The 46,788-nt window shown below is 70.3% G+C and carries 39 protein-coding genes (1 of these 39 running past the window's edge); 20 read left to right on the top strand and 19 right to left on the bottom strand.

Annotation, left to right across the window (positions count from 1 at the left end; genetic code table 11):
• The first annotated feature begins 274 nt into the window (after positions 1–274).
• From AB0C26_RS30250 to AB0C26_RS30240, 3 genes are all read left to right on the top strand, one after another.
• Positions 275–1,708: a flippase-like domain-containing protein gene (locus AB0C26_RS30250; protein WP_360254394.1), complete on the top strand. Its 1,434-nt coding sequence runs from the start codon at positions 275–277 to the stop codon at positions 1,706–1,708.
• Between the two features lie 51 nt (positions 1,709–1,759).
• Positions 1,760–2,944: a low temperature requirement protein A gene (locus AB0C26_RS30245; protein ID WP_360254392.1), complete on the top strand. Its 1,185-nt coding sequence runs from the start codon at positions 1,760–1,762 to the stop codon at positions 2,942–2,944.
• Positions 2,945–3,007: 63 nt separating this feature from the next.
• Positions 3,008–3,364 (top strand): hypothetical protein, encoded by a 357-nt coding sequence (locus AB0C26_RS30240; protein ID WP_360254390.1) that lies wholly within the window; start codon positions 3,008–3,010, stop codon positions 3,362–3,364.
• A 22-nt stretch (positions 3,365–3,386) separates the two neighbouring features.
• On the opposite strand, the gene AB0C26_RS30235 is transcribed toward AB0C26_RS30240, so the two are convergent.
• Together AB0C26_RS30235 and gabT are read right to left on the bottom strand one after the other, a co-directional pair.
• Positions 3,387–4,769, bottom strand: coding sequence for an aspartate aminotransferase family protein (locus AB0C26_RS30235; RefSeq protein ID WP_360254388.1), 1,383 nt, complete (start codon positions 4,767–4,769; stop codon positions 3,387–3,389).
• A gap of 10 nt (positions 4,770–4,779) precedes the next feature.
• Positions 4,780–6,042 carry a 4-aminobutyrate--2-oxoglutarate transaminase gene (gene gabT / locus AB0C26_RS30230; protein WP_360254386.1) on the bottom strand — a complete coding sequence of 421 codons (1,263 nt, stop codon included), beginning with the start codon at positions 6,040–6,042 and terminating at the stop codon, positions 4,780–4,782.
• A 106-nt stretch (positions 6,043–6,148) separates the two neighbouring features.
• Between gabT and AB0C26_RS30225 the strand changes: the two genes are divergently transcribed.
• Positions 6,149–7,546 (top strand): aldehyde dehydrogenase family protein, encoded by a 1,398-nt coding sequence (locus AB0C26_RS30225; RefSeq protein WP_360254384.1) that lies wholly within the window; start codon positions 6,149–6,151, stop codon positions 7,544–7,546.
• Positions 7,547–8,953: 1,407 nt separating this feature from the next.
• Here AB0C26_RS30225 and AB0C26_RS30220 read toward each other — a convergent pair.
• From AB0C26_RS30220 to AB0C26_RS30185, 8 genes are all read right to left on the bottom strand, one after another.
• Complete coding sequence (locus tag AB0C26_RS30220; RefSeq protein ID WP_360254382.1) at positions 8,954–9,514, bottom strand: helix-turn-helix domain-containing protein; 561 nt, start codon at positions 9,512–9,514, stop codon at positions 8,954–8,956.
• Positions 9,515–10,424: 910 nt separating this feature from the next.
• Positions 10,425–11,273, bottom strand: coding sequence for an ABC transporter permease (locus AB0C26_RS30215; RefSeq protein WP_360254380.1), 849 nt, complete (start codon positions 11,271–11,273; stop codon positions 10,425–10,427).
• Complete coding sequence (locus AB0C26_RS30210) at positions 11,270–12,136, bottom strand: ABC transporter permease (RefSeq protein WP_360254378.1); 867 nt, start codon at positions 12,134–12,136, stop codon at positions 11,270–11,272. Before AB0C26_RS30210 ends, AB0C26_RS30215 begins: the two co-directional genes overlap by 4 nt.
• Before the next feature lies 1 nt (position 12,137).
• Entirely contained in the window at positions 12,138–13,385 is a 1,248-nt protein-coding gene (locus AB0C26_RS30205) for a spermidine/putrescine ABC transporter substrate-binding protein (protein ID WP_360254376.1), read from the bottom strand.
• 1 nt (position 13,386) lies between these two features.
• On the bottom strand, positions 13,387–14,544 hold the full coding sequence (locus tag AB0C26_RS30200) for an ABC transporter ATP-binding protein (RefSeq protein ID WP_360254374.1): 1,158 nt from the start codon (positions 14,542–14,544) through the stop codon (positions 13,387–13,389).
• 46 nt (positions 14,545–14,590) lie between these two features.
• On the bottom strand, positions 14,591–16,015 hold the full coding sequence (locus AB0C26_RS30195) for a gamma-aminobutyraldehyde dehydrogenase (protein ID WP_360254780.1): 1,425 nt from the start codon (positions 16,013–16,015) through the stop codon (positions 14,591–14,593).
• 173 nt (positions 16,016–16,188) lie between these two features.
• Entirely contained in the window at positions 16,189–17,526 is a 1,338-nt protein-coding gene (locus AB0C26_RS30190; protein ID WP_360254372.1) for an aspartate aminotransferase family protein, read from the bottom strand.
• Positions 17,523–19,010 (bottom strand): CoA-acylating methylmalonate-semialdehyde dehydrogenase, encoded by a 1,488-nt coding sequence (locus AB0C26_RS30185; protein ID WP_360254370.1) that lies wholly within the window; start codon positions 19,008–19,010, stop codon positions 17,523–17,525. The genes AB0C26_RS30190 and AB0C26_RS30185 overlap by 4 nt, the downstream gene beginning before the upstream one ends.
• 115 nt (positions 19,011–19,125) lie before the next feature.
• On the opposite strand from AB0C26_RS30185, the gene AB0C26_RS30180 reads away from it, so the two are divergent.
• A complete protein-coding gene (locus AB0C26_RS30180) occupies positions 19,126–20,427 on the top strand; it encodes an aminotransferase class I/II-fold pyridoxal phosphate-dependent enzyme (RefSeq protein WP_360254368.1) in 1,302 nt (433 codons plus the stop codon).
• On the opposite strand, the gene AB0C26_RS30175 is transcribed toward AB0C26_RS30180, so the two are convergent.
• On the bottom strand, positions 20,424–21,320 hold the full coding sequence (locus AB0C26_RS30175; RefSeq protein WP_360254366.1) for an SDR family NAD(P)-dependent oxidoreductase: 897 nt from the start codon (positions 21,318–21,320) through the stop codon (positions 20,424–20,426). The two genes, AB0C26_RS30180 and AB0C26_RS30175, sit on opposite strands and share 4 nt — an antisense overlap.
• 142 nt (positions 21,321–21,462) lie before the next feature.
• Here AB0C26_RS30175 and AB0C26_RS30170 point away from each other — a divergent pair, with 142 nt between their 5' ends.
• Together AB0C26_RS30170 and AB0C26_RS30165 are read left to right on the top strand one after the other, a co-directional pair.
• A complete protein-coding gene (locus tag AB0C26_RS30170) occupies positions 21,463–21,939 on the top strand; it encodes a Uma2 family endonuclease (RefSeq protein WP_360254364.1) in 477 nt (158 codons plus the stop codon).
• Between the two features lie 6 nt (positions 21,940–21,945).
• Entirely contained in the window at positions 21,946–22,482 is a 537-nt protein-coding gene (locus AB0C26_RS30165; RefSeq protein WP_360254362.1) for a Uma2 family endonuclease, read from the top strand.
• A gap of 4 nt (positions 22,483–22,486) precedes the next feature.
• Here AB0C26_RS30165 and AB0C26_RS30160 read toward each other — a convergent pair whose 3' ends face one another.
• The gene (locus AB0C26_RS30160; RefSeq protein WP_360254360.1) at positions 22,487–24,304 is read right to left on the bottom strand and encodes a protein kinase; all 1,818 of its coding nucleotides are present in this window, start codon (positions 24,302–24,304) and stop codon (positions 22,487–22,489) included.
• Between the two features lie 133 nt (positions 24,305–24,437).
• On the opposite strand from AB0C26_RS30160, the gene AB0C26_RS30155 reads away from it, so the two are divergent.
• Positions 24,438–25,466, top strand: coding sequence for a LacI family DNA-binding transcriptional regulator (locus AB0C26_RS30155; protein ID WP_360254358.1), 1,029 nt, complete (start codon positions 24,438–24,440; stop codon positions 25,464–25,466).
• Here the strand turns inward: AB0C26_RS30155 and AB0C26_RS30150 are convergent.
• From AB0C26_RS30150 to AB0C26_RS30140, 3 genes are read right to left on the bottom strand one after another with little or no spacing between them, the layout of a single operon-like run.
• A complete protein-coding gene (locus AB0C26_RS30150) occupies positions 25,443–26,336 on the bottom strand; it encodes a carbohydrate ABC transporter permease (RefSeq protein ID WP_360254356.1) in 894 nt (297 codons plus the stop codon). The genes AB0C26_RS30155 and AB0C26_RS30150 overlap by 24 nt on opposite strands.
• Before the next feature lies 1 nt (position 26,337).
• Positions 26,338–27,267, bottom strand: a complete 930-nt coding sequence (locus tag AB0C26_RS30145; protein WP_360254354.1) for a sugar ABC transporter permease — start codon at positions 27,265–27,267, stop codon at positions 26,338–26,340.
• On the bottom strand, positions 27,264–28,595 hold the full coding sequence (locus tag AB0C26_RS30140) for an extracellular solute-binding protein (protein ID WP_360254352.1): 1,332 nt from the start codon (positions 28,593–28,595) through the stop codon (positions 27,264–27,266). Before AB0C26_RS30140 ends, AB0C26_RS30145 begins: the two co-directional genes overlap by 4 nt.
• Positions 28,596–28,869: 274 nt before the next feature.
• Here AB0C26_RS30140 and AB0C26_RS30135 point away from each other — a divergent pair, with 274 nt between their 5' ends.
• Entirely contained in the window at positions 28,870–31,200 is a 2,331-nt protein-coding gene (locus AB0C26_RS30135) for a glycoside hydrolase family 3 N-terminal domain-containing protein (protein WP_360254350.1), read from the top strand.
• Between the two features lie 195 nt (positions 31,201–31,395).
• Here AB0C26_RS30135 and AB0C26_RS30130 read toward each other — a convergent pair whose 3' ends face one another.
• A complete protein-coding gene (locus AB0C26_RS30130) occupies positions 31,396–34,335 on the bottom strand; it encodes a LuxR C-terminal-related transcriptional regulator (protein WP_360254348.1) in 2,940 nt (979 codons plus the stop codon).
• Positions 34,336–34,522: 187 nt separating this feature from the next.
• Between AB0C26_RS30130 and AB0C26_RS30125 the strand changes: the two genes are divergently transcribed.
• Both AB0C26_RS30125 and AB0C26_RS30120 read left to right on the top strand, forming a co-directional pair.
• On the top strand, positions 34,523–35,386 hold the full coding sequence (locus AB0C26_RS30125; protein WP_360254346.1) for an alpha/beta hydrolase: 864 nt from the start codon (positions 34,523–34,525) through the stop codon (positions 35,384–35,386).
• Between the two features lie 119 nt (positions 35,387–35,505).
• On the top strand, positions 35,506–36,081 hold the full coding sequence (locus AB0C26_RS30120; protein ID WP_360254344.1) for a hypothetical protein: 576 nt from the start codon (positions 35,506–35,508) through the stop codon (positions 36,079–36,081).
• 18 nt (positions 36,082–36,099) lie between these two features.
• Here the strand turns inward: AB0C26_RS30120 and AB0C26_RS30115 are convergent, their stop codons facing one another.
• Entirely contained in the window at positions 36,100–36,555 is a 456-nt protein-coding gene (locus tag AB0C26_RS30115) for a hypothetical protein (protein ID WP_360254342.1), read from the bottom strand.
• Positions 36,556–36,814: 259 nt separating this feature from the next.
• On the opposite strand from AB0C26_RS30115, the gene AB0C26_RS30110 reads away from it, so the two are divergent.
• From AB0C26_RS30110 to AB0C26_RS30070, 9 genes are all read left to right on the top strand, one after another.
• Positions 36,815–37,834, top strand: a complete 1,020-nt coding sequence (locus tag AB0C26_RS30110) for a LacI family DNA-binding transcriptional regulator (protein WP_360254340.1) — start codon at positions 36,815–36,817, stop codon at positions 37,832–37,834.
• Entirely contained in the window at positions 37,831–38,277 is a 447-nt protein-coding gene (locus tag AB0C26_RS30105) for a hypothetical protein (RefSeq protein WP_360254338.1), read from the top strand. The genes AB0C26_RS30110 and AB0C26_RS30105 overlap by 4 nt, the downstream gene beginning before the upstream one ends.
• Positions 38,278–38,328: 51 nt before the next feature.
• Entirely contained in the window at positions 38,329–39,318 is a 990-nt protein-coding gene (locus AB0C26_RS30100) for a LacI family DNA-binding transcriptional regulator (protein WP_360254778.1), read from the top strand.
• Between the two features lie 68 nt (positions 39,319–39,386).
• Positions 39,387–40,391 (top strand): 5'-3' exonuclease H3TH domain-containing protein, encoded by a 1,005-nt coding sequence (locus AB0C26_RS30095; protein ID WP_360254336.1) that lies wholly within the window; start codon positions 39,387–39,389, stop codon positions 40,389–40,391.
• 121 nt (positions 40,392–40,512) lie between these two features.
• Positions 40,513–41,211: an energy-coupling factor ABC transporter permease gene (locus AB0C26_RS30090; RefSeq protein WP_360254334.1), complete on the top strand. Its 699-nt coding sequence runs from the start codon at positions 40,513–40,515 to the stop codon at positions 41,209–41,211.
• The gene (locus AB0C26_RS30085; RefSeq protein WP_360254332.1) at positions 41,208–41,576 is read left to right on the top strand and encodes a PDGLE domain-containing protein; all 369 of its coding nucleotides are present in this window, start codon (positions 41,208–41,210) and stop codon (positions 41,574–41,576) included. Before AB0C26_RS30090 ends, AB0C26_RS30085 begins: the two co-directional genes overlap by 4 nt.
• Positions 41,576–42,337, top strand: coding sequence for a cobalt ECF transporter T component CbiQ (cbiQ, locus tag AB0C26_RS30080; protein WP_360254330.1), 762 nt, complete (start codon positions 41,576–41,578; stop codon positions 42,335–42,337). Before AB0C26_RS30085 ends, cbiQ begins: the two co-directional genes overlap by 1 nt.
• A gap of 8 nt (positions 42,338–42,345) precedes the next feature.
• The gene (locus tag AB0C26_RS30075) at positions 42,346–43,119 is read left to right on the top strand and encodes an ABC transporter ATP-binding protein (protein WP_360254328.1); all 774 of its coding nucleotides are present in this window, start codon (positions 42,346–42,348) and stop codon (positions 43,117–43,119) included.
• A 28-nt stretch (positions 43,120–43,147) separates the two neighbouring features.
• Positions 43,148–43,801: a TetR/AcrR family transcriptional regulator C-terminal domain-containing protein gene (locus AB0C26_RS30070; protein WP_360254326.1), complete on the top strand. Its 654-nt coding sequence runs from the start codon at positions 43,148–43,150 to the stop codon at positions 43,799–43,801.
• A gap of 222 nt (positions 43,802–44,023) precedes the next feature.
• Here the strand turns inward: AB0C26_RS30070 and AB0C26_RS30065 are convergent, their stop codons facing one another.
• Together AB0C26_RS30065 and AB0C26_RS30060 are read right to left on the bottom strand one after the other, a co-directional pair.
• A complete protein-coding gene (locus tag AB0C26_RS30065; RefSeq protein ID WP_360254324.1) occupies positions 44,024–45,406 on the bottom strand; it encodes a WD40 repeat domain-containing protein in 1,383 nt (460 codons plus the stop codon).
• A gap of 48 nt (positions 45,407–45,454) precedes the next feature.
• Positions 45,455–46,788, bottom strand: partial view of a DUF4011 domain-containing protein gene (locus AB0C26_RS30060; protein WP_360254322.1) — the 3' portion only. 3,343 nt of this gene lie beyond the right edge of the window; only the last 1,334 of its 4,677 coding nucleotides appear in the window; its start codon lies off the right edge, out of view — the gene reads right to left on this strand; its stop codon occupies positions 45,455–45,457.

The raw sequence follows: 46,788 nt of genomic DNA, 5'->3' as shown, positions 1-46,788 counted from the left end.
AGTGTGCGCACAACACATGTCTTTACCCCTCACCATATCTATTATTTCTACACTGCCCAGATCAAACCACATTTTTGCTCCACATGCCCCCCCCCCCCCCCCCCCCCGCCCGCCGCGACGCTGCTCACCCCCGGGCATGCAAAGTCGATCATCCGCGTTGACTCCCACCGCAGGGCCCGTGATTGGCTTCTCAATGAGAAAACTTGCGCGACAAGCAATCTTTGAGGATCCTTGTCGAGGGCAAGCAATGGAACAGGCACGCCAGGAGCCAGCGGTGACACAAGCAGTGGAGCGGTCCGCCGAGACCGCGGCGGAGGACGATCCGCCGGTCGCGCGCAGCCGCTGGGGCCGGCGACTGCGCCTGGCCGGGATCGTCGCGGTGCTGGTCCTGTTCGCCGTCGAGCTGGTGGTGGGCTGGTCGTCGCTGGCCGGCGCGCTGCGGCAGCTGCGGGCGCCCCACGTCGGCTGGCTCGCCCTGGCCACGCTGGCCGAGGTGGCGGCGATGGGCGCCTACGCCCGGATGCAGGGCCGGCTTCTCCGATCGGCCGGCGTACGGGCGTCGCACCTCGACAACGTCAAGCTGACGTACGCGGCCCACTCGCTCAACGAGACGCTGCCCGGCGGCGCCGCCTTCTCGACGCGGCTGAACTATCAGCAGATGCGCCGCTTCGGCGCCAGCCCGGCCATCGCCTCGTGGACCATCGCCCTCAGCGGCATCCTCTCGGCCTGTGCTCTGGCCGCGGTGACCGTCGGCAGCGCCCTCGCGGCCGGCGGCGGCGCCGACTGGTCCCACCTGGCCGCCCTGCTGGTCGCGACGATCCTGCTGATCCTGGGCGCCCGCCGCGTGGCGAAGCACCCCGAGTCGGCCGAGACCCTCATCCGCACGCCGCTGGCCGCCGTCAACCGGCTGCGCCGCCGCCCCGCCACCCACGGCCAGGACGGCATCCGCGACTTCCTGCAGCAGTTGCGGGCCGCCCGCCTGCGCCCCACCCACGGCGCCGCCGCCGCGATCCTGGCCGTGGCCAACTGGTTCCTGGACGCCGTCTGCCTCTGGCTCTGCTTCCGCGCGGTCGGCGAACAACCGGCCGGCCTGACAGCGGTGCTTTTGGCCTTCTGCGCCGCCATGGCCGCCGGCACCATCACCATCGTCCCGGGCGGTCTGGGCATCATCGACAGCGCCCTGATCCTGGGCCTGATGGCGGGCGGGGTCACCACCCCCGCCGCGGTGGCCACCGTCGTGCTGTACCGCATCATCAGCTTCGGCTTCATCATCGGCCTCGGCTGGCTCTCCTGGCTCCACATCCGCCGTACCACCCATCAGGCCCCGCTGCCCCTCACCGCGCCGCCGACCGTCCCGGCTCTCACCGCACCCGCCATCCCCGCCATCCCCGCCTTCGCCCTCGGCGCCGCGACGGAGGCCAGCGCCGTCGCGCTCTTCCCGACCGCGGCCAGCACGGCTCTCGTCCCGAACGCGCGAAGCCCCAGGAAAGCCGAGAACCCGGCCGCCCACCGGCTGCGCGCTTCCGGCCGGCGCCTCGCCCGCTCGCCGAAGACGAACTCCGCCAAAGCCACCACCTCCTTCGCGCCGGAGGGGAACGCCGCCAAAGCCACCGCGTCGCTCCGGCCGGAGCAGAACGCCGCCCGAGCCGACGCTCCCCGTCAGCGCCGGGCCACCGGCGCGGAGGTCGCGGGCGCTCCCTGTCCTTAAGGTTCGCCGAGCACGCGTAGAACGCCGGCGCACAGGGAAATGCAGCGGTCGATGAGTAACGACCGCCAAGCCCCCCTGATCGAGCCGCCCCGGCTGCGCACCGAGGAAGAGCGGCACGCCACCCGGCTCGAGCTGTTCTTCGACCTCGCCTATGTGCTCGTCGTGGCCCAGCTCGCGCATTCGTTCGCCGGCAACCTGAGTGTGGCCGGCGCCGCCACCTTCGCCGGGTTGCTCGTGGTGACCTGGTGGTCCTGGGTGACCACCACGCTCTACGCCAACCGGTTCGACACCAACGACGTCATCTACCGGCTCGCCAAGCTCGCCATGACCGGCGCCGTCGTCGGCATGGCCGCCTCCGCGCAGGGCGCCACCGGCGGCGACGGCGCCCGGTTCGCGGCCTGCTACCTCGCGACCCGGATCATCCTTCTTCTGCTGTACGTACGGGCGTACCGCCACGTGCCCGACGCCCGGCGGACGATCGCCATCTATCTGAGCGCCGCCGGCATCGCCGCCGTCCTGTGGGCGGTGTCCATCCCGGTCGAGGGCACGGCCCGGTACGTCCTGTGGGGCGCCGGCATCCTCGTCGAGGCCGTCGCGCCCCTGATCGCCACCCGGCTCGGCGACGACGTGCCCCTTCATCTCGACCACATGCCGGAGCGTTTCGGCCTCTTCGTGATCCTGGTGCTCGGCGAGTCGATCGCCTCCCTCGCCACCGGCGTGCACGACGCGCACTGGTCCGGCTCGTCGGTGCTGGCCGCCGCCGTCGCCTTCACCGCCGTGGCCGCCCTCTGGTGGGTCTACTTCGACCTCGGCGGCGCCGCCGGCAAGCGGCAGTTGATCGAGGATTCGGACGAGGACGAGGAGAGCGGGGTCGTCGACGCGTACATCTATGGTCATCTGCCGTTGATCGTCGGGCTGGCGATCGCGGCGGTGGGCATCGAGCAGTTCGTGGTGCACCCGGCCGGCGAGCTCGACATGGCCGGCCGGTGGGCGCTGCACGGCGGCGTGGCCCTCTACCTGATCGGCGTCACCGTGGTGATGATGGGAACATCGGGCCGCCTGCGCTCGGCCTGGCCGTGGCCGGCCGCCGTCATCCCGGTGATCGTGGGGCTCGGCTTCCTCGAGTCGCTCCAGCCCGTGCTGGCGGTCGGGGCGGTGACGCTCGTCCTGGTCGCGACCGTTCTCGCCGGCATTTACGAGCAGCGCCGGGGCGCCCTGCGCACGACCGAGACGTAACCGGGAACCGCCGCCGCGCGTTATCAGCGCACACGGGTCTCCCCACAACTCGAGGCGGGCGGATTGCGCGGTTTCGGTTCGTTCATCGCTGTCGTCACACTGTTCGTCGCGGTGCTGGCCCTGGGACGCGACTACTACGAGGTCACGTACGAGGACGGCCGTGGCGTGCACGCCGATTTCGGCAAGCAACCGGACCGGGACGAGCACCGTCAGGTCGAGCCCGATCCGCAGCCGACGCTGGGCGTCGTGAGACATCGGCCCGCGCGGACCGCCGTACCCAGGGAAACCGCAAGCGAACAACCCCAGATCGTCCCGGCGCCGTCGGAGACGACGGCGCAGCCGGCGGAATCGGCGGTGCCGACGCCGACCCCGGAGATCTCGGAGGACACCGGCGGAGAGACGGCCACCCCTGCCCCATAGAGGGGTGGCCGTCCGCCGGAGCTCAGAGCTGGTTCGACGCCTCGGTCAGCACCGAGCGCAGAATCTGCTCGATCTCCTGGAACTGCGCCTCGCCGGCGATCAGCGGCGGGGCGAGCTGGATCACCGGGTCGCCCCGGTCGTCGGCGCGGCAGTACAGGCCCGCGTCGAACAGCGCGTGCGAGAGGAAGCCGCGCAGCAGTCGCTCCGACTCCTGTTCGTTGAAGGTCTCTTTGGTGGCCTTGTCCTTGACCAGCTCGAGGCCGAAGAAGTAGCCGTCGCCGCGGACGTCACCGACGATCGGGAGATCGGTCAGGCGCTCGAGGTACGACCGGAACAGATCACTGTTGCGCCGGACGTGACCGTTGAGGTCCTCCCGCTCCATGATGTCGAGGTTGGCCAGCGCCACCGCCGAGCCGACCGGGTGGCCGCCGTAGGTGATGCCGTGCGCGAACCAGTTGGTGCCCTCGAGGAACGGCTCGGCCAGGCGCTCCGACGCGATCATCGCCCCGAGCGGCACGTACCCGCTGGTCAGCCCCTTGGCGACGGTGATGATGTCGGGCGTGTAGCCGTACTTGTGGCCGCCGAAGTACTCGCCGAGCCGGCCGAAGCCGCAGATCACGTCGTCGGAGACGAGCAGGACGTCGTACCGGTCGCAGATCTCGCGGACCCGCTGGAAGTATCCGGGCGGCGGCGGGAAGCAGCCGCCGGCGTTCTGCACCGGCTCGAGGAAGACCGCGGCGACCGTTTCGGGGCCTTCGAACTCGATCGCCTCGGCGATCCGGTCGGCGGCCCAGACACCGAACTGCTCCGGCGTCATGTTCTCGTCGGGGCGGCGGTAGTAGTTGGTGTTCGGCACGCGCATCGTCGACGGCACGAGCGGCTCGAAGTCCGCCTTGAGGGCCGGGATGCCGGTGATCGACAGGGCGCCCATCGAAGTGCCGTGATAGGCGATCGACCGCGAGATCACCTTGGTCTTGGTGGGCTTGCCGGTCCGCTTGAAGTACGAGCGGGCGAGCTTCCACGCCGACTCGACGGCCTCGGAGCCGCCGGTGGTGAAGAAGACCCGGTCGAGGTCGCCCGGGGTGAGGTCGGCGATGCGGTCGGCCAGCTCGACGGCCTTGGGGTGCGCGTACGACCAGATCGGGAAATAGGCGAGCTCGCCGGCCTGCTTGGCGGCGGCCTCGGCCAGCTCCTGCCGTCCGTGGCCGGTCTGCACGACGAACAGGGCGGACAGTCCGTCTAGGTACTTGCGACCGGTGGAGTCCCAGACGTAGCAGCCGTCGCCGCGCACGATCATCGGGATGTCGGCCTTCTGGTAGCTCGACAGCCGGGTGAAGTGCATCCACAGGTGGTCTTTGGCGTCGCCGGCCAGCTTCTCGTAGTCGGGTGACTGGAGGTCGGTCAAGGGGTGCTCCTTAAAAGCTCTGCTCGAGCAGGGTGAGGCCGCGGTCGAGCTCGTCGTCGGAAATGATCAGGGGCGGCAGAAGCCGGATGACGTTGCCGTACGTGCCGCAGGTGAGCAGCAGAAGCCCGAGCTCGTGGGCCTTGCGCTGCACCGCCGCGGTGGTGACCGGGTCGGGGTTCCCGCTCTCGCCGACCAGCTCGAGCGCGAGCATCGCGCCCCGGCCGCGGATCTCGCCGATCACCGGGTGCTTGGCGGCCAGCGCCTCGAGGCGGGGCCGGGCCACGGCCTCGACGTGCCGGGCGGCGGCGGCCAGGTCGAGCTCCCGCATGGTCTCGATCGAGGCGAGGGCGGCGGCACAGGCGATCGGATTTCCGCCGTACGTGCCGCCGAGGCCCCCGGGGTGCACGGCGTCCATGATCTCGGCCCGGCCGGTGACCGCGGCCAGCGGAAGCCCGCCCGCGATGCCCTTGGCCGTGGTGATCAGATCGGGGACGACGCCCTCGTGCTCGCTGGCGAACCACGAGCCCGTACGGCAGAAACCGGTCTGGATCTCATCGGCGATGAACACGGCGCCGGCCTGCTTGCTCCAGTCGGCCAGCGCCGGCAGAAACCCCTCGGCCGGTACGACGAAGCCGCCCTCACCCTGAATGGGCTCGATCAGCACGGCGGCGACGTTCACCGCGCCCACGGTCTTCTCGATCTGCCCGATGGCGTACGCGGCGGCCTCGGCGCCGTCACGGCCGTCGCGGAACGGATACGACATCTGGACCCGGTAGATCTCACCGGCGAAAGGACCAAACCCTTGCTTGTACGGCATGACCTTCGCCGTGAGGGCCATCGTGAGGTTCGTCCGCCCGTGGTAGGCGTGGTCGAACACGACGACCGCCTGCCGCCCGGTGGCGTGGCGGGCGATCTTCACCGCGTTCTCCACCGCCTCGGCGCCGGAGTTGAACAGCGCCGACCGCTTCTCGAAGTCGCCCGGGGTGAGCGCGGCCAGCTCCTCGCAGACCGCCACGTACTGCTCGTACGGCGCGATCATGAAGCACGTGTGGGTGAAGCGCTCGACCTGGCGCTTGACCGCCTCGACCACCTTGGGCGCGGAGTTGCCCACATTGGTGACGGCGATGCCGGCGGCGAAGTCGATCCACTCGCGGCCCTCGACGTCGGTCAGGGTGCCGCCCGCGGCGGTGTCGACGTACGACGGGATCATGCTGCTGACCCCGCGCGCGACGACCGCGGAACGGCGCCGGTGCAGATCGGCCGAGCTTGGCATGCTTTCAACTCCTTCAGGCTTAGAGCCTGGATCATTTCACTGATTCCGTGGTGAACGGAAGCCCCGACAACTATTTCCGTGTTACATCTCTGGGTACGCTGCGCCGGTGCTCCCCTTCTACGTCGCCGGTCGCCCGGCCACCAGCAATGAAGTCCTGACGGTCCGCAATCCCTTGTCCGGCAGCGTCGTCGGCTCCACCTCCTACGCCTCTGAGTCACAGGTCGAGGAGGCGGTCGCGGCCGCCTCCCGGGTGCCGCTCGATCTGACCGCGGCCGACCGCGCCGCCGCCCTCGACGAGATCAGCCGCCAGCTTTCCGCCCGCGCGGCGGAAATCGCCGCCCTGATCACCGCCGAGAACGGCAAACCGGCCAAGTGGGCCGCGGCCGAGGTGAACCGGGCGGTGTCGACGTTCCGCTGGGCGGCCGAGGAGGCCCGGCGCTTCTCCGGCGACCTGCAGCGCCTGGACACCGATCCGGCCGCGGCCGGGCGGATCGCGCTCGTACGCCGTGTGCCGCGCGGCCCGGTCCTGGGCATCGCGCCGTTCAACTTCCCGCTGAACCTGGTCGCCCACAAGGTCGCCCCCGCGCTGGCGGTCGGCACCCCGATCATCGTGAAGCCGGCCCCCGCCACTCCCCTGACGGCCCTGCTGCTGGGCGAGATCATGGCGGGCCTGGACCTACCGCCGGGCATGTTCTCGGTCCTGCCGGTGCCGAACGACCGCATGCCGTCACTGGTCGCCGACCCGCGCCTGCCGGTGGTGTCCTTCACCGGCAGCGGCCCGGTAGGCGCCCAGATCCGGGCCGCGGTGCCGGCGAAGCACGTCACCTTGGAACTGGGCGGCAACGCGGCGGCCCTGGTGGCGGCCGACTGGGACGATCTGGACCACGCGGCCCAGCGCATCGCGACGTTCGGCAACTACCAGGCCGGCCAGAGCTGCATAGCGGTCCAGCGGGTCTTCGTCCACGCCCGGCACCGGGAGGCGTTCACGGCGAAACTGGTGGCGGCGGTGGAAGCCCTGGACGTGGCGGCCGAGGTAGGCCCGGTGATCGACAACCGGGCAGCGGACCGCATCGAGCAGTGGATCGAGGAAGCGGTCACGAAGGGCGCCCGAATCCTGACCGGCGGCACCCGCGAGGGAACAACAGTCACCCCGACGGTCCTGACCGACGTGCCGGCGGACGCCAAGGTGAACGCCGAGGAGGTCTTCGGCCCGGTCCTGGTGGTAACAGCGGTCGACTCGGACGAGGAGGGCCTGGCGGCCATCAACGCCTCGGCGTACGGCTTGCAGGCCGGCGTCTTCACCCGCCGTCTGGACCTGGCCTTCACCGCCCACCGCCGCCTCCAGGTGGGCGGCGTCATCATCGGCGACGTCCCCAGCTTCCGGGCCGACCAGATGCCCTACGGCGGCGTGAAGGGCAGCGGCTCGGGCCGCGAGGGGGTGGCCAGCGCGATGGAGGACTACACGGAACCGCGAGTCATGGTGCTCACTGGGGTGGATCTCTGACCGCTCCCCATGGCCGGGTGGCTGAACTTCGCCGCCCGGCCCGCTCCGCCGGCCGGTTTAGCCGCGCTTATTTCCGGCTCACGCCGGCTGGTTAGCCGCGCCTATTTCCGGCACACGCCGGCCGGTTTAGCCGCGCACTATTTCCGGCACACGCCGGCCGGTTTAGCCGCGCACTATTTCCGGCACACGCCGGCCGGTTTAGCCGCGCACTATTTCCGGCTCACGCGGCCGGGTGGTTCCACCTCGTCCAGCCCACCATGCGCCGCTTCGCTTCGCCTCGACTCCCAACTCACGGCGGCCGGGTGGTTCCGCTTCGAATGCCACGGCCCACTCGCGCGGCCTTGCGCTTGGTTGCCCGGCTCCCGCTCGGGCATTTCACACCGCCCCCATTGAAACCGTATCGCTCGAAGACCGGCGACAGCAGTCGCTGCGGCATGGGCATCTGAATTTGGCATGATCGACAAATAGTCGCGGATAGATTTACCGCGCCCTCGGCGGGATAATTGGTCATGCGGTACCAGCAGATCGGCTTATTCTCCCGCAAGCAGATGTCCGCCATGACCGACCGCACCCTTTCGCGCAAGTGGTCACCCGAAAAGGATGCGGACCGCCGCGAACTCGACCGCCGGCGCCAGTGGGGCCTGGCACAGCGCCACGGCTTCAAGCTGCTCCGCCTACGCCTCGAGGAGCGCGACCGCTTGGCCCGCGCGGAAGCCGACACCCACCGGCAGCCGCCAGCACCACCCTCGCCCCCGCAGCTCGAAACGCCACCCCCGGCGCTCCAGCCCGACGCCCCACCGTCGGCGCCTAAGCCCAGAGCCCAACCGCCGACGCCTAAGCCCGAAGCACCAGAGTTGGCGCCGCAACCTCGAACGCCACCGCCGGCGCAGTCCCAAGCACACCATCGGCGGCCCGCCCAACCTCAGCTTTCCACCACGCGGCCGCAGCCACGAACAACAGCTCAGATACTTCGACCAACTCCAGCTCAGACACTTCCACCGACTCCACCTGAAACACAGCCACCAACTCCAGCCCAGGCACTTACACCGACTTCAGCCCAGACAGTTCCACCGAATTCAGTCCAGGCACGGCCGCGAGTAGCGATTCAGGCCAAGCCGTACCGCGCAGCGAAGGCAGGACCGCGCCGTGCCATTAAAGTAGAGTCCCACTCCGCGATAGAAACGGAGCCGCGCACGACAGTAAAGAAAGGGCTACGCCCGGGAGCGCAAAGGCCGCCACGACCGCAACGCCCGACAGGGCGACCACCCATCCAGGCTTTTCACAGGTCGACGCATCAAAACCCTGGCGGTGATCCCTGCATTTCTGCCGAGCATACCCGATCTGTTCTTATGTACCGAATCCGAAGGGGAACTCGGGCCGCCCGAAATATGCTCCCATCGCGGCTTCTCAATTGGCGCGGACTCTTAAACCTTCGACGATCAATTGGAGGAGGCGCTCGCGCTCCTCGAGCTCGGGGGCCGCCTCGGAAGTCCAGGCCACGGCGTTGACCAAGGCGAAGAGCTCGCGCGCCGTCAAGTCTGGGCGGATTTTCCCGGACTTCTGAGCGCTGGCCAGCAGTGCTCCCGCGGCGTTGCGCATCGCGTCGCATGAGGAGTGGAGGGGGGAATCCGCGTCGGCCAGGGTGGCCATGATCGAGGCGGGGAGGCCCTGGTAGGCGCCGGCTCCGTAGGCGAACTCGATCAGCCAGGTTTCGAGAGCCTTGCCGGGCTCGTGCTGTTCGGCCAGGGCGGCGGCGCGCAGAGTCAGGTGGTCGAAGCGGCGGCGCATCAGCTGATCGAGCAGCGCGTCGCGGGTGGGGAAATGGCGGTAGAGGGTTCCGAGGCCCACCTCGGCGCGCCGTGCGACGTCGCGCAGCGACGCCTGGGTGCCCTGCTCACGCACCACCACGCGGGCCACGTCGATGATCCGCTCTCGATTGCGCCGCGCGTCCGCCCGAAGCTCCCCCACAACGGGAGCTTAACGGCGACGCCTGCCCGGCTATAGGCGAAAAATCGGAAATGCGAGCGTGAGTACGGCTGGAGGAGGCCACCACACGGGTACACCCACACCGAAGACCCTGCTGGACTGGCCAGCACGCAGCAAGCCCGGCGGCGACAACGAGCAGGGGTTCGGCGACGCGGCCATCCCCGCACGGCAGCAGCGCGCAGCGGGTACGCGCGCGGAGAAACCCGACGGCCGCAGCGCATCGAGGTCCGCGCACGGAGAAAACCCGACGGCCACAGCGCGCAACAAGGTCCGCGCACGGAGAAAACCCGACGGCCACAGCGCGCAACAAGGTCCGCGCGCAAACAGAACCCGACGGCAGCAACGCGCAACGGGGCTCGCGCGGACAGACTTCTACGGCGGCAACGCGCAGCAAAAGAACGGCGCAGGGAGGGCGATGCCGTGAAGGGCGGTTCAGCAAGGCTGTAGCGGAAAGAGCCACGGCGGCGCCAAGGCCAGGCGGGCCAAGCGGAACGCAACGTTGGTAAGGCGGAACGTCGCTCCGGCGGGCCAAGGATGGAGGCCCGCGCAGCTGGCCGGCGCGGCGCCCTCCCAGATCCGGCAGGTAAGGACGGATGCCTCGCAGCTGGCCAGCGCGGCGCCCAGGTCCGGCAGGTAAGGACGGATGCCTCGCAGCTGGCCGGCGCGGCGCCCAGGTCCGGCAGGCCGAAAGGTGCCCAGGACCGGTAGGGGCCAAAAGGCAGCCAGGACCGCGAGGACAGAAAGGCAGCCAGGACCAGGGGCCGAAAGGCAGCAAGGCCAGGCAGCCGAAAGGCAGCCAGGACACCGCGCGGCCGAAACGGTCCGGGGCGGTGATCCGGAAGGGGCGGCGGGGCTGGTCGTGGGCGAGGGCTGGGCCCCCGCCCACGGTGGGTCAGTTCTTGTTGGTGTTTCGGCGGGCTCGGATGTTCGTGACGACCGCGAAGAGGACGCCCACGGCGAAGATCAGGGTGCCCATGACGTTGACCTGGGGTGGGATTCCGACGCGGGTGGCGCCCCAGATGAACAGCGGGAACGTTTGGGTGGTGCCGGCCGTGAAGTTGGTGACGATGAAGTCGTCGATGGACAGGGCGAACGCCAGCAGCACGCCCGAGAAGACGGCGGGGAGGATGATCGGGAAGGTGACCTTCCAGAACGTCACCCAGGGGGTTGCTCCCAGGTCGGCCGCGGCCTCCTCGACCGAGCGGTCCAGGGTCATCACGCGGGCTCGGACCACCGTGGCCACGAACGAGATGGAGAACATCACGTGGGCGATGGTGATGGTGACCGCGCCCAGGCCCACCTGGAGGGAGGCGAACAGGGTCAGCAGGGAGGCGCCCATGATCAGTTCGGGGGACGAGATGGTGGCGAACATGATCAGGTTGAGGGAGCCGGAGCCTCGGAAGCGGTAGCGGCCCAGGGCGTAGCCGATGCCGGTGCCCAGGGCGGCGGCCAGCAGGCTGCTCACGATCGCGATGAGGATCGAGTTGATCAGGGCCTGGGTGAGGTTCGAGAGTTCGAACAGGCGGCCGTACCACTTGAACGTGAAGCCGACCCACTCCTGGTTGTAGCGGCCGGGGGTGTCGTTGAAGCCGAACGCGATCATGACCGCGATGGGGAGCACGAGCCAGGCGATGATCACCCAGACGTACGCGTGCATGAAGCCGGTGCCGGTGATGCGCCGCCGCGGTTTCACGGCGGGCGCGGCCGAAGCGGGCGCCTCGCGGGAAAGGAGCGTTGTCATCGCGCGGCCACCTTCATGACGTCCTCGGTGCCGAGCATCCGGGCGTACAGGAAGACGCCGATCAGCAGCACCGCCATCAGCACGAACGAGAGCGCCGAGGCCGTCGGATAGTCGGAGTTGACCAGGTACTGGGCCTGGATGACCTGGCCGATCATGGTGGTGCCGGCGCTGCCCAGCACGGCCGAGTTGACGTAGTCGGAGCTGGCCGGGACGAATGTCATGAGCACGCCGGCGAAGACGCCGGGCAGGGCCAGTGGGAAGATCACCTTGCGGAACGTGGTGGCCGGGTCGGCGTACAGGTCGCGGGCCGCCTCGACCACGCGCGGGTCGATGCGCTCGAGCGCCACGTAGATCGGCAGCACCATGAACGGCAGGAAGTTGTAGACCAGGCCGCCGATCACCGCGTACGACGTACCCAGGATGTGGAACGAGTCGCCGACCAGGCCCACCGAACGAAGCGGGCTGACCACCGGGCCCTCGTCGGCCAGGATCTGCCCCCACGAGATCGTCCGCAGCACGAACGACACGAAGAACGGCAGGAGCAGCAGGAAGAGGTACGTCGACTTGCGCTTGCCGCCGTGGAAGGCGATCCAGTACGCCACCGGGAAGGCCAGCGCGATCAGGATGATGGTCGCGACGGCGCCGTAGATCAGCGAACGGAAGATCTGCGTCTGGTACGACGTGATCGCGTCCACATAGGTCTGCCAGTGGCCGGTGAAGCGGTAACCGTTCACGATGTCGCCCTCCTGGAGGGAGAGCGACAACATCGTGACCATCGGCACCGCGAAGAAAATCAACAGCCAGATTCCGCCGGGAAGAACCAGCAGATAGGGCGCGAGCTGCCGTTTTACGCGGTTTTTCATGTCATCCCAGCACGATAGGTTCGAAGGTCTTCTGGAACTTCTGCTGCTCGGCGACCGACTCGAACGCCACGTAGTAGTGCAGCTTGGCGTACTCGGCGGCGGTCGGGAACACGAGCTTGCTGTTGGCGACGGCCAGCGCCGCGTCCTTGTCCTCGCCGGTCAGCTTGCCGGCGTCGGCACGCATCTGGGCCTGGGCGCCCGGTACCGGGCACACGTAGTTGATGTAGTTGGCCAGCGACGCCGCGGTCGGAACCTCGTAGAAGTAGTCCATCAGCATGAGGGCGTCGACCGGGTTCTCGGCCGTGACCGGGATGGTCATGTTGTCGGTCCAGATCGTGCCGCCCTCCTCGGGGATCACGAACCGGAAGTCGCTGCCGTCGGAGAGATTCTTCTGGAAGATGTCGCCGGACCAGGCCTGGGTGATCCAGACATCGCCGTTGCCGAGGGCCTCGACGTAGCTCTGGTCGTAGTACTTGCGGACGAGGGGCTTCTGCTCCTTCAGCTTGGCCGCCGCCTTCTGCCAGTCCTCGGCCGTGGACTTGGCCGGGTCGGCCCCGATCGCCAGCAGGCCGAAGTTGCCGAGCTCCTGAATGTCGGAGAACATCCCGATCTTGCCTTTGAAGGCCGGGTCCCACAGGTCGGAGAGCTTGGTGATGTCCCGCTTGGTCTTCGACCGGTCGTAGGCGATGCCGGTCATGCCGGAGGCCCACGGGATGCTGTACTGGTTGCCCGGGTCGAACGCCTCCTTCTTGTACGCCTCGCCGGCGTTCTTGGTGAAGTTCGGCAGCTTCGCCAAGTCGAGGGGGGCCAGGAAGCCCGAGTCGCGGAACTGCGTGAACTGGAAGCTGTTGGTGATGACCATCAGGTCGTAGTCGATGGACTGACCGGCCGAGAGCTGCGGCTGCACCTTGGCGAACCAGGGGCCCATCTCCTGGATGACCTCGTCGTACTTGACCGTGATGCCGGTCTTGGCGGTGAACGCCTTGAGCTCGGGCTGCTTCGGGTCCATGTAGAGCGGCCAGCCCGCGAAGCGGAGCTTGTTGTTCTTGACCTTGCCGTTCCAGAACTGCGCCACGGCGTCGGGGGCGGCGCTCGCCGAGTTCGACGTGCCCTTGCCCTGCACCCCGCAGGCGGCCAGGGCGGCGCCGGAGGCGGCCAGACCGGAGAGCTTCAGCGCGTCACGACGCCCGAGCCGCCGGCTGGTGAGACCGCGGAGCAGGGAGGGGTCGGAAAAGTTCGGCGCGGACATATCAGACTCCGATCATGTATGAATGCTGGGGGGCCCAGGTCAGATAGACGCGGTCGCCGCGATCGGCAAGATCGTCGGCGTTGGAGGCATTTTGATCGAAGACAGTAAAGTCCGCACCGGCCGCTGTGGCTACGGTGTAATTCGTTGAGGTTCCGTGATAAACGACTTCGGTGACTGTGCCGGAGAGCACACTGCCGCCGGTCGCCGTCACCGGCGGGACGCCACGGTGTAGGTCGATCTTCTCGGGCCGGACCGAGACCTCGACCTGGTCCCCCGGGCCCACCTGACCCTCCACCGGCACGACGACCCGGTCCTGAGCCGTGTACGAGAGCAGCCCCAGTCCATTCTCGACACGATCCACGCGGCCGTCGACGATGTTCGAGGTGCCGATGAAGCCGGCCACGAACCGGGTGGCGGGCTTCTCGTAGATCTCCCGCGGCGAGCCCAGCTGCTCGATGACGCCCGCGTGCATGACCGCGATGCGGTCCGACATGGTCAGTGCCTCGCCCTGGTCGTGGGTGACGTAGACGAAGGTGATGCCGACCTCGCGCTGGATGCGCTTGAGCTCGATCTGCATCTGCTGGCGCAGCTTGAGGTCGAGCGCGCCCAGCGGCTCGTCCAGCAGCAGCGCCCGCGGGCGGTTGACCAGGGCCCGGGCCAGCGCCACGCGCTGCTGCTGGCCGCCGGACATCTCCCGCGGCGAGCGCTTCTCCATGCCGGTCAGCGACACGATCTCGAGGATCTCGCCGACCCGGCGCTTGATCTCGTCCTTGCCGGTCTTCTTCCGTTCCAGGCCGAAAGCCACGTTCTGGTACGTGTTCAGGTGCGGGAAGAGCGCGTACGACTGGAACACCATGTTGACGTCGCGCTTGTTGGCCGAGACCCGGGTGACGTCCTTGCCGTCGAGGAACACCGTGCCGGCGGTCGGCTCCTCGAAGCCGGCGATCATGCGCATCGTCGTGGTCTTGCCGCACCCGGACGGGCCCAGCAGCGAGAAGAACTCACCCTGGGCGATCGCCAGGTCGGTCCGCTTGACCGCGGGAACGGTCTCGCCGTGCGACAGATAGTTCTTGAGCACGCCGGCGAACTCGATCGCCGGCGTGCCGGCCGCGGGCGCTGTCGCCCGGGGACGGGCCACGCTGTGCTGGGGGGTGGTCATGGCGTTCCTCTTCGCGGTGGGGTGGCGTTTGGTGCGGTGGAGAAAGTCAGCCCAGATAGCTCATGACGTGCTTGATTCGGGTGTACTCCTCGAACCCGTACATGGATAGGTCCTTGCCGTAGCCCGAGTGCCCGAAGCCGCCGTGCGGCATCTCCGAGACGAAGGGCAGGTGGGTGTTGATCCAGACGGCGCCGAAGTCGAGACGCCGCGAGACGCGCATGGCACGGCCGTGGTTCTGCGTCCAGACGCTGGCGCTCAGGCCGAATCGCACGTCGTTCGCCCAGCGGACGGCGTTGTCCTCGTCGTCGAACTCTTGAACGGTGATGACCGGGCCGAAAACCTCGTCCTGGATCATCTCATCACGCTGCTTCAGTCCAGACACGACAGTCGGCTCGAGGAAGTACCCGCGGTCGCCGACGCGCTTGCCGCCGGCCACGATCGAGGCGTGCTCGGGCGTACGGTCGAGGAAGCCCTGGACCCGGGCCAGCTGGCCGGCGTTGTTGACCGGGCCGAAGAACGCGCCGGGGTCGGACGGGGCGCCGACCTTGGTGTCGCGCGCGGCCTGGGCCAGCGCGGCGGTGAAGTCGCTCGCGATCCGTCCCTGCACCAGCACGCGGGTGGCCGCCGTGCAGTCCTGTCCGGCGTTGAAGTAGCCGGCGCCGGCGATGGCGGCCGCGGTGGCCTCGATGTCGGCGTCGTCGAAGACGATGACCGGGGCCTTGCCGCCCAGCTCGAGGTGGGCCCGCTTGAGGTCGGCCGCGGCCGAGACCGCGACCTCCATGCCGGCCCGGGTCGAGCCGGTGATCGAGACCAGCTGCGGGGTGGGGTGGGCGACCACGGCCCGGCCGGTGTCCCGGTCGCCGCAGACCACGTTGAGCACGCCCGGCGGCAGGAACTCGGCGGCGATCTCGGCCAGCAGCAGGGTGCTGACCGGGGTGGTGTCGGAGGGCTTGAGGACGACCGCGTTGCCGGCCGCGACGGCCGGCGCGAACTTCCACACGGCCATGACCATCGGATAGTTCCACGGGGTGATCTGCGCGCACACGCCGATCGGCTCGCGCCGCACGTACGACGTGTGGTCGCGCAGATACTCCCCCGCGGACTTGCCTTCCAGGTTGCGCGCCGCGCCCGCGAAGAAGCGCAGCTCGTCGACCATCGGGCCGATCTCCTCCTGCCGGGTGGCCTCGACCGGCTTGCCGGTGTTGCGGCACTCGGCGGCGATCAGTTCATCGGCCCGCGCCTCCACGGCGTCGGCGATCTTCAGCAGGGCCCGCTGCCGTTCGGCCGGGGTGGCGTCCCGCCAGATCTCGAATCCCTTGCCGGCGGCGGCCATGGCCGCGTCGACGTCCTGGGCCGAGGAGACCGGCGCGAGCGCGTATGCCTCCCCGGTGCTGGGGTCGATCACCTGGGAGGTGACCCCGTCAACGTTGCCGGTGTGGGTCCCACCGACGAAGTTGCGCAGAACGGGCAGAGCGGCGCTCACTGAATAAGACCTCCGGGAAAGGCGCTGTGACAGCTCCCACACGAATCGACGTGAGGGACCTTGACACATGCGGCGGACTGAAGACAAGGGAATCCGAAGTAATTTCCAAGCCTGAAACGGAAATCGTGGTTCCGCGGCCGATAAAGCTACGTAATCCGGGGTTAGCCTCGGCAATACCTGTCGGCCACCGAGAGCGCCTCGTCGAGGATCGAAAGACCCTCTTCAACCTCCGCCACGCTCACCGTGCACGGCGGCGCGACGTGCACCCGGTTGAAGTGGGTGAACGGCCAGAGACCTCGCTCCTTGCAGGCCGCGGCAAGCTCGTTCATCGGGGCGGCCGCCGCGCCGGTCGCGTTGAACGGCACCAGCGGCTCCCGGGTCTCCCGATCCCGGACGAGCTCGATCGCCCAGAAGACGCCCAGGCCACGGACCTCGCCGATGCTCGGGTGCTTGGCGGCCAGCGCGGCCAGCCCGGGCGCGATCACGTCGTCGCCGATGGCGCGGGCGTGCTCGACGATCCCCTCCTCCTTGAAGATCTCGATCGAGGCGACCGCGGAGGCGCAGGCGAGCGGGTGCCCCGAGTAGGTCAGGCCGCCCGGGAACGGGCGCTCGCGGAACGTCTCGGCGATCTCGTCCGAGATGACCACGCCACCGAGCGGCAGATAGCCCGAGTTGACCCCCTTGGCGAAGGTGATCAGGTCGGGTGTGACGCCCCAGCGGTCGACCGCGAACCACTCGCCGCACCGGCCGAAACCGGCCATCACCTCGTCGGCGATGAAGACGATCCCGAACTCGTCGCAGAGCGCCCGTACGCCGGCCAGGTAGCCGGGCGGCGGCACGAGGATGCCGTTGGTGCCGACCACGGTTTCGACGAGGACGGCGGCGACGGTCGACGCGCCCTCGAAGACGATCGTGTCCCGCAGGTGCGCGAGGGCCCGGGACGTCTCCTCCTCGGGTGTCGAGGAGTAGAAGGGCGAGCGGTACGGGTACGGGCCCCAGAAGTGCACGACGCCGATCGCGGTGGGCTCGTTGGCCCAGCGCCGCGGGTCGCCGGTCGCGGTGATCGCGGTGGAGGTCGAGCCGTGGTAGCTGCGGTACATCGACAGCACCTTGTGCCGGCCGGTGTGGCCGCGGGCCAGGCGCACGGCGTTCTCGTTGGCCTCGGCGCCGCCGTTGGTGAAGAACACCTTGTTGAGCGGGCCGGGGGCGAGCTCGCTGATCAGCCGGGCCGCCTCGCCGCGCTTGTCGTTGGCGAAGGCGGGCTGGATCGTGCAGAGTGTGGCCGCCTGCTCCTGGATCGCCGCCACCAGCCGGGGGTGCTGGTGTCCGATGTTGACATTGACCAGCTGCGACGAGAAGTCCAGATATCTCGTGTTCTCGTAGTCCCAGAAGTAGGAGCCGGAAGCGCCCGCGACAGGCATGGGGTTGATGAGCCCCTGCGCGGACCAGGAGTGGAAGACGTGGGCGCGGTCGTCCGCGCGGACAAGCTCGGCGGTCATCGGTTCGTGGGGAAGCCGAGGTCGATGGAGGACGTTCCCGGGTCGGGCCACCGGGACGTCACCACCTTGGAACGGGTGAAGAAGTGGATGCCGTCCGGCCCGTACATGTGGGTGTCGCCGAAGAGCGACGCCTTCCACCCGCCGAACGAGTAGTAGGCGACCGGCACCGGGATCGGCACGTTGACGCCGACCATGCCCGCGTTCACGTCGAACTGGAACTGCCGGGCCGCGCCGCCGTCCCGCGTGAAGATGGCGGTGCCGTTGCCGTACTCATTATTGTTGATCAATTCAACAGCTTCGGTGTACGTCTTCGCGCGGACCACACAGAGCACCGGCCCGAAGATCTCGTCGGTGTAGACCTCCATGTCCGGCGTGACGTTGTCGAGCAGCGTGACACCGAGGAAGTAGCCGTCGCCCGGCACGTCCGCCTCGCGGCCGTCGGCGATCACCGTCGCGCCCGCCTCGACGCCCCGGGTCACGTAGCCCGCCACCTTGTCCCGGTGCTGGGCGCTGATCAGCGGGCCCATCTGCGACTCGGGGTCGGTACCGGCGCCGATCTTGAGCTTGGGCAGCCGGGCCGCGATCGCGTCGACCAGCGGGTCGGCCGCGTCGCCGACCGCCACCACCACCGAGACGGCCATGCAGCGCTCGCCGGCCGAGCCGTAGGCGGCGTTCACCGCGGCGTCGGCGGCCGCGTCGATCTCGGCATCCGGCAGCACGATCATGTGGTTCTTGGCGCCGCCCAGGGCCTGCACGCGCTTGCCCTGGCTGGTGCCGGTCTCGTAGATGTACTTGGCGATGGGCGTCGAGCCGACGAAGCTCACCGCGGCGATGTCCGGGTGCGTGAGCAGGGCGTTGACCGCCTCCGCGTCACCGTTGACGACGGTGAAGACGCCGTCCGGCAGCCCTGCCTGTTTCCACAGCTTGGCCAGGAACAGCGCGGCCGACGGGTCCTTCTCGCTCGGCTTGAGCACGAAGGCGTTGCCGGCGGCGATGGCCGTGGTGCACATCCACAGCGGCACCATGGCCGGGAAGTTGAACGGGGTGATGCCGGCGACGACACCGAGCGGCTGGCGGATCGAGTAGACGTCGACGCCGGTGGCCGCCTGCTCCGAGAAGGAGCCCTTCATCAGGTGCGGGATGCCGGTGGCGAACTCGGCGTTCTCCAGGCCGCGGGCCACCTCACCGGCGGCGTCGGACAGGACCTTGCCGTGCTCGCTGGTGATGATCGCGGCGAGGTCGCCCGAGTGCGCGGCGAGCAGTTCGCGGAACGTGAACAGGACGGCCGAGCGCTTCGAGAGCGAGGCCGTACGCCAGTCCTTGGCGGCGTCCTTCGCGGCGGCGACGGCCTCGGCGACCTCGGCGGCCGAGGCGAGGTCGACCTCGGCCGTCTGCTCGCCGGTGGCGGGGTTGAAGACCGGGCCGACCCGGCCGGACGTGCCGGCGCGCTCGGCGCCTCCGATCCAGTGCGCGATACGAATCATGAGCGGAGATTACGTAACACCTCTGGACCGAACAATGGCCAAATCGTACTGTCACAAAGTCCATCCAACCGCCCCGCCCACCACCCTTGAACGGACTAGAGCATTGTTCGATGAGGTGAAACATCGCTTGGTCGCTGTCTCCGCGCGAGGGCTGGCCGAGGCGATCGGCCGCGCCGTGGGTGACGGGGCCTTAACTCCAGGAGCCCGGCTTCCCCCGGTACGCAAGGTGGCCGCGGCCCTGCAGATGTCGCCGACCACGGTCAGCGCAGCCTGGCAGCTCCTGCGCCGGTCGGGAACCATCCGGACCGACGGACGTCGCGGCACCATCGTCGCCGAGGATCGGCTCAGTGGACCGGGTCGCTACCGGGCCGCGCTGCGCGGGAGCTCCGGATTTCCGCTGGACCTCTCCACCGGCGTACCCGATCCGTCGCTTCTGCCGGTGTTGCCGCCTTTGGCGGGCCTGTCCCCCGCGCCGACCAGCTATCTCGACGAGCCGGTCCTGCCCGCGCTGGCCGCGCTGTTGCGCGCGAGCTGGCCCTATCCGCCCGAACGGCTGGCCATCTTCGACGGCGCCATGGACGCGATCGACCACATCGCCTCGTCCCTGCTGCGCCTCGGCGACCGCGCCGTCGTCGAGAACCCGTGCTTCCCGCCCCTGCTCGACCTGCTCGACGCCCTCGGGGTGCAGGTCATCGGCGCCGGCACCGACGCCGCCGGCATGCGCCCGGAGGAGCTGGCCGCGGCCCTCGCTCAGCGGCCCGCCGCCGTCTTCCTGCAACCTCGCGCCCACAACCCCACGGGTGCGTCGTGGTCCGGCTCGCGGGCCGCGTCCCTCGCCGCGGTGCTTGCGGAGACCCCCGGGGTGTACGCCGTGGAGGACGACTCCGCCGGAGACGTGTCCTCGGCGGAGCTGTTCTCGCTCGGCTCACACCTGCCCCGGCAGACGGTCCACGTCCGTAGCTTCTCGAAGTCGCACGGCCCCGACCTGCGCCTGGCCGCGGTCGGCGCCCCCGCCGCCGTCCTCGACCCGATCCTGGAACGCCGCCTGCTCGGACAGGGCTGGACGAGCCGCCTGCTGCAGCACCTGCTGCTGACCCTGCTCACCGACCCGGCCTCGATCGCCGCGGTCGCCCAGGCCCGCTCGGAGTACGCGGCCCGGCGCCGCCCGGTCGAGGACCACCTGGGCCTGCCACCGGGCGACGGCCTGAACCTCTGGCTGCCGGTCGCCGACGAACAGGCCGCCCTGATCTCCCTGGCCAGCGCCGGTATCGCCGCGGCGGCCGGCGCCGCCTTCACGGCCGGCCCCGCCACACCCCACCTGCGCGTGACCGTCGGCCTGATCACCGGCGACCACGCCGCGGTCGCGGCCCGCTTGGCCGAGGCCGCCCGCGCCCCGGCCCAGGCCGTCCCGCGTTAGAGGGCGTTCTCCGCGAGTTCCCACAGGCGGTCGGCCGCGGCCGGGTCGAGCGACCACGGGGCCACGCCGCCGCTGGCCTCCGGCCCGCCCGGGACCCGCTCGGCCTCCTGACAGTAGATGAAGTACCGCCCGCTGACCTCCTTCGGCAGCGGGTAGGCGGCCAGCAGGACGTTGGTCGCCGCCGCCTGATCCGGGGTGGAGAAGTAGTCCGGCAGCCGGGGGTTGTCACCGGCCATCCCGAACGCGCGCAACGTGTCCTCGTCGAGGTGGCGTTGCAGGTTCGTGGCCACGTACCCCGGGTCGGCCGTGTTGGCGAGCACCCCGTCGGCCGCCCAGCGCCGGGCGAGCGCCACCGCGAACAGACTCCCGGCCACCTTCGAGTTCCGGTAGGCCTTCCACGGGTCGTACGGCTGCCGCTCGAATTGCGGGTCGTCGAAGTCGAACCCGCCCTTGGCCTGGATGCCCGAGCTCACCACGACGACGCGGGACTCCCCCGCCGCGCGCAGGTTCTCGTGCAGGCCGGTCACCAAGGCGAAGTGCCCGAGGAAGTTGGTGGCGAGCTGCATCTCCCACCCGTTCTTCGCGGTCTCGCGGGTGGGCAGCGCCATCACCCCGCCGCCGGCGACGATCCCGTTCAGCGGTCCGTCCCAGCCGTGGACGAAAGCTCGCACCGAGTCGAGATCGCTCAGGTCGAGCTCCCGCTCACGCCCGGCGGGCCGCCGCGTCGCCACGATGACCTCGGCCCCGGCTCGGGTCAGCGCCTGGGCGGTCGCCATCCCGATGCCGGAGGCCCCACCGGTCACGATGTACCGGCGCCCCGCGAGGTAGACACCCTTCAGCACCTCGTCCGCGGTGGTGCTGCCGTCGAACGGCGTAACAAACGGCTCAGTCATGCCCCCCACTACGCGGGCAATCGCCCGGAATTCACCGCTGTGACCGGCGACGCATCACTCGAACGGGCGTCATGGGACCAGTTGCTTCATCACTACTGGTCGTGTGACTATTTCGACCATGAGCACATGCGACACTTTGCCCATGACCGAGGCCACTTTCGATCACCCTGAGCCCTGGACGGAGGCGGAGTACCTCGCGCTCGGCGAGACATCTAGTCGCATCGAGCTAGTCGACGGGGGGCTCTGGGTGAGCCCGGCCGGGAACATCGCACACCAACGCATATCGGACATCATCGTCCGCCTTTTGCATCCGGCGGCACTGGCCGCGAACTTGAACGTCGTCTCGGCGATCAATGTTCGGCTGGCCACGGGCAGGATTTTGATCCCTGACGTCGTGGTCGGAGCCATAGATCGGCAGGGCATCACCGTGGAGGCGTCGAAGATCGAGATGGTCGTGGAGATCGTTTCGCCTAGCTGCGTCACCGGCGTCGTACTACGACTGCTCCATCGCCGGGGCGGCGAGTACGACGAGACCTCCGTCGCCGAGCACGGCGATACCCTCCGCTCCGAACGGCCGTTCCCCATCGAGGTGGACACGACCGCTCTGCTCGACTTCTGAGCGGCCATGATGCCCCTGACCGAGGCCGAGTACCTGGCCATCTACGAGCCCGCGCGCCGGATCGAGTTGATGGATGGGCGATTGCGGCCCAGCCCGGCGCCGAGCTGGCCCCACCAGGAGATGTCATGGCTTCTCGTGGGAGCGCTGCGGACGGCGGTGGCGGCGGCCGGATTCCGGGTCGCCGCGTCCGTCAACGTACGGCTCGACATCGACCGCATCGTCGTCCCGGACATCGTGGTGACGCGGGATCCGCAGCCGGGGCTGGTCATCGACAGCACCGACGTCGTGCTCATCGCGGAGATCGCGCCCGAGAACGCGCTGACCGACCGTGGGCTGCAGATCCGGTACGCGGCCGCCTACATCCCCTGGTACCTGCTGGTGGAACCGCACCGGCCCACACCCGACGTGATTCGGATCCAGCTGTTCCGGCTCAGTCACGGGCACTACTCGCGGCAGGCCACGGCGATCTCCGGCGACGTGCTGTCGGCGGCGAAACCGTTCGCCATGTCCCTGCGGCCGGAGGACTTCCTGGCCGGCCGGTGAAGCCTCAGCGGCGGGCGGGGCGGAAACTGTCGAAGACCAGTTGGAGGTCGCCGCGGTAGCGCTGCCAGTCGGCGTCCCGGGTCTGCCAGTAGAACCCGTAGGCCTGGGTGGTGGCGGTGATGACGCCGCGGTTGTTGACGTGCTGGCGGACACCCTTGCGGGTGAAGGTGAACTCCCAGTCGGCTGCCTTGCGGAAGTAGTCGACCTCCCTGATGTGGATCTCACGGTAGGAGGGGAAGTCGCCGGCTGAGACCCGGTAGTCGGCCTTGCCCCGCCAGTCGGCCACCGGGTCGGGTTCGGGCTTGCGGGTCTGGTCGATGCCGAGGACGCGGCCGGTGGAGCTGTCCCGGAAGTAGACCATCGTCTTCTCCTGGGAACGGGTCCAGCCCTCGGGCACGTAGACGGCGAAACCGGTCGGGTCCCGGTAATCCCGCCAGCCGTCCGGGAGCGCCGGCAGGCCGGACCCCGATCCGGGCGCGGCGGGCGCGCTGGTGGGCGGCGCGGCGGAGGTACGGGAGACGACCGCGCTCGGCGAGGCCGCGGTAGGCGACGCCGGGGCCGAGGCGGACCCGGTCGGGCCGGCCGACGCGGGGCCGCCCGTCGCGGGAGTGGTGGCGGCGACCGGCGGCGCCTCCGCGGTCGTCCCGTCCCCGGTGGAATCGGCTCCGGCCCGGACGACCATCCAGACGACACCCGCCAGCAGCAGAACAGCGACGGCGGCGGCCAGCCCGATCCGCGTCCGCCGCGACCCACGAGCCGCCCCCGGCCCACGCTCCAATACCTCCGCACCCAGCGGCGAGTCACCCGGCCGCACGTCACCCGGCGGCTCGTCGTCCGGCGGCTCGTCGTCCGGGGCGGGAGACGTGGGGGTGGAGGGTGCGGGCTCAGCGTTCGAAAGACGCTCAGCTGGGGTGGAGGGGGCGGGAAGCGGGAGCTTCGGCGGTGAGGCCGGGGCGTCGCTCTCCGCCGGCGAGCCGGTCGCGGGGATGGTGCCGTCGGGTGAGTCGTCCCTGCGTACAACCGAAGCATGACCGTAGGAACCGGAAGCCGCCGCACGCAGCAGGTGTTCCGCCTCGGTCGCGCCGATTCTCTCCGCCGGATCCTTGCGCAGCAGGCCGGTCAGCAGCGGCTCGAGTGGACCCGCGCGGCGCGGCGGATCGGGCTCGTCGGCGGCGAGCGCGGTCAGGGTGGCGATGGCCGACGTGCGGTGGAACGGCGACTGGCCCTCGACCGCCGCGTAGAGGGTCGCGCCGAGCGACCACAGGTCCGAGGCGAGACCAGCCACGCCCGTCCTGGCCCGTTCGGGTGACATGTACTCGGGCGAGCCGATCAGCACGTCGGACGTGCTCACCGCGGCGTCGCCCTCGATGGTGGCGATGCCGAAATCGGTCAGCAGGACGCGGCCGTCGTCGGCCAGCAGGACGTTCGCCGGCTTGACGTCGCGGTGGGCGACGCCCGCCTTGTGCGCGGCCCGCAGCGCGGACAGCAGTTCCAGGCCGATCCGGGCGACCCGCCGCGGATCCAGCGGGCCCTCGTCGCGCATCGCCTCCTGCAGGGAGCGCGACGGCACGTACTCCATGACGATCCAGGCGTGGCCGTCGACCTCGAGGACGTCGAAGACCTGGACCACGTTCGGGTGTCCCAGCCGGGCCGCGGCCCGCGCCTCGCGCAGCAGCCGGCGATGCTCCGCGTCGCCTTCCTGGAGGAGTTCCTTGATGGCGACGTCGCGCTGGAGGACCTCGTCGCGGGCACGCCAGACACGGCCCATGCCGCCCTGCCCGAGGGACTCGTCCAGCCGGTAGCGACCGGTAATGAGGGGCATGCGGGTCGATATACCCCACTGTGTGCGCGCTCAGACCTGCGCGGATGCTTCCAACGGCTTCGGAATGTGCAATACTTCCGGCACTCGGAGTCGAAAGTTTCGAAGCCGGGTTCGAGCATAAGAGGAGAGACGGATGGCCGTGGGCGGGCGACGGGTGACGATCGCGACCATCGCGGAGGCCGCGGGGGTCTCCGTTCCTACGGTGTCGCGCGTGCTCAACGGGCGCACCGACGTGTCGCCGGAGACGCGCGACCGGATCGAACACCTTCTCCGGGAGCACGACTACCGGCCTCGTAACTCTCGGCAGCCGCTGCGGGCCGGGCTGATCGACCTGGTGTTCCACGATCTGGACAGTCCGTGGGCGGTCGAGCTGATCCGCGGCGTCGAGGAGGTCACGCACGCCGCCGGCGTCGGCACTGTCATCTCGGCCGTGCACCGGCGGACCGCGTCGACCCGGCAGTGGTTGCAGAACCTGCGGTCCCGGCAGTCCGACGGCGTGATCCTGGTGATCTCCGACGGGGCCGGCCCGGTGAGCACGGAGCTGCACCGGCTGAACGTGCCGATGGTCATCATCGATCCGGCCGGCGGCGCGGCCGCCGACGTGCCGACGATCGGCGCCACGAACTGGGCCGGCGGCCGCAGCGCCACCGAGCATCTGATCTCTTTGGGACACAAGCGGATCGGCCTGATCGAGGGTCCGCGCAACCTGCTGTGCAGCCGCGCGCGGATGGACGGCTACCGGGCCGCGCTGGAGTCGGCCGGGCTGCGGGTCGACCGCAAGATCATCGAGCCGGGCGACTTCAACCACGAGTCGGGCTTCGCGGCGGCCGAGCGGCTGCTGAGCAAAGAGGACCGGCCGACCGCGATCTTCGCGTCGAGCGATCAGATGGCGCTGGGCGTCTATGAGGCGGCGCGCCTGCGCGGGCTGCGGGTGCCGGACGATCTGAGCATCGTCGGTTTCGACGACCTGCCGGAGGCGCGCTGGTCGTCGCCGCCGCTGACGACCGTGCGGCAGCCCCTGGCGGACATGGGCGGGCTCGCCGCGCGTACCGTCCTGCGGTTGTCGCGCGGCGAGCCCATCGAGACTCCCCGGGTGGAGCTGGCCACCGAGATGGTGGTCCGGGAGAGTACCGCTCCCCTACTTGCCGAAGCCGGCCGTTAGACCGCTGAGCAGCTGGCGCCGGCCGATCGCGTACAGAATCACGATCGGGACGGTGGTCAGCGTGACCGAGGCGGCGATGGCGGGCACGTTGATGCCGAACTGGCCCTGGAAGTTGGCCAGCGCCAGCGGGATCGCGCGCTGATCGGGGCTCTGGGTGAGCACCAGCGGAAGCAGGAAGCCGTTCCAGATGTTCAGCGCGCTGTAGATCGTCACCGTGACCAGGGCGGGCCGGGTCAGCGGGAGCGCGAGCCGCCACATGGTGCCCCACTCGGAGGCGCCGTCCATCCGCATCGACTCGAAGAGCTCCTTCGGGACGTCCCGGATGAAGTTCGACAGCACGATCACGGACAGCGGGATGGCGAACGCGATCGACGGCAGGATGATCGCGAGCAGGGTGTCGTACAGCTTGAGCCTGATGATGATCAGGTAGACCGGGATGATCACCGCCTGGAGCGGGATGGCCAGACCGGTCAGGAAGACCCAGTTCATCGCCTTGAGCGTGCGGTTGCCGGCGCCCCGCACGATCGCATAGCCGGCCATGAAGCTGACCGCGACGGCCGGGACGACCGCGCCGACCGTGATGACCACGCTGTTGAAGAAGTACCGGACGAAGTCAGCCTCGATGACCGCTTTGTAGTTCTCGAACGTCAGGTCGGTCGGCGGAGCCAGCGGGTTGGTGATGAAGTACGTGTCCTGGGTCTTGAAGCTGGTGATGACGATCCAGTAGATCGGCAGCATCACGACGAAGAGCCAGAGCCAGCTCAGCGAGCCGCCGAACCAGTTGTAGCCGCGGAACCGGCTCTTCCTGGCGCGAGGGCCGGGCGTGCCGGTGACGGTCGTGGCCGGAGTCCGCTCGGTGATGGTCGACAACTCAGACTCCTTCCAGCTGGCTCTCGTCGGCACGGCCGCCGAGTCGCCGGAACAGCAACGACAGGACGAGTCCGACGAAGACCAGGATGACGGCGATGGCGCTGGCCGGGCCCATCAGGTTGGCCTGGAAGCCCGTCTGGTACATCTCCAGCGCGAGGGTCCGGGTCGAGTCGCCGGGGCCGCCGCCGGTGAGCAGGTAGATCAGGTCGAAGAAGAGCAGCGAGCCGACCACCATCAGCGTCGACGAGGTGATGAGCGTGTACTTCAGCTGGGGCAGCGTGATCGAGAAGAACTGCCGCATCCGGCCGGCGCCGTCGATCTGGGACGCCTCGTACATGCTGGTCGGGATCTGCCGTACCGCGCCTTGGTAGATCAGCGTGTGGAACGGGATGAACTGCCACGACACGATGAAGATCAGGGTGGCCACGGCGAGTGTCGAGTTGCCCAGCCAGTCCTGGTTGAGCGCGTCGATGCCGAGGCCGGCGCCGAGACCGAAGTTCGGGTCGAGCAGCGCCTTGAAGGTGATGGCGATGGCGGCCGAGCTCAGCAGCAGCGGGATGAAGAACAGCACCGCGAGCAGCTCGCGATACCGCTTGCTGGTGGCCAGGAACGTGCCGAGCAGAATCGACATCGGAGTCTGCACGAGCCACGACAACGCCATGATCACGAAGGTGACCCAGAGGGCGTGCGGCAGACCCGGGTCCTGGAGCGCGGCCTTCCAGCTGGTCAGGCCGGTGACCTCGATGTCGCCGATGCCGTTCCAGGTGGTGAAGCTCAGGAACAGCACGCCGAACAGCGGGATGATGCCGAAAAGTACGAACCAGACGAACGCCGGCAGTGCCATCCAGGTGACGGAGCCGGAGCCGCTCCGCCCGCCGCTGGAGGAGGAACTGCCTTTCGTCCGTACGACGGGCGGAGCGATGGTGGTCACTTGCCGATGACTCCGTTCATGGCGTCGACCCACTGCTGCGGGGTGACCTGGAGCTGGAACAGCTTCGCGATGTTGTCCAGCAGGGTCTCGGCAGCGGTCGGGCTCAGGGCCTGGTCCCAGGACTGGGCGAAGACCTTCGCACCTCCGGCGATCGCCGACATGTCCTTGAGGAACGCCGCGTCGTCGCCCGTGAACAGGCTGTCGCTGTTCTTCAGAACCGGCACGCCGCCGGACTTGACCCAGCCGGCCTTCTCGTCGTCGTCGACCAGCGTGGTCGAGAAGAACTTCTTGGCGATCTCCTTGGCCTCGGGCGTGGCCTTGGAGGAGATCGAGAGGTACTGACCCGGGTTGCCGACCGTGTTGCTCGGGTCGCCCTTGCCGCCCTCGACCGTCGGGAAGTTCATCCAGCCCAGGCCGCCGTCCTTGACGAAGTTGCCGCCGTCGGCCTTCTGGATGCCGTAGGACCAGGAGCCGTGCAGCATCATCGCGGCCTTGCCGGTGTAGAGCAGGGCCTGGTCGGCGTTCGAGTCGGCCGTGGTCGACGAGAAGCCCTTCTGGAAGCCGTTGGCCTTCACCAGATCCTGGATCTTGGTGAGCATGTCCAGCACGGCCGGGTCGGACCAGGCGCCCTTCTCGCCGGCGAAGACCCGGTCGAAGACCTCGGAGCCGGCCGTACGGTCGAGCAGGAACTCGAGCCACATCATGTTCGTCCAGCGGGACTGGCCGCCGAGCGAGAACGGGGCGATCTTCTTCTCGTTGAACTTCGGGACCAGCGCCATGATCTCGCCCCACGTCTTCGGAGGCTGGACGCCGACGCGCTCGAAGACCTTCTTGTTGTAGAACAGGACGATCGGCTGCACGGTCTCGACCGGCAGCGCGTAGATCTTGCCGTTGACCGTGGCCGCGCCGAACGAGGACGGGAGGATCTTGTCCTTGACGGCGGCGTTCTGGCCGAGCCAGTCGGTCAGGTCCTCGACCTGGTTGGAGGACACGTATTCCTTGAGGCCACCGCCACCCCAGCCCCAGATCATCGTCGGGCCCTGGTTGGCGCCGAGCGCCGTCTTGATCTTCTGCTTGTAGGCGTCGTTCTGGAAGAACGTGGGGGTGATCTTGGTGTCCGGGTTGGCCTTGTTGAACCGCTCGATCGCCGCCGTGCGGATCGGCTCACCGGGCTCGCCGCTCAGCGACCAGTAGGAGGCCGCGCCGCCACCACCGCCGCTGCTCGAACCGCCGCTCTTGTCCTGCGGGCCGTCGCTGCCACAAGCCGCCAGAGCCGCGGCACCAGCTGCACCCGCGGCCAGGCCGAGGAAGTTACGCCTATTGATCACGCTGATCTCCGTATTTGTTTATTGCCGCTCGGATGGGGTGGTCGTGCGCGTCACAGAGACTGCAACTTTCGTACGACGACCGCAAGTTAACGTGAGGTTTCGTTAACGTAGGGTTTCAGGGTGATCATGTCAAGGGTCTTGCCGTGGTCGCGCTCCCACGGCAAAAGTGGACGCCGTCTCACCCTGCCATCAGGGGGCAACCTAAGATCACCCAGCACCGAAAGTTCGCGCTGTAAAAATACTGAAAGTTTCGGAACCTCTGAGGAGTCGCGCCGTGACCGTAGAACATCGATGGCAGGATCCGGCGCTCCCCGTCGCTGACCGTGTCGAGGCCCTGCTGGCCGCCATGACCATCGAAGAGAAGGTCGGCCAGCTGGGCAGCCGCTGGCTCGGCAACGACATGCAGGACGAGCAGGAGACCGACCCGGAGGAGACCCTCAACGTCGCTCCCATGCAGGACGTCTTCGCCGCATCCGGCACCATCTCCCTCGAGGAGGCCAGCCGGCAGGGCCTGGGACATCTCACCCGCGTGTACGGCAGCAAGCCGCTCACGCCGGCCGAGGGCGCCGCCGAGCTGGTCCGTCAACAGCAGATCGTCCTCGCCAACTCCCGCCTCGGCATCCCCGCCCTGGTCCACGAGGAATGCCTGACCGGCTTCACCGCCTTCGGCGCAACGGTCTATCCCGCCGCCATCGCCTGGGGCGCCACCTTCGACCCCTCGCTGGTCGAGCGGATGGCCGCCGCGATCGGCCGCGACATGGCCGCCCTCGGCGTGCACCAGGGCCTGTCCCCGGTGCTCGACGTCGTGCGCGACTACCGCTGGGGCCGGGTCGAGGAGACCATCGGCGAGGACCCGTACCTGGTCGCGCTGCTCGGCGCGGGCTACGTGCGGGGCCTCGAGAGCGCCGGGGTGATCGCCACCCTCAAGCACTTCGCGGGCTACTCGGCCTCGCGCGGCGCCCGCAACCACGGCCCGGTGTCGATGGGCCGGCGCGAGCTGCTCGACGTCATCCTGCCGACCTTCGAGACGGCGATCCGCGAGGGCGGCGCCCGGTCGGTGATGAACAGTTACTCCGACGTCGACGGCGTTCCCGCCGGCGCCGACCCGTGGCTGCTCACCACGGTGCTGCGGGAGAAGTGGGGCTTCACCGGCACGGTGGTCTCGGACTACTGGGCCGTGCCGTTCCTGGCCTCGACCCACCACATCGCGGCCGATGAGGCCGAGGCCGGCGCGCTGGCGCTGACCGCCGGCATCGACGTCGAACTGCCGGACACGCTGGGCTTCTCGGCCGACCTGATCTCCCGGGTGCCCGAGTCGGTGATCGACCAGGCGGCCCGGCGGCTGCTCACCCAGAAGATCGCCCTCGGCCTGCTGGATCCGGACTGGACGCCCGCGTCGTCCGTCGCCACCGCCGGAGATGTCCAGCTTGACTCGTCTTCAAATAGGGCACTCGCGCGGGAGATGGCCGAGAAATCGGTCATCCTGCTCGACCCGGGTACGGCGTTGCCGCTGCCCGCCTCGAGCCGGATCGCCGTGGTCGGGCCGGCGGCGGACGACGCCCGCACGTTCATGGGCTGCTACGCGTTCCCCAACCACGTGCTGCCCCGCTACCCTGGCATCGGGCTCGGCGTCGACGTTCCCACGGCCGTCGAAGCGCTTCGGTCCGAGTTCGCCGAGGTGTCGTACGCCCGGGGCTGCGACGTCAACAGCGAGGACCGCTCCGGCTTCGACGAGGCGGTGGCCGCGGCCGGCTCGGCGGACGTGGTGGTGGCGATGGTCGGTGACCTGGCCGGTCTGTTCGGGCACGGCACCTCGGGCGAGGGCTGCGACGCCGAGGACCTGCGCCTGCCCGGCGTCCAGGGCGACCTGATCGAGGCGCTGCTGGCCACCGGCACGCCGGTGGTGGTCGTGGTGGTCAGCGGGCGGCCGTACGCGCTGGGCGGCATCGCCGGCCGCACGGCCGGCCTGGTGCAGGCGTTCATGCCGGGCGAGGAGGGCGCCTCGGCGGTCGCCGGCGTGCTCTCGGGCCGGGTCCAGCCGGGCGCCAAGCTGCCGGTGCAGATCCCGCGCCACCCGGGCGGGCAGCCCGGCACGTACCTGCAGCCGGCGCTGGGGGCGGAGAACACGGGGGTCAGCAACCTCGACCCGACGCCGCTGTTCCCGTTCGGGCACGGCCGCTCGTACACCACGTTCGAGGTCGACGACCTGCGGATCAGCGCGGAGTCGGTGGCGACCGACGGCGAGTTCACGGTGACGGCCCGGGTACGCAACACCGGCGAACGGGCCGGCGACGAGGTCGTCCAGCTCTACCTGCACGACCCGATCGGGCAGGTCACGCGGCCGGTGAAGCAGCTGACCGGCTTCGCCCGGGTGCCGCTGGAGGCCGGCGAGGCCAAGGACGTCGAGTTCACGGTGCACACCGACCGGACGGCGTACACCAGCCGCGACCTGACGACCATCGTCGAGCCCGGCGACATCGAGGTCATGGTCGGCACGTCGGCGGCGAACCTGCCCTGCCGCGGCAGGGTGACACTGACCGGCCCGGTGCGTGAGGTCGGCCGCGACCGCCGCCTCGTGACGCCGGTCGAGGTCCGCAAGGCCTGACCCTGTTGAGACGACGTCGATCCTCCCGTTCCGAAAATTCGGGCGGGTCGGCGTCGAAAACTATCGTCGCTGTCCCGTTACCTTCCGGCCGATCGGGCCCGCCAGGTCTGCCCTTCGGCCCATTTGCGATCTTCCCGTTTTGACGTCTCGTCATCCGCCCGCTTCAGCCGGCGCACGTTTCGGCCGGCGGCCTTTTCAGCCGGCGGCCAGCAGGCGGGCGAGTTCGGTTCGGGACCGTACGCCGAGGCGGGCGAACACGTTGCGCAGGTGATGGTCGATGGTGCGCGGGCTCAGATGCAGTTGCCGGGCGACCTCACGGTTGGTCGCGCCCTCGGCGACCAGGCCGGCGATCCGCTCCTGCTGGGCCGTCAACGGCGTACGGCCGATGGGGTCGACCTTGGCCCCCGCCGCCCGCAGCTCCCGCATCGCCTGCTCGGACCAGGGCCGCGCGTCCAGCCGGTGGAAGGTGTCGACGGCCCGGCGCAGGTGGTCGCGGGCCTCGGCCGGCCGGCGCCGGCGGCGCAGGTGACGCCCGTACAGCAACTCGGTGTGGGCCCGGGCGAAGCCTGGACTGTCGTCGCGCTCGTGCCACCCGAGCGCCTCCCGGAAGTGGTCCTCGGCGGCGTCGTAGTCGCCGGTGGTCAGCGCCCGGCACCGCGACCGCAGGGCGAGCCAGCCGCTCTGCCGGGTCCGAGCCGCCCACTCGTCGAAGACGGCGGATCCCGTGACCCCCTCGACACCGAGGTACGCCGACGCCTCCAACAGATGCGGCGTGACGGCCACCCGCAGAATCTGGGAGCCACTGGAGAAGATGCCGGCCAGCCTCTCCGCCGCCGACGCCGGCTGCCCCGCGACAAGATCGAGCAGGGCTTCCGCCCAGTCACTCAGACCACGAACCTCCGCGTCCGCGCGCCGGGCGGCCGCCAGGCGTTCGACAGCGGACTCCCGGTCCCCGACAAAGGCGGCCAACAGCCCGAGCAAGGCCAGGTGGGTGTCGGCCAGATCGGGCCGCCCCGCCCCGCGCGCGATCGCCGCCCCGTCCAGCGCCGAGGCGGTCGCCAGGTCGTACCGCCCGGCGGCCAGATCGGCGAAGGCGGCAACCTCCAGCGCCGCCGGCACCAGAGCGTGGGCGCCGGACTCCCGGGCGAGACCGGCGGCCCGCCCGGCGAGCCGCGCCGCACGCTTGTCCTGCCCCAGCAGAAGTCCCGTGTTGGCGGCTCGAATCAACCCGGCCGGATCGGCGGTCCCCTCGGCCAGCCGGAGCACTTCCCGCAGATGCCCGAAGGCGGCGTCCTCCGCACCCGTCATCAGGTCGGCCACCCCCACGACCTGATGCAGCGCCATCGCCTCGTCGGGCGTCATCGCCTGAGGCTCGACCGTTCCCCGGCCCGCCCGGGCGACACCGCCTCCCGATTCGGCCACCGCAGTCCGCCCGTCGCCGAGACACTCGGCGACCTGCCGAACCAATTCCGGATAACGCCCAGGTTCGCCCGTACGGCTGCACGCCTCCCCCGCCAGGAGAAGAGCCTCCAGTGCCCCGCCCGGATCCGGCTTCATCAGCTCATCCGCGACCTCGAGCAGCACCTCCTGAGCGGCGGCCGGCGCCTGACGCAGATTGATTTCGGCGAGTACGCCGCGCGCCCGCGCCCGGACGATCGCACTCCCCCGCAAATTCCCGGCCCGCCGCACGAGAAGACCAGCTTCATGGGTACGCCCAGCGGCCATCAACGACCGCGCGGCGGCGAGCAGAGCCGTAGCCGCCTCACCGGCCGACCCGCTGAGCTCAGCCGCCCGCCGCTGCGCCCCGGCGGCGGCGACGGGCGGCGCTTCCTCCGCCGCCACCATCAGTTCCCGCGCGAGCTCGTCATCGGGCCCGGTGGCCACCGCCGCCAGATGCAGAAGTGCGGAAAGCCGGCGCCCGCCCGCCCCGAGAACCCCGGCCAGAGCCAGATGCGCCGCACGCCGCCGCCCCAGCGGCTCCTCCTCACAGACCACCGACCGCGCAACCCCCGGCGTGAACCTGACCCCGTCCTCCCCGACCACGACGAGCCCGGCCCGCTCGGCGAGATCCAAATCGGACAACAGAGCCTCCACCCCGCCCTGCTGCCCGCCCTGCTGATTGCCACCCCTGCGAGCCGCTCGCGGGCGCTCTCGCGCCGCATCTGTCTGAGCGGCGACTTCCCCGTTCCGCTCGGCTTCCCGGCCCGCCGCACTCCCGCGTGCCGTATCCATTCGGGCCGCTGCGGCCAGTAGGTCGACCGGGCGGGCCTCCGGGTCGGTCGCGGCCAGCAGGAGCAGGATGCGCGTGGGCCGCGGCAAAGCCGACAAGCCGGAGTGGAGGCGCCGGCGAAGCCCGCTGCCCGGAGGAAGCCCGGCGGGCAGGGCGGCATAACCGCGGCGCTGCTCCGGAGTCAGCCCGGCCGCCAGGTCGGTCAACGCCGCCGGGTTAGCACAGGCGAGGTCGAGCAACCCGGCGACCACGTCGTCGGAGATGTCCGGGGCCAGTCGCCGCAGCAGTTCCCGGCACGCGTCCTCGTCGAGCGGCCGCAGCCGCCGCATCGGCAGCCCCGCCGCGGCCGCGTGCCCGGCGGCACTCGCCGTGACCGAGGCGAGCAGCGCCACGGCCGTATCGCCGACGCGCCGCGCGGCCAGCCGGATCACCTGCCAGCTCGGCCGATCCAGCAGGTCGGCGTCGTCGAACAGGCACAGCACGGGCCGCTCCACGGCCGCCCGGCGCAGCAGAGCCACGACCGCCAGGCACAGCGGCAACGGCCCGGCTTCCGGATCACGCCCGCCCGCCACCGACAGCAGCGGCTCCCGCCACTGCGCCGGCAACTCCGGCAAGAACCCGGCGAGCGGCCCCAGCAGCCGTTCGAGCCCGCCGTAGGCGACCTCGGACTCGTCCGCGTGCCCCGGAACCGAAATCACGAGCCACCCCGAAGCCCTGCCAGCGCCGGCCGCACTGCCGGCACCGTCGGCCCAGCCGGCGGCGGCTGCGCTGAGCAGCGCAGTGCGGCCCTCGCCCGGGCCCGCGGCGAGCACCAATGCCGCGCCCCGGCCCTCGGCCGCTCCTTGGAGCAGGCCGCCGATCGCGGCCAGGTCGGCGTCACGGCCGACCAGGGCAACTTCATGCACTACCGGTGCATTAAGCATGCGGCGAGTCTGTCGATCCGGGCGGCGCCGGGGAAGCCCTTTTCGGTTGATGAAATTTCGCGCTCGTTAACGGGCGGTTGCCAACGCCGGTGATTTCGCCGATGCGCGACCGGCCCGGAGCGGCAAAAACTGACCGCCATCAATCTCCTACCCCCGAGGAGCGCGTCCGATGCATCACCTTCGCAAGGTTCTCGCCGCCGCGGCCACCGCCGTGGCACTGTCGGTCACGGTCGGCGTCGCGCCGGCTCAGGCGGCCGACAACCCGTACGAGCGTGGCCCGAACCCGACGCTCGCGGCGCTCGACGCCAGCCGTGGCCCGTACTCGGTCGCCACCGAAAATGTCTCGTCGCTCGTCTCCGGCTTCGGCGGCGGCGTCATCTACTACCCGACCACCACCAGCGAGGGCACCTTCGGCGCCGTCGCGATCTCGCCCGGCTTCACCGCCACCTGGTCCAGCCTGGCGTGGCTCGGCCCGCGCATCGCCTCGCACGGCTTCGTGGTGATCGGCATCGAGACCAACACCCTGCTCGACCAGCCCGCCCAGCGCGGCGACCAACTGCTGGCGGCCCTGGACTACCTCACCCGGTCGAGCTCGGTGCGCAACCGCATCGACTCGTCCCGGCTCGCCGTCGCCGGCCACTCCATGGGCGGCGGCGGAAGCCTCGAGGCCGCCCGTGACCGGCCGTCGTTGCAGGCGGCCGTCCCGCTCGCTCCGTGGAACCTGACGAAGTCGTGGTCGAGCAACCGCGTACCGACCCTGATCGTCGGCGGCGAGTCCGACACGGTCGCCCCGGTCGCCACGCACTCGGAGCTGTTCTACAGCAGCCTCAACTCCGGCTCCGAGAAGGCGTACCTGGAACTCAACAACGCCAGTCACTTCTTCCCGCAGTCGGTGAACACCCCGACCGCCCGGCTCGCGGTGGCCTGGCTGAAGCGCTTCGTCGACAACGACACCCGCTACGACCAGTTCATCTGCCCCGGCCCGACCGGCCTGTCGATCCAGGAATACCGCAGCACCTGCCCGCTCTCCTGATCCCAACTCCCACAACGCGGACGGCCGGCGGCAACCCCGCCGGCCGTCCGTGCCCCTAGGGGGCAAGGCCGGGATGCCACCGATTCCGGCCGGCGCCGGCTGATTCCTACGCTCCGTGCATGAGATTGATGGCGGTCGTCGCTCCCCTGCTGATGCTCTGCTACGGCCTGCTGCGGTGGGTGGACGGTTGGGACGGCGACCGCGGCAACGGCCCGGCGTGGGACATCGGCCACGCCGCCTTCTTCGCCGCCATGGTCCTTTTCGCCATCCTGGCCGTTCAGATGCGTCAGCTCATCGCGGCGCGGAATCCCCGAAGCCGGACCAGTACGGTCGTCGCGTCCGTGGCCGCCGCCGCGGCGGTCTTCGGGGTGGGCTGCTTCCTGTGGGTGATCACCGGCGACTTGTTCGACACCTTCAGCGAGCGGGCCCCACTGCCGGACGCGCTGGAGACGACCGGCCCGGCCCTGTTCGGCCTCGGCGTCGTCGTCCTGATGGCCCAGCTGGCCGCGGCGCGCCGCCTCCCTTGGTGGAGCCCCGCCCTGTTCCTGGCCGGCTTCCTGGCGATCCCCGTCGACCTGGACCTGCTGCCGTTCGCGGCCACGGCGATCCTGATCGCCTTCGTCCCGCTGGCCCGGCCCGCCCCCACATCCGAGCTGCCGGCACAGCCGTCTCGCGCCTCGTCACCGCGCCGCTGATGCGACCGCGGGCGTCGGTCAGGCCGGTTCGGCGACCGTGGGGACGTCAGCCGGCCCGAGGTCGCGCCGGCTGAGGGCGTAGGTCGCCATTCCCTGATACGACTCCGCGAGCCTGAGCACCACCATCGGGCCCTCGGCCAGCGGCGGAACGTCCTCGCCGAGCTCGTACCCGAGCTCGACGACGTCACCACCGGCGCCTGCAGGCTCCTCGGGGTCGTCGTCCGGATCGTCGAGAATCAGGCGACTGCCGACGGGCGCCGAGGGATCCCACGTACCGAAGAAGGTCTCGCGCTCGACGATCTTCACGGTCGAAGGGCCGACGCGGGTCCACCGGAGCACGGTCAGCGCGGCACCACCGGCGTTCTCCCAGACCGACCAGCCCGACCCGTCCGCGTGCAGGGCGATACTGCTGGCCTCCATGGAACCGTACTCATAGGGCGCACTGTCCCAGAGGCCCACCAACTCGTCGCTCACCGTGCCGTCTTCGCGCCCTGAGAGCGTTCACATGGACCGCGAACCGCAGCGGACTCGGCGAAACGCGGTCGATACACGACGGACACGATCCGGTACCGCCCCGAGGGATGTCAAGATCCCAGTTCGGCCTCGTTGCCGCGCACGACCGCCAATGTCACGAACCGGTAACGGCGGTGTAATGGGCCCTTGACAGCGCGTACACCCACCCCGCATGTTTGCGTTCACATTTCCGCTACCCGCCGGTAAAGGACGACCTCATATGAGCCGCCGCCCCGTCATGTCCGACGTGGCCGCCCGGGCGGGCGTGTCCCATCAGACGGTGTCGCGTGTGCTCAACGGACACCCGCACGTCTCACCCACGACCCGCACCCGGGTGCTGGCCGCCATCGCCGAACTCGGCTACCGCCGGAACCTGTCGGCCCGGGTGCTGGCCACCGGCCGGTCCAACGTGGTCGGTGTGGTCGCCCAGAACACGACGCTGTACGGCCCGTCCAGCATGGTGCAGGCGATAGGGGAGGCCGCGCTCGGCGCCGACCTGTCCCTCACCGTGGGCCACGTGGCCGGCTACGACGCCACCGCGGCGTCCCGGCGGATCGTCGAGCGGCTCGTGCAGCAGGGCGCGGCCGGCCTCGTCTTCATCGCTCCGGTCGACGCGGCCGCCGAGGCGATGCGCCTCGTCCCGCCCGGCATCCCCATCGTGACGGTGGACGGCCTGCCCGAGTGGGACGTCGCGAACGTCTCGGTCGACCAGTACGCCGGCGGCCGGCTCGCCACGCAACACCTTCTCAAACACGGCCACCGCACGGTCTGGCACGTCGCCGGCCCGGAGCAATGGCATGGCAGCCGGGCCCGGGAGTCCGGCTGGCGCGCCGCCCTGGCCGAGGCCGGCGCCCAGGCACCGCCGATGTTGCGAGCCGGCTGGTCGGCGGCGTCGGGCTATCAGTGCGGCCGCATGCTGGCCCGCATCCCCGACTGCACTGCCGTCTTCGCGGCGAACGACCACGTGGCCCTCGGCGTGATGCGGGCGCTGGCCGAGCAGGGCCGCCGGGTACCGGAGGACGTGAGCCTGATCGGCTTCGACGACGTGCCCGAGGCCGCGTACTTCCATCCCGCCCTGACCACGATCCGGCAGGAGTTCGCCGACGTGGGTCGCCAGGCCCTCCGGCTGTTGCTCGACCAGCTGGTCACCGGCGCCCGGACGGCGACCTCCACACTCGTCGAGCCCGCGATGGTCGACCGGGACACGGTGGCCGGCCCGCCGGTGCGGGGTGGCTCATGACGGTCGAGCCGCAACCCGCTCGCGAGATCTGGTTTCTCACCGGCAGCCAGGACCGGCACGGCGAGGACACTCTGGCCCGGGTGGCCGCCCAGTCGCAGCAGGTGGTCGCCGAGCTCGACGGCTCCGGCGACGTCCCACTGCCGATCGTCTGGCGCCCGGTGCTCACCGACGCCGCCGCGATCACGGCCACCATGGTCGCCGCGAACACCGACGACCGCTGCGCGGGCGTGATCGCCTGGATCCACGCCTTCTCCCCCGCCAAGATGTGGATCAGCGGCCTGCAGACGCTGCGCAAGCCGCTTCTGCGCCTGCGGGCGCCGGCCGGCCTGCCTCGGCCGTGGACCACCGCGACCTCGCTGCCGGCCCACCGGAAGCGATCGGCCATATCGCCGATTGTCGATGCGACGCGCACGCCGTATCAGCTGCTCGCGGGAGGGCTGTGATGAGGCGATATCCTGCCCCGGGTGAGCGTGAAGCGCGGACGACCGCCGGGCATGATGGACGTGGCCCGGCTGGCGGGGGTCTCCCATCAGACAGTCTCACGGGTGCTGAACGAGCACCCGAACGTGAGCGAGCAGACCCGTCTCAAGGTACAGGCCGCGATCGCCGAGCTCGGCTATCGGCCCGACCGGGCGGCTCGCGCCCTGGTCACCGGCACCTCCAAGGTGATCGGCGTGGTCACCCAGAACACGGCGCTGTACGGGCCGGCCATGATGCTCACCGCGTTCGAGGAGGCCGCCCTGGCGACCGGATTCGCGGTCAACGTGGGTAGCGTCCGCAACCTCGACGAGCGCTCCATCGCCGACGCCGTCGAGCGCCATCTCGACCAGCGGGTCGCCGGGCTCGTGGTGATCGCCCCCGTGGCGAGCGCCGGCCCGGCCCTGGCCCAGCTGCCCGAGCACGTGCCGCTGGTGACCATCGACGGTGACCCGGAGCGCACCAGCACGCTGGTCACGGTCGATCAGGTGGCCGGCGCCCGGGCCGCCACCGAGCACCTGCTCGCGGCCGGCCACGAGACCGTCTGGCACATCTCCGGCCCGTCCGACTGGTTCGACGCGGCCGGCCGCGTACGCGGCTGGGAGTCGGCGCTGCGCGACGCCGGCCGGGAGATCCCACCGCTGCTGACCGGCGACTGGAACGCGGCCTCCGGATACCGCAACGGCCAGCTGCTCGCCCGCCTGCCCGAGGCGACCGCCATCTTCACGGCGAACGACCACATCGCGCTCGGCCTGCTGCGCGCCCTCAACGAGCACGGGCGCCGGGTGCCCGAGGACGTGAGCATCGTCGGCTTCGACGACGTTCCCGAGGCCGAGTACTTCACGCCGCCGCTGACCACCGTCCGGCCCGACTTCGACGCCGCGGCCACGGCCACCCTGGAACTGCTGCTCGCCCAGATCGAGCAGGAAGGCACCGCCGACGCCGCGCGGCGCACCATCGCGCCGTCCCTGGTCGTCCGGAAGAGCGTGGCTCCTCCGCCGGCCTGACGCCCAGTTCCCCCGCCGGGACCATCAGGGGAGTGATGGTTCCGGCGGGCCCGCGTACCCTCTTTGAGGTGCCGCTGCTATTGGTCCTCGACGGGAACAGTCTCCTGCACCGGGCCTACCACGCGGGCGCCGGTGACGGGTGGGTCGACGCGGACGGCCGGCCGATCTGGGCCTTGCGCGGCCTTTTCGGCTATCTCGCCCGGGCCGCCGCACATCTGCGCCCCGACGCCCTCATGGTCGGCTTCGACTGCCCCTCCTCCTCGGCCCGGCGGCTCACCTATCCGGCGTACAAGGCCCATCGCCCCGACAAAGCGCCCGACTTGACGGCCCAGCTGCTGGAAGCGCCGTCCCTGCTGCGCGACGCCGGCGTCTGCACGGTGGTTCACGAGTCCTGGGAGGCCGACGACGTGCTGGCCAGTGCCGCCGCGTCGGCCCGCCGGGACGGGTGGCGATCGGTCCTGATGACCAGCGATCGTGACGCGTTCGCCCTGCTCGACGAGCACACGTCGGTGCTGCGGGTCCGCAACGGCGGCTTCGACGAGGCTGTGCTCGTCGAGGCCGCGGGCCTGCCCGAGCTCTACGGCGTGCACCCCTGGCAGTACCGCGACTTCGCCGCGCTGCGCGGCGACCCGTCCGACAACCTTCATGGTGTACGCCGGTTCGGCGCGGCCACCGCGGCCAAGCTGCTCGCCACGTTCGGCAGCGTCGAGGCCGCGTGGGAGGCCGGCGCCGCCCTTGTCCGCGACGCCGTGGGCGCTCACGCCGCGAAGCATTTCACCGACCCGGCCGCCCGCGAGATCGTCGAGCGCAACCGCGAGCTGATGAGGATGCGTCTCGACCTGCCGATCCCACCGCTGGCCTCGGCCCGACTGCCTCTGAGCATGAGTGTGATGAGAAAGGCATTGCGGACGCGCGGCATCAACCTCGGCCCCTCACTGTGGGCCCTCACCGGCGGCTCGCCCCCGGTCGTGGAGGACGGCGCCGACCCGATTCCCGAGGTCAGGCCCTGGGTCTTCCGCGGTGGCCTGACCGCACGCCGCGATCCCACACCGGGTCAGCTCTCCCTCTTCTAGGGTTTCCGCCGTCTCCGCTTAACTTGATCTTCAGACCGACGTCTAGTTGCCAACTCTTTGCAACAGCATCTCCGCGCCAATATGCTGCGGTCGCTGGGAACATTCTGAGAGGAGGCCTGTCATGGACACGACGGCGATGCACATAGCCAACGGCATCGTGAACGGACCGGTGTCAGCGATCTTCGCCGTCTTCGCGGTCGTGGCTCTGGCCTTCTGCGTCCGCAAGGCCCGCGCTGACCTGGACGACCGGCTGGCGCCGATGGCCGGCCTGGTCGCGGCGTTCATCTTCGCCGTGCAGATGCTGAACTTCCAGGTGCTGCCGGGCGTCTCCGGCCACCTGCTGGGCGGCACCCTCGCGGTGATCCTGGTCGGCCCGTGGGTCGGCGCCCTCTGCGTCTCGACCGTCCTGATCGTGCAGTGTCTGCTGTTCGCCGACGGCGGCCTCACCGCGATCGGCCTCAACATCACCAACATGGCGCTGCTCGGCACCGCCGCCGGCTACCTGCTGGTCGTCGTGCTGCTGCGCTTCCTGCCGAAGAGCCCGGCCGGCCTGGCCGCCACCGCCCTGATCGCCTCGATCATCTCCGTGGTGATCGCCTCACAGGGCTTCGTTCTCGAATACGCGCTCGGCGGCACCACCGAGCTGTCGCTTCCGTGGATCTCCGGCACCATGGCCGGCGTCCACCTCCTGATCGGCATCGGTGAGGGCGTCATCGCCGCCACCACCGTCGCCACCGTGGCCCGTGTCCGACCCGATCTCGTCTACGCCCTGCGGCGCTTCCGCAAGCCGCTCACCGTCGAAGTGGGAGCCCCGGCATGAGCAAGCGACTCGGATGGTTCCTGGCCGGCGGCCTGCTCGTCGCCCTGCTGCTGGCCGGCGTGGCCAGCAACTTCGCCTCCGGCAGCCCCGACGGTCTCGACTACACCGCCCGCGAGGGCTGCACCTTCAACGCCGACGGCGAGATCACCGGCGGCACCTGCATGGCCCAGCAGGAGGGCGACCACCAGCTCTCCGACAGCCCGCTGGCCGACTACGGCATCAAGGGCATCGACAACGAGTTCCTGTCCACCGGCCTCTCGGGCGTCCTCGGCGTCCTGATCACCTTCGGCATCGGCGGCGGCGTCTTCTGGCTGGCCCGCCGCCGCGGCCAGAGCACCGCCGGCACCACCGAACAAGGCCACTGATGGGCGCCGGGCACGCTCACCCTCTCCACCTGCTGCGCGAGAGCCCGGTCCACCGGCTCGCACCCGAGGTCAAGATCGCCGCGGTGCTGCTCTTCACCATCATCGTGGTGATCACCCCGCGGACGGAGTTCTGGGCCTTCGGCGGCTACTTCGTGCTTCTCACGGCGGTGGCGGCGGCGGCGCGCGTGCCCGCGCTGTGGCTGGCCAAGCGGGCCACCATCGAGCTCCCCTTCGTCCTGCTCGCCGTCGCCCTGCCCTTCTTCGGCCAGGGCGAGCGGATCACCTGGCTGGGCATGTCGCTGTCGGTCGACGGACTGCACGGCGCCTGGAACATCTTCGCCAAGGGCACCCTCGGCGTCCTGGCCTCCCTCCTGCTGGCCGCGACCACCACCATGCGCGACCTGATCCTCGGCCTGGACCGCCTGCGCTGCCCCGCGGTCTTCACCCAGATCGCCACCTTCATGCTGCGCTACCTCGACGTTCTCGCCGACGACGCCCGCCGTATGCGCATCGCCCGCCTGGCCCGCGGCTACGACCCGCGCTTCCTCTGGCAGGTCAAGGCCTTCGCCGTCAGCGTCGGCTCACTGTTCCTGCGCGCCTACGAACGTGGCGAACGCGTCTACCTCGCCATGGTCGCCCGCGGCTACCAGGGCCGTCTCCCCCGCCCGGCCGACGACCGTGCCCCCACGGGCCAGTGGCTGGCCGCCGCGGCCCTGCCTGTGGCCACCGCCGGGATCGCCCTGGCCGCGACCCTGGGATGATGTCCGGGATGAGCGAGACAGAAACGGCGCTGCGGGTCGCCGGCGTGCACTTCGCCTACCCGGACGGCCACGTCGCCCTGCGCGGCGTCGACCTCACCATCCCGGCCGGTGAGCGCGTCGCGCTCCTCGGCCCCAACGGGGCCGGCAAGACCACCCTCGTCCTGCACCTCAACGGCATTCTGCACGGCGGCACCGGCACCATCGAGGTCGCCGGCGCCCGTGTCGACCCGGCCGACCGGGCCGGCCTGGCCGAGATCCGCCGCCGCGTCGGCATCGTCTTCCAGGACCCCGACGACCAGCTCTTCATGCCCACGGTCGCCGAGGACGTGGCCTTCGGCCCGCAGAATTTGGGAGTACGCGGTGACGAGCTCACCGCCCGTGTCGACGAGGCCCTCGCCGCCGTCGGCATGTCCGAGCACCGCGACCAGGTCCCCCACCATCTTTCCTTCGGTCAGCGCCGCCGCGTCGCCGTGGCCACGGTGCTGGCCATGCGCCCCGAGATCCTCGTCCTCGACGAGCCCTCCTCGAACCTCGATCCCGCCAGCCGCCGGGAACTGGCCGAGATCCTGGAACCGCTGCCCGTCACGGTCCTGATGGTCACCCACGACCTCCCGTACGCCCTCCAGCTCTGCCCCCGCTCGGTGATCCTCGACGCCGGCCGCATCGTCGCCGACGCGCCCACCCCCGAGCTGCTCGCCGACGAGGACCTTCTGCGCGCCCACCGCCTTGAGCTTCCGTTCGGCTTCGACCCGGTGTCCGCCGCGGCCCGCCTGCGCGCCTGACCTCGCCCGCCTCGCCTGACCTCGCGTGATGGAACCAGGGAAACGCCGCCACATACCCTCCGAGGCCGAGATACTCGACGCCGCCCTGGCCCTGCTCGACGCGGGCGGCCCGGCCGCTGTCACCATCCGCGGCACCGCGGCCGCCATCGGGGTGGCCGCCAACGCGGTCTACACGTACTTCGCTGACAAGGCCGCCCTGCACCATGCCCTGATCGAACGCATGCTGGAGTTGCCCGACAAGATCACCGGCGCTGATGACTGGCGCTCCGAAGTGGAACAGCTCGCTTTGGAGCTGAGGCGCCGGCTGGTGGCTCACCCCGGCGCCGTCCCCCTGCTGCTCGGCGGCCCGATGGAGGGCGCCGGCCCGTGGCGCCTGGGCGAACGCCTGCTCGCCCTGCTCGCCGAGGGCGGCCTCGGCGCGGCGGCGGCCGCGCGTGGCTCGTACGCCGTCATGGTCTTCGTCCTGGGCTCGATCGCCCTCGAGGTGGCCGATGTGCCGGGGGCGGGCGCCCTGCCACCGGAGGCCGAGCGCGTCGACGCGCGCCGGGCCGCTCTCAGCGCCGTGCCGGTCGGCGCCTATCCCCGCACCGCCGCGGTCGCGGGTGTCATAGCCACGTGGGTGGGCACGGAGCAGTTCTGCTGGGGGCTGCGCCGGCTGCTGGACGGTCTGTCGCCCTCGTGACGCTCTCTCTTGTCGAGTCAATCCGGTGGCCGAGCGCTCTGCGAAGCCTCACCCACCGACACGTGCGGTCCCGACCTTAGGCCACCGCCAGCCAAGATCCTCAGTTATCCACAGTGGAAAAGTTATCCACAGGCGGCGCGATTGGCACACCGGGCGATCGCGCCGAGGGCTAACTTCTCGGGCAATCGAGCGAGAGGAGCCGCAGCCATGATCCGAGAGGTCCTAAGCGGAGAGAGCCCCGTCCGAGCCCAGCGCGAGGATGACGAGTTCACCCCGGTGGTCGATCGCGGTGAGCCGCTGGTCGTCGAGGCGCTGGAGCGTGGCGATCCCGCTGCCGAACTCGCCGGCCAGGCGCGGGCCGACCGGCGGGCCGGTCCAGTCGACGGTCCAGGCGAACAGCCGGAAGTCGTACGAGGCGGCGACGACCACGGTGGCCTCGGCCGAGCCGAGCAGAGCGACGGTGCGTACCGGCTCGGGGGCGCGCAGCGTGACGCCGAGCTCGACCTCGTAGGCCCGCGGATCGAGCCGGATCAGGCGGATCGCCTGGTGGGCGGCGGTGACCACGATCCGGTCGGCGAGCGCGTCGACAGCCCGGACCGGCAGCTCGTGCTCGACGATGACCGTGCGGTCGCCGAGCGGGCCGGCGGTGACCGTGCGGTCGTCGGCCACAATCATGCCGTCGCGGAAGGCTACCGACGGGGACGACGGCTCGCCGGCCTCTTGGCGGGAGTAGCCACCCGAGAAGACGTCGAGCAGATAAGGGCGGTCGCCGAACGACGCGACCGCGATCGCCCGGCCGCCGATGGCGAGCGAGCGCGGCCGGATGGCCGCATCGGTGTGCCGCCAGAGCAGCCGGTCGTTGGCGTCGACGGCGAACACGGTCCCGTCGTATCCGCCGGCGATGACGTAGCGGCCGTCGGGCGACCAGGTGACGGCCCGAAGCGGCGCCGCACCCGGTCGAAGCGTGCGGATCGGGTCGAGCTGGCGCGTGCGCAGCTCGATCGCTCCGTCACGGCGGCCAAGAGCCAGCGTCGCCGCGTCGGGCGACCATGCGCAGGCCTCCGCGGCGGGCGCCTGCCGAGCGGCAAGAGGATTGGGGTCGCCGGCGAGGTCCCGGACCGAGACCATGCCACTGCCGCCGACCGAGACGACCAGCCCGCCGGCGCTGACGTCCAGGCTCAGACAGTCGCCGACCTCCCCGAGGTACTTCTCGCCGAAGGCGTGCCAGACGGCGGCCCGGCCGTCGCCGAGCTGGCAGAGCAGGTGCTGTCCGTCGGGCATCCAGTGCACGGCGGTGACGGGCGCCGGGTGACCGCTCAGGACCTTCATGAGGGCCGGCGGCCGGTCGTCGACGACGCGCCAGACGGCGGCGGTGCCGTCGGCCGAGCCGGTGGCGAGCAGGTCGGCGGCGGCCGGGTTGAAGGCAGCCCCGAGGACGGCCGACCGATGGGCTAATTCGGTCAGCCTGGTCGGTCGGGCCGGGTCGCTGGTGTCCTGCACGAGGACCCCGCCACCGTGCGAGCCGCTGGCGAGCCGTCGACCGTCGGCACGGAACGCGACACAGCTGACCGGCGCGGCACCGGCCGCGGCGCTCCCTGATGTCACCCGAACCATGCTGGACACGAACCAGCAACGAGTCAATACGACAATCGGTCAGGAGACGGGTTGAAGCCGCACAAGGTCCACCCTTCGGTACGACTGGCCGGACGCGCCCGGAAGTGCGCCGACGGCCTCCTCGATCGCGGCCCGCAGCCGCGCCTCCTCCCCCGGCCGGTCACGGTGCCACGCGGTTCCCCAGATGCGGTGCAACCGCCAGCCGAGCCCGGCCAGGATCTCCGCGCTGATCCGGTCGCGGTCACGCGCCGCCGCGATCGAGGCGTAGCGCGGCCCGTCACACTGGACGCCGAGCGCGTACACCTCGCCGTCGTGCGCCGGGTGCCGCACCCCCACCTCGACGCGGAAGCCGTCGGTGCCGACCGCCGTCCGCACCCGGTAGCCCCACGACTGCACGAGCGCGGTGATCTCCTCGGCCATCGGGTCGACCGCGGACGGGAACGGCGCCGGCGCCAGGCCGCGCTCCGCGTACTCCAGATAGGCGGCCAGATGCCGTACGCCCGCGTTGGCCGACGCCGGGATGTCCCTCGACCGGATCGACGAGACGATCTCCACACGCCGCCGGGCCCGGGTGATCGCCACGTTCAGCCGGCGAACGCCGTTGCGCTGGTTGAGGGCGCCGAAGTTCGTGCTGATCTTCCCGTCCTCGTCGTGCGCGTACCCGATCGAGAAGATCATGACATCGCGCTCGTCGCCCTGCACCGACTCCAGGCTCTTGACGAACAAGCCGTTGAGCCGGTCGCCGTCGAGAAAGCGCTCCAGGCCGGGATGCTTGGCGACCGCTCGCCCCAGGGCCGCCTCGATCGCCTCGGCCTGCGCGACCGAGAACGTGACCACGCCGAGCGACTCGTCGGGCCGCGTCGTGAGGCTGTGCACGATCCGCTCGGCGACCCGCTCCGCCTCGACCGGGTTGTCCCTGGTCGTGCCCCGGCGGTAGACGCCGCCGGCGAGGATCAGCTCCACACCGGACTCCGGATCGGACGCGTTCGCGCACGGGAAGGTGATCAGCCGGGCCTGGTAGAAGGCGTGGTTGGCGAAGGCGATCAGCGCCTCGTGCCGGCTGCGGTAATGCCAGGCCAGCGCCAGCGTACGGAAAGCGCCGCACGCCTTGGCCAGCTCCAGCACCGACTGGAAGTCGTTGACGTCCGTCGCCGCGTCCTCCGCCGGCTCATCCTCGTCCTGGGGGTCGGCGTCCGCCGAGGGCTCGACGGTGGACGACACCGCGAAGAAAGACGTCGGTGGCAGCTGCTTGTCGTCGCCGGCCACGATCATGGCGGAGGCGCGGTAGACGCAGTTGACCGCGTCGCCGGGCGTGATCTGCGAGGCCTCGTCGAAGATGACCACGTCGAAGGTGAGGTCGGCCGGCAGGAACT

Source organism: Actinoplanes sp. NPDC048796, assembly GCF_040650035.1.
In the GTDB taxonomy this organism is placed as follows: Bacteria; Actinomycetota; Actinomycetes; order Mycobacteriales; family Micromonosporaceae; genus Actinoplanes.
The sequence above is the reverse complement of the archived record's forward strand: the minus strand, read 5'-3'. Positions and strand labels throughout refer to the sequence as shown.

What these genes read in the sequence shown, in the direction of transcription:
- AB0C26_RS30245 (WP_360254392.1), top strand. Translation starts at nt 1,760, where the DNA reads ATGAGTAACGACCGCCAAGCCCCCCTGATCGAGCCGCCCCGGCTGCGC.
- gabT (WP_360254386.1), bottom strand. Translation starts at nt 6,042, where the DNA reads ATGCCAAGCTCGGCCGATCTGCACCGGCGCCGTTCCGCGGTCGTCGCG.
- AB0C26_RS30215 (WP_360254380.1), bottom strand. Translation starts at nt 11,273, where the DNA reads ATGACAACGCTCCTTTCCCGCGAGGCGCCCGCTTCGGCCGCGCCCGCC.
- AB0C26_RS30210 (WP_360254378.1), bottom strand. Translation starts at nt 12,136, where the DNA reads ATGAAAAACCGCGTAAAACGGCAGCTCGCGCCCTATCTGCTGGTTCTT.
- AB0C26_RS30205 (WP_360254376.1), bottom strand. Translation starts at nt 13,385, where the DNA reads ATGTCCGCGCCGAACTTTTCCGACCCCTCCCTGCTCCGCGGTCTCACC.
- AB0C26_RS30200 (WP_360254374.1), bottom strand. Translation starts at nt 14,544, where the DNA reads ATGACCACCCCCCAGCACAGCGTGGCCCGTCCCCGGGCGACAGCGCCC.
- AB0C26_RS30190 (WP_360254372.1), bottom strand. Translation starts at nt 17,526, where the DNA reads ATGACCGCCGAGCTTGTCCGCGCGGACGACCGCGCCCACGTCTTCCAC.
- AB0C26_RS30185 (WP_360254370.1), bottom strand. Translation starts at nt 19,010, where the DNA reads ATGATTCGTATCGCGCACTGGATCGGAGGCGCCGAGCGCGCCGGCACG.
- AB0C26_RS30175 (WP_360254366.1), bottom strand. Translation starts at nt 21,320, where the DNA reads ATGACTGAGCCGTTTGTTACGCCGTTCGACGGCAGCACCACCGCGGAC.
- AB0C26_RS30170 (WP_360254364.1), top strand. Translation starts at nt 21,463, where the DNA reads ATGACCGAGGCCACTTTCGATCACCCTGAGCCCTGGACGGAGGCGGAG.
- AB0C26_RS30165 (WP_360254362.1), top strand. Translation starts at nt 21,946, where the DNA reads ATGATGCCCCTGACCGAGGCCGAGTACCTGGCCATCTACGAGCCCGCG.
- AB0C26_RS30160 (WP_360254360.1), bottom strand. Translation starts at nt 24,304, where the DNA reads ATGCCCCTCATTACCGGTCGCTACCGGCTGGACGAGTCCCTCGGGCAG.
- AB0C26_RS30155 (WP_360254358.1), top strand. Translation starts at nt 24,438, where the DNA reads ATGGCCGTGGGCGGGCGACGGGTGACGATCGCGACCATCGCGGAGGCC.
- AB0C26_RS30125 (WP_360254346.1), top strand. Translation starts at nt 34,523, where the DNA reads ATGCATCACCTTCGCAAGGTTCTCGCCGCCGCGGCCACCGCCGTGGCA.
- AB0C26_RS30120 (WP_360254344.1), top strand. Translation starts at nt 35,506, where the DNA reads ATGAGATTGATGGCGGTCGTCGCTCCCCTGCTGATGCTCTGCTACGGC.
- AB0C26_RS30110 (WP_360254340.1), top strand. Translation starts at nt 36,815, where the DNA reads ATGAGCCGCCGCCCCGTCATGTCCGACGTGGCCGCCCGGGCGGGCGTG.
- AB0C26_RS30105 (WP_360254338.1), top strand. Translation starts at nt 37,831, where the DNA reads ATGACGGTCGAGCCGCAACCCGCTCGCGAGATCTGGTTTCTCACCGGC.
- AB0C26_RS30100 (WP_360254778.1), top strand. Translation starts at nt 38,329, where the DNA reads ATGATGGACGTGGCCCGGCTGGCGGGGGTCTCCCATCAGACAGTCTCA.
- AB0C26_RS30090 (WP_360254334.1), top strand. Translation starts at nt 40,513, where the DNA reads ATGGACACGACGGCGATGCACATAGCCAACGGCATCGTGAACGGACCG.
- AB0C26_RS30085 (WP_360254332.1), top strand. Translation starts at nt 41,208, where the DNA reads ATGAGCAAGCGACTCGGATGGTTCCTGGCCGGCGGCCTGCTCGTCGCC.
- cbiQ (WP_360254330.1), top strand. Translation starts at nt 41,576, where the DNA reads ATGGGCGCCGGGCACGCTCACCCTCTCCACCTGCTGCGCGAGAGCCCG.
- AB0C26_RS30075 (WP_360254328.1), top strand. Translation starts at nt 42,346, where the DNA reads ATGAGCGAGACAGAAACGGCGCTGCGGGTCGCCGGCGTGCACTTCGCC.
- AB0C26_RS30070 (WP_360254326.1), top strand. Translation starts at nt 43,148, where the DNA reads ATGGAACCAGGGAAACGCCGCCACATACCCTCCGAGGCCGAGATACTC.